Genomic DNA, 54951 nt, shown 5'->3' with positions numbered 1-54951 from the left:
GGTCAGCGCCGAGCGGATGGTGGCGTCCTCGTCGGTGGCAACGGCCTCGCGAAAGCCGAAATCGAGCGCCAGCGGGCGAGCGACGCTTTCGAGTTCGCGCGTGCGCATCGACCAGATGCGATCGATGACCTTCGAGCTCGAGGCGAGCTCGGAACGGACCTGCTCCTCGGCGCTGCGGGCGATCGCCCACTGCAGGCTCGCCGCGACGAGCAGCATGACCAGCCCGACGGTCGCCGAGTAAAGCGCGGTTATCCGCGATTGCAGGGAGCGGAAGCGGATCATCAGTAATCGTGGCTCATCGGCGCGGGTCGGCGCAGCTTGACGGCCACCGGCAGCGAAACGTCGCCGCCGGCCTGCGCGACCACGGTCATGACGTTGCCGGGCGCGCGCAAGTGCGGATGCCACACAAGCACCCTGGCGGCCCCGGCCGGAGCGCCGCGCAGCACCACTCGGCCGTCTTTGCCGGTCTTGGCCGAAAAGGCGGTGTCGACCACCTGGATGAAGGCCTGCATCGTGTCGTGGATGTTGCACCCCAGCGCGACCGTGCCCGGCTTGTCGAAGGTGACCGAGCGCTTCTCCCCCTGGCCGAACAGCTTGAGCTCGAACTTCTTGGTCGGGGAGAACGAATAGACGTGGTGGCGGAACGGATCGAGGTTGGTGAAGTCGACCGTCGAGCCGACCGGGATGACCAGCACGAAGGGCGCGAACATGGTGTTCTTCTGGTTGATCGTGAAATGCCCCGGCGGCGGCGCGCGGCCAGGGGCGTCGAGCGTGACCACCGCGTCCTCGACCGGATGCCCGCCGGCGTCCGTGACGGTGACAGCGATGTCGCGCGCCTGCGCCGCCGCTGACAGCGCGAGTGCGGCAAGTGCGACAACGGTGCGGCCCAGTGCGTTCATGGCGTCAGAATCCGACCCTTAGTGCGGTCTGCGCCTGCGTCTGGTTCCGCGTTGGCGGGAGACCGGCGTTGGCGAGGCGCGCCGGCCGCGTGCTTTCGACGTGGAGCAGCTCGACGATCAACTCGGCGAAACGGGTCACCGGGTGCTTGTAGGCGAGCATTCCGGACCAGCCGTGCTCGTTGTTGTTGTCGCTGGCGACGAAGCTGTTGTCGTGCGTCCTGAACCAGTCGCCGCGGGCGCTCAGCTTGCCGGCGCCGAATTCGCGGCTGAGCAGCAGGTAGGCGGCGGCGAAGTCGACGTCGGCGGGGATGCCGTAAGGCGTGTCGGGCCCGACCAGGGTGTTGCCCCAGAGGACTTGCGCCCTCGCGGTTGTCCGTTGCCCCAGCGCCGCCACCGCTCCGGCGTTCCAGAAGCGCGTGCGCCATGCCGTCTGCAACTTGTAGCCCGACACCCGGTCGCCGCGATTGTCGTAGCGCACCAGGTTGAACGAGACCGGCCAGGGCGTCTGCCATTCGGCGCGGGCATAATATCCGGCGCGCCCGTCGGTCTCCCAGAACGGATTGGTCAGCGGCGCCTGGTACGGCCGCTTCGACGGGCTCAGCGGCGGCAGCGGGAAATGGCTCGAGACGGTCGTGCGCACGTCGTGCAGCGCCCAGCCGCGATAGGCGAGCAGCGTGCCGGCCATGTCGTCGTGCTCGAACAGCGCCGCGGTGAGCGCGAGCCGCTGTCCGCCGAACCGGTGTTCGAGCTTGCCTTCGAAGGCGAGGACCTTGACCTCCTCGCCCACCCAGCTGTTCACCGCCGACGGGGTTATGCTGTCGGTCACTTGCCAGCTCGACCCGCCCTGCTCGAGCGAGATCGGCGGCCACAACACCCCGGCACGAGCCGAAAAGCGCGTCGCCGCGGGGCCCGAACGAAAGCTCAGGTAGGCCTCGTTGAGGTCGACGTCCTGCGACTGGCCGGCCTGGTGCACGACGCTGACAAGGCCGGCGAGGTTGAAGGTGAACTGGGGCTTCCAGGCCAAATCCGCGGCCGCGATGCGCGCGCGCGCCTGCGTGTCGCCGTTATCGCCGCCCCAGCGGAGCTTGCCGAAGCCGCCGTCGAGCCAGCCCGTCTCGCCGCCGACCGCGCTCGCTCGCAAGTCGATCGAACCGTCGAACGCTTCGGGACCGAAAATGTCGTCCCCCTCGGCGAGCGCCGTGCTCGGCGAAAGACAGCCGATCGACAGCGCCGCCAGCGCCCACAGGGCCGATTTGACGCGGGTCCCCCACATGCCGTGCGCGATAGCGCGTCGTGGTGAACATTTCGGAAAGAATGATCTTGTCCGGCGGCGCGCCAGGGCGGCCGCCGGACAAATCAGACGCTAAGCCGGTTCGCCGACTCTCTGGATCATCTGTTCGGCGACCTTGCCGGTGCACTCGGCGAGGTGGTCGAAGTGAGCCTCGAACGTCGCCATGCCCTGGCTGATCGAGCGCAGGTCGGTCGCAAGGGTGCGCAGCTCGGCCTCGGGCACCATCGCCTCGACCGTGTCCCACCGCGACCAGCCCTCGCGCGGCCCCATGTCGAGCACCCGCCCGCGACAGCTCGAAATCGCCGAGGTGACGCGGCTGGTCGCCGTGCCGGGCGCCTGAATCGTCACGCGGGCGATCGGTTCGAGCAGGTACGGCGCCGACTGGGCGAGCGCGTCGTGCATGGCGATGCGCCCGGCGGTGCGGAAGGCGAGCTCCGAACTGTCGACCGAATGGAACGAACCGTCGGTCAGCGTGACGGCGACGTCGACCACGCGGTAGCCGAGCGGGCCCTTCTCCATTGCGTCGCGCACGCCGTGCTCGACCGCGGGAATCCACTGCTTGGGGATCACCCCGCCGGTGATCTTGTCCTCGAACACGAAGCCCTGGCCGCGCGGCAGCGGCCGCAGCTCGATGACCACGTCGCCATACTGGCCGTGCCCGCCCGACTGCTTCTTGTGCCGCCCGCGCTGGGTGGCGCCCTTGCGTATCGTTTCGCGCACCGCGAGCGAGGGCTCGCGCGTCTCGACAGCGAGGCCATAGCGGCGCTTCAGGCGCTCCAGCGCCAGGTTGACGTGCTCCTCGTTGATCCCGCGCAGCAGCGTCTCGTGCTTCTCATCGAGCGTTTCCCACGACAGGCCGGGATCTTCTTCGAGCAGCTTGTTGAGCGAGGTCGACAAGCGCACTTCGTCTTTGTGATCGCGGACGGCGATGCAGACGGCATAGTTGGCCTTGCGCCCGCTGCGCTCATCGCGCGGAGCGGGGGCCGCGCCGCCGATGCCGAGGCGGTCGCCGGGCTTGACCTGATCGGCCTTGGCGATGCCGATGACATCGCCCGCCTTGGCCTGCTTGAGCCGCTGGGTGGTGCCGCCCTGCAGCGTGAACAGCGCGCCGGCGCGCTGGACCATGCCGGGGCCGGGGGTCAGCTCGGCGCCTTCGGCCAGGGTCGCGCCGAACACGCGGGCGATCGCCAAGCGGCCGACCGAGGTCTCGTTGCAGACCTTGAACACCTCGACCGCGGGCGAATGGATGCCGAGCCGCTGGGCGGTCTGGGCCGGGGAGGGCGTGTCGTGGCGCAGCGCCTTGAGCAGCCGCCGCACGCCGAAGCTGTTGATCGCCGAGCCGAACATCACCGGGACGATCAGCCCCTCGGCGGTCTCGCGCTTGAGATCGTTGAACACCAGCGACAGGTCGGGCTGCTTGTCTTCGAGCAGCTGCTCCAGCAAGTCGTCGTCGTGGTCAGCGAGTTGCTCGAGCATGTGGAAGCGCGCGGTGGTCTCGGCGTCCTTCATCTCCTCGGATATCGGCTGCTGCTCGGAAGCCTTGCCCGGGCGATAATGGTAGGCCCGGTCGAGCGCGAGATCGATGAAGCCGACGATGCTGTCGCCTTTGGAAATCGGAATTTGGCGGGCGACCAGCGCCGCGAAGCTCAGCGGCTCGAGCGCCTCGAGCAGTTGCTCGATCGTGCCCGGTGCCTTGTCGATCTTGTTGACGAATATCGCGTGCGGCACGCCGCGCGCCTCGAGCTCGCGCAGCAGCGGCTCGGCGAGCGGGGCGCGTTCGGGCTCGGGCGGGATGACCACCAGCGCCATGTCGGCGACGTCGAGCGCGCTGTCGGTCTCGGCGGCAAAGCCGACCGAGCCGGGCGCATCGAGCAGGACGTAGTCGTCGCCGGCGTAACTGAAGCGCATGAGGTTGAGTTCGGTGGAGGCGCCGCGGGCGCGGGCTTCGGGGCTGGCATCTCCGATGCAGGTGCCGGCTTCGACCGATCCCAGGCGCGGGACCGCCCCGGCGGCTTCGAGCAAGGCTTCCGCGAGGCTGGTCTTTCCAGCGCCGGCGGGACCGACAAGCGCGATGACTCTCGCGCCGCTGCCGATGGCATCCATGTTCCTCTCCTCGTTTCTTCTCCCGTCAGTGGGCTTCCAGGCGATCCCGGAGGGGCAGGATCGGACTAAGCGGCCGAGAAGGCAACAGGGCTTTTTCGGCGAAGGAAATCAACCCGCCGCGCGGTGCGACCGGTCAGCCGTTACCGGCGACAAGCCGCAGCCTGTTGGGGCGCGAACGGCGGCCGGCCGCGGCGGCGGCTTCGTGCAGATGCCCGACCAGCGCCGGCACGCGGTTCGCCCCCACGGCCTTGGAGAACAGGAAGCCCTGGCCGAAGTCGCAGCCGAGCCGCACCAGCCGTTGCGCTTGCGCGTCGGACTCGATGCCCTCGGCGACGACATGGATGCCCAGGCTCTTGCCGAGGTTGATCACCGCGCGAACGATCGCCTCGTCGCCAGGATCGGCTTCCATGTCGCGCACGAAGCTGCGGTCTATCTTGATGATGTCGACCGGGAACTGCTTGAGGTGCCGCAGCGAGGCGTAGCCGGTGCCGAAATCGTCGAGCGCGATCTTGACCCCGTGCGAATTGAGCAGCGCCAGCGCTCGGTGGACGGACTCCGCGCCGCGGCCGAGGAACACCGTCTCGGTCACCTCGATCTGGAAGCAGCGCGTCGGGATCTCGGCGCGGGCGAGCTGCTCGAGCACGCGCTCGGCGAAATTGTCGCGGCGGAACTCGGCGGCCGAGGCGTTGACGGCGACATGCTTGAAAGCGATCCCGCGGTCGAGCCAGCCGCGCATGTCGACGATCACGCGGTCGATCATCCGGTCGCTGATCGCCGCGGCGACCTCCAGGTCCTCGAACGCCGCCTCAATCGCGGCGGGCTGGCCGATCCGGCCGCGGGGCGTGCGCCAGCGCAGCAGCGCCTCGAAGCCGTCGACGGTGCCGCTCTGCAGGTCGAGCTTGGGCTGGTAGTAGGGAATCATGCGATCGTCGGCGATCGCGTTGCGGGCGAGCTGGATCATCGCCAGTCGCCGCTGCATGTCGTTGCGCAATTCGGCGTCGTACATCATCAGCGTCGCCCGCCCGGCAGCCTTGGCCGCGTAGAGCGCCACGTCGGCGTTCTTGAGCACTTCGCGCGACGTGGTGCCGTGGGCCGGGAACATGCTGGCGCCGAGGCTGGCTCGGCAATCGAGCATGCGGCCGGCGTTGACGAACGGTGCGCGCATCCGCTCCTGGATCGAGCGCGACAGGCGCACGAGGTGATCCTCGCTCTGCAGGTCGGGCACCACGATCGCGAACTCGTCGCCGCCGAGCCGCGCGACGGTGTCGCGGGTGCGAACGACCGAGCGAAGCCGCTCGGCGAACAGCTTGAGCAGGGCATCGCCGACGTCGTGGCCGAGCGAATCGTTGATCTGCTTGAAATGGTCGAGGTCGAGCATCAGCACGCCGACCGACTTGTTGCCCGACTTGGCCCGCCGGATCGCCTGGTCGAGCTGTTCCTGGAACAGCGCGCGATTGGCGAGGCGGGTGAGCGGATCGTGGCTGGCGCTCCAGCGGATACGATCCTCGGCCGTCTTCTCGTCGGTGACGTCGCGCACGGTCATGATGATGCGGCGCGCCTGGCGATTGGCTTTGAGGGTGCGCCAGGCGTTGATCGCGACCCATCGCTGTCGCCCGTCATCGACGCGCTTGATCCGGAACGACTCTTCAAATCGCTCCGTCTTGCCGGACCTGACGTCCCGCGCCAGCTTGACGAAGCGTTCGCGGTCGGCCGGATGGAAGCATTGGTTGGCGGTGTCGACGAGGTCCAGGGTGTCTTCCGAAATCCCGAAGATCTCGCGCAGGCGATCGGACCACTCGCGCCGGTCGAGTTCCTCATTGTAATCCCATACGCCGAAGCCGGCAGCTTCGGCTGCGAGACGGAACCGCTCCTCGCTTTCGCGTAGCGCTTCCTCGGCGTGCTTGCGCTCGGTGATGTCGAGGTGCGCGCCAATGCTTCGGATGGCAATGCCGTTCGCGTCGCGCTCCATTTTTGTCCGACTGTGGATCCAGCGGATTTCACCAGTAACGCCGTGCACAATGCGAAATTCGCATTGGAATGTGTCTTGCGTTTCAAGGCTTCGCCGGATCTCGGACTGGAGATGTTCGCGGTCCTCCGGATGGACGTATCCGAGCATGTCTCGGAGGGGTAACCTGACGGTTCCCGGCGGAAGGCCAAGCTGTCTTATAAGAGCCTCGGAAATGTCGGCGACGCCATCGGGCCCAGCTTCGAAATCGGCCAGGCCGGTCGCTTCCTGCACCAGCCGGAGGCGCTGTTCGCTTTCGCGCAGCGCCAGTTCGGCGCGCTTGTGTTCGGTAATATCGAGGTGGGCGCCGATCGACCGGACCGCGTCACCGTTAGCGTCGCGTTCCACGCGAGTCCGGCTGGCAATCCAGCGCGTTTCACCGGTATCGGCGCGTACGATGCGAAATTCGTGGCCAAATTCATCGCGATCGCTGATCGCGCTGGTGATTTTGGCCGCAAGCCGCTCGCGATCCTCCGGATGGACAATCTCCATCCAGTCATGGAACGCGATGACGCTTCCGGCTGGAACCGTAAGACCGCATTGCTCGAAGAACCTGTCTGAGCAGATCGAGATGCCGGACGAGTCCGTTTCGAATTCCGCCAGACCGGTGGTCTCCTGCACCAGGCGCAGGCGTTCCTCGCTGGCCCTCAGGGCTTCCTCTCCGCGCTTTCGCTCGGTGATGTCGAAGTGCGCGCCGATCGTGCGAACGAGCTTGCCGTGCTCGTCGAACTGCATGCTCGTGCTGCACGATATCCATCGGACTTCGCCGGTGTCCGCCCGGACGATGCGAAACTCTCCTCGGAAGCCTTCCTCTCGCCGAGCTATTGCGCCTTCGATCTGCTCGACGATGGAGGCGAGGTCGGCGGGATGGATTTGCCTGGCCCAGGCTTTTGAATCTGAAGGCCCATGGGGCACTGGAAGTCCAAGCTGCACGTAAAACCGCTCGGAGGCGGCCATCAGCCCATCCGGTCCCGTCTCGAAATCGGCCAGGCCCGTCGCTTCCTGTACCAGTCGCAGCCGTTGTTCGCTGCGGCGCAAGGCATCTTCTGCCTCCTTGCGCTCGCTGATATCGCGGGAGATTGACATATGGGCCTTCGCACCGCCGGGCAGGCGGAATGGCACCGCGTGTGCCTCGACATGATGGCGAGATCCGCGCATGCCGAGAACTTCGTAGTTCCAGACCACGGTCTCCCCGGCGATTACGCGGTCATGTACCTCGACGCATGCGGCCATGTATTCAGCCGGGACGGGCAGGTGCCTCGATTCGGCGAGAGTGGCCAAGTCGGGCGCCTCCAGCAATTCGAGCCCGCGCGGATTGATGTAAGCCAACTCGGCTCGCTCGTCGAAAATCTTCACGCAATCGGGCATCGCGTCGAGGATCGCCCGCATGCGCGCCTCGCTTTCGCGCAGGTCTTCTTCCGCTCGTTTTCGATCGGTGATGTCGAGATGGGCGCCGATGCTGCGCACCATCATTCCCTCGGCATTGCGGTGGAGCTGGAGGTTGCTGGAAATCCAGCGCACTTCGCCGGTGTCGGCTCGAATGATGCGGAACTCGCAATGCGCGGAATCTCTCTTTGACAAGCTCTGTTCGACAGCGCTCAGATGATCGCGGTCGTCGGGATGAACCAAGTGGATCCAGTCCTCGAACTTCCTGGCCGCCGGCGCGTCTTCCGGCAGGCCGAACTGTCGCAACAAGCCGGGCGAGAAATGGGCGACGCCGTCGCTGCCGGCTTCGAAGTGCGCCAAGCCCGTAGCTTCCTGCACGAGGCGCATGCGTTCCTCGCTACGGCGCAGGGCGTCCTCAGCTGCTTGCCGCGCGCTGATGTCCCGCGAGATGCACATGTGCGCCTTAGCGCCATCGGGCATGCGGAACGGGACCGCATGCGCTTCGACATGCCGGCGATCGCCTCGCATGCCGAGAATTTCGTAGCTCCAGACGACTGTTTCGCCGGCGAGCACCCGGTTGTGCACCTCGACACATTCGGCGAGATATTCGGACGGCACTGGCTTGTGGCCGGACGATAGCAGCGTCTCGAGGTCAGGCGCCTGGAGCAGCTCAAGGCCGCGGGGATTGATGTAGATGATCTGCGCAGTCCCGTCGAAAATCTTCACGCAATCGGGCATGGCGTCGAGGATGGCGCTGAGCCTTGCATGACTTTCTTGCAGCACGCTCCTTGCCATCAGCGTGTCCGAGATGTCCAGGAACGTGGCGACGACGTGGCCGGTCGTGGTGCGATGAGGCCGCACCTCGAAGGTCCTGCCGTTGTGCTTGAGTTTGATGCCGGTTTCGACATCAGAATTGAGGAAAGCCCATAGTCCAGCCGCGACCTCGTCGGCGCTCCTTCCGGGCGGGTAGGCGCCGGCTTGCATTCGCATCTCGATGAGCTCGCGAACCGAAGCTCCGGGGCGAACGTCTTCGGGGGCAGACCGAGGATTTCGGCATAGCCGCGGTTGCAAACCACGACGCGGCCCTGCGCATCGAACATGCACAGCGCGTTCGCCATGTTGTCGAGGGCCACTTCGAACAGGTCCAGACGCTGCCGAAATGCGCTGCACTCGGCGTCTGATGCGGCTGCTCCAGCGGCCTTGCGCCCCATTGCGGTCTCCTGATCTCGTCGTGAGCATGCTGCCTAAGCGAGCGAGCCATTGAGTCGGCCTAACGCTGCCTAGGGATATCCACCTAGCCAGCGAGAGATTACGGGCGCGCATCACTTCACTTGGCGTTCACCGATGGGCTGGCTATAGGCGCTGCCATGCTTCGAACGATCGCCCGCGCTCATGGCGCCGCCGTACTCATTCCCCTCACCGCCGCGCTGCTGCTTTCGGGTTGCGCCACGCTTGGAGGCAAGAAGAAGGGCGACACCGCCTACGTCGCGCGCGACGTCGAGACGCTCTACACCGAAGCCAAGGAACGGCTCGACAACGGCCAGTACAAGATCGCCGCGGCGCTGTTCGACGAAGTCGAGCGGCAGCACCCCTATTCGGAGTGGGCGCGGCGGGCGCAAGTCATGGGCGCCTTCTCGAACTACATGAACAAGGATTACGACAAGGCGATCGAAAGCGCCCAGCGGTTCCTGTCGATCCACCCCGGCAACAAGGACGCGCCCTACGCCTATTACCTGATCGCGCTGTGCTATTACGAGCAGATCGCCGACGTCGACCGCGACCAGAAGATCACCCAGCAGGCGCTCGACGCGCTGACCGAGATCCAGCGGCGCTATCCGCAGACCGAATACGCCGCCGACGCGCGGCTCAAGATGGATCTGGTCAACGACCACCTCGCCGGCAAGGAAATGCAGATCGGCCGCTTCTACGAGCGCGCCGGCCGCTGGCTGGCGGCGCAGATCCGCTTCCAGAACGTCATCGACAAGTACCAGACCACCAGCCACACGCCCGAAGCGCTCTATCGCCTGACCGAGACGAACTTGGCGCTGGGCATTCCCGAAGAGGCGAAGAAGTACGCCGCGGTGCTGGGCGCCAACTATCCCGGCAGCGAATGGTACCAGAAGGCCTACGACCTGTTCGGCAAGAAGGCCCCGCAGGTCGCGGCCAGCTGATCGGAAGCGGGGCTAGGTACCGTAGCGGCGCTCTGGCGCCATGCGGCTCACCTCGAGCATCGCGCCCAGTTCCGAAAGCCGCAGGGCGCTGGCGAACTTGACCCCGACGAATCCGTCGTGCGCCCAGCGCACGCGCCCGGCGTAGCGTTCGTCGTCGTCGAACTCGAGCGTTACCTGCTGGTCGATCGTGTAGGCGAGGCTGTTGACGCCGCTGATGCGGCAGCCTTCGGACGAAAGCTCGATCATCAGCCCGCCTCGCTTGCCGCCGCCAGTCTCGTGCAAGGTGATCGGCCGCCTCACGGCGAACCTTTTGTGCGAGCGAATGACCAGGACTGACACGGCGCGGACCCCTCCCAACGAGCAGTTATCCACAGAAGGCCAGAAGGGCGTTAAGATTTCCTTGCCCGGGCAAGCGAAAGTGTCGGCTAACCGACAGTAGCGGTTGTGGAAAACCGGTCGGCCTGGGCTGCGACGGAGGGTTTTTCGCGGATGGTGATTGCATGCCAGCTGAGCGTTGCCGACGCGCGAGCCGGCCCGTAATGTTCGCGCCACCCGCATGCTGACCAGGCTCGCCATCCGCAACATCGTGCTCATCGAAGCGCTGGACCTGGATTTCCCGGGCGGGCTGGGCGTGCTGACCGGCGAGACCGGCGCCGGCAAGTCGATCCTCCTCGACGCACTCGGCCTGGTGCTCGGCAACCGCGCCGACAGCGGCCTGCTGCGGGCCGGGGAGGAGCGCGCGAGCGTGACCGCGACGTTCGAGTTCGGCGTCCTGCCGGCGGCGGTGCGCGAAGTGCTTGTCGAAGCCGAGGTGGAGATCGAGCCCGGCGAACCGCTGATCCTGCGCCGCACGCTCAAGTCCGACGGGGCGAGCAAGGCCTTCGTCAACGACCAGCCGGTCGGCGCCGCGTTGCTGCGCGAGCTGGCCCCCGCGCTGGTCGAGCTGCACGGCCAGCACGACGACCGCGGGCTGGTCAACCCGCGCGGGCACCGGGCGCTGCTCGACCGCTATGCCGGCGCCGATGTCGCGGGGGTCGAGGCCGCGTGGCGCGACTGGCGTACCGCCGGGGCGAAGCTCGCCGAAGCGCGCGCCGCCATCGAGCAGGCCAAGGCCGACGAGGATCTGCTCATCGCCTACGTCGCCGAACTGGCCGCGCTCGAGCCGCAGGAAGGCGAGGAGGACATGCTCGCCGGTGCGCGCGCCGACATGCAGAAGGGCGAGCGGCTCTCGGGCGACCTCGAGGAACTGCGGGTGTTGTGGGACGGCTCGGACTCTGCGCTGGCAACGCTGCGCGGGGCGGGCCGGCGGCTCGACCGGATCGCCGTCGAGCATCCGCTGCTGGCCGAAGCGCTCGCCGCGCTCGATCGCGCGGTGATCGAGGCGGGGGAGGCGGAGACGAAGCTGGAGGCAGCCGCGGGAGCGCTGAGCCACGATCCCGCCGAGCTGGACCGGATCGAGACCCGCCTGTTCGAGCTGCGCGCGCTCGCCCGCAAGCATCGCTGCGAGGTCGACGAGCTGCCGGCCAAGATGCGCGAGATGCGCGCGGCGCTCGATGCCATCGAGGCCGGTGACGCCGAAATCGGTGCGCTGGAAGCGGCCGAACGCGCCGCGCATGGTACCTATCGCGCGCGCGCCGAGGCGCTGCACGCGAACCGCGTCGCCGCCGCCTTGCGGCTCGACGAGGCGGTCGCGGGCGAGTTGGCGCCCCTGAAGCTCGACGCCGCGCGCTTCCGCACCGCGGTGGCCGAGCAGCCGGAGGAGCGCTGGGGTCCGCACGGTATCGATAGCGTCGAGTTCCTCATCGCGACCAATCCCGGCGCCGAGTTCGCAGCGCTGGGCAAGATCGCCAGCGGCGGCGAGCTGTCGCGCTTCATCCTCGCGCTCAAGGTCGCGCTCGCCGAGCAGGGCGGGGCGGCCACGGTCATTTTCGACGAGATCGACCGCGGCGTCGGCGGCGCGGTCGCCAGCGCGATCGGCGAACGCCTGGAGCGCCTGGCCGAGGGCGGCCAGCTCCTCGCCGTCACCCACAGCCCCCAGGTCGCCGCGCGCGGGTGCACGCATTACGTGATCGCCAAGTCGAGCGAGGGCACCGTCACGCGCACCTCGGTCCACTTGCTCGACAGCGCCGGCCGCCAGGAGGAGATCGCCCGGATGCTCTCCGGTGCGGAGATTACCTCCGAGGCGCGGGCGCAGGCGGATCGGCTGCTGGAGGGCGTCTAGTGGCGAGCAAAGGGCCCGACCTCTCCGAAGCCGAGGCCGCCAACGAGCTGATGCGGCTCGCCAAGGCTATCGCGCATCACGACAAACTCTATCACGCGCAGGACGCGCCGGAGATTTCCGACGCCGAGTACGATGCCCTGGTGCGCCGCAATGCCGAGCTCGAGGCGGCATTTCCGCATCTCGTGCGGCCGGATAGCCCTTCGCAGCAGGTCGGCCACGAGGTCGGCGCCTCGCCGCTCTCGAAGGTGCCGCACGAGGTGCGCATGGCGAGCCTCGACAATGCCTTCAGCGACGAGGAGGTGGCCGAGTTCGTCGCCCGGGTGCGGCGTTTCCTGGCGCTGCCCGACGATGGGCCGCTGGCGTTCACTGCCGAGGACAAGATCGACGGCCTGTCGTGCTCCCTGCGCTACGAGAACGGCGCGCTGGTGCTGGCGGCGACGCGCGGTGACGGCCAGGTGGGTGAGAACGTCACCGCCAATGTCGCGCACATCCCGGATATCCCGCAGCAATTGAACGGCGCAGCACCCGCGGTGTTCGAAGTGCGCGGCGAAGTCTACATGGAGAAACAGGCCTTTACCGCGCTCAATTCACGGCTGATGGCAGAAGCGAAGGCGCGTGCGGAGGCCAAGGGCGAGGCGTTCGACGAAAGCTCGGTTCGCCGGTTCGCCAACCCGCGCAATGCCGCGGCCGGCTCGCTGCGGCAGAAGGACCCGAGCGTCACCGCCGCGCGCCCGCTGCGCTTCTTCGCCCACGGCTGGGGCGCCGCGAGCGAGGTACCGGGCGAGGGGCAGCTCGAGGTCATGCAGCGGATCGCCGAGTGGGGCTTCAAGGTCTCGCCCGACCTGATCCTGTGCCATTCGTTCGACGAACTGGTGCAGCATTACCGCAGCATCGGCGAGAGGCGCGCGGGCCTGCCCTACGACATCGACGGCGTGGTCTACAAAGTCGACAGCCTGGCGCTGCAGCAGCGGCTCGGCTTCGTCGCCAAGGCGCCGCGCTGGGCGCTGGCCCGCAAGTTCCCCGCCGAACGTGCCGAGACCGTGCTCGAGCGGATCGACATCCAGGTCGGCCGCACCGGCAAGCTCACTCCGGTGGGCCGCCTCGCGCCGGTGCTGGTCGGCGGCGTCACCGTGGTCAACGTCACGCTGCACAACCGCGACGAGATCGAGCGCCTCGGGCTGCGCGAGGGCGACCGCATCGTTATCCAGCGCGCCGGCGACGTGATTCCGCAAGTGGTCGAGAACCTGACGCGCGAAATCGAGCGCGAGCCTTACGCGTTCCCGACGCACTGCCCCGAATGCGGCAGCGAGGCCGTTGCCGAGGAGGGCGAGGTCGACGTGCGCTGCACCGGCGGCCTGATCTGCCGCGCCCAGCAATTCGAGCGCTTGCGCCATTTCGCCAGCCGCGGCGCGCTCGACATCGAGGGGCTGGGCGAGAAGACGATTCTCGAGTTCATGGAACTCGGCTGGCTGGCGAGAGGCCCGGCCGACATTTTTCGCCTCCACGAGCACCGCGACGAACTGATCGGCCGCGAGGGCTGGCAGGACAAGTCTGTGGATAACCTGTTGGCATCGATCGAGGCGCGCCGCTCCCCCGACGCCGCGCGGCTGCTGTTCGGGCTCGGCATCCGCCACGTCGGCGCCGTCACCGCGCGCGATCTTCTCAAGCGCTTTCATACGCTGCCGGCGCTGCGCGAAGCCGCCGAGCGTGCCCACGCCGGCGACGCGGACGCGCTGGCCGAACTGACCGGGATCGAGGGGGTCGGCCCCGTCGTGGTCGAGGCACTCGGGGACTTCTTCCACGAAGAGCACAACCGGGCGGTGTGGGACGACCTGCTGAGCGAAGTCACGCCGCCGGAATACGTTGTCGAGACCAAGGCCAGCGCGGTATCAGGCAAGACCGTGGTCTTCACCGGCAAGCTCGAGACGATGAGCCGCGACGAGGCCAAGGCGCAGGCCGAGCGGCTCGGCGCCAAGGCCGCCGGCTCGGTCAGCGCCAAGACGGACCTGATCGTCGCCGGCCCCGGCGCCGGCAGCAAGCTCAAGAAGGCCGCCGAGCTTGGCATCGAGGTGATCGACGAGGCCGCCTGGGCCGAGATCGTCAAGAATGCGGGATGAGGAGGACGCGATGAAAGAGAAGCTCGCCGGCGCCGCCATGCTCGTCGCGCTGCTGGCCTCGGGGTGTTCGGTGAAGCAGCCGGAGCCCCGGCGACCCAAGTCCTATGTCGTCGGCCTCGGCGAGATCATGGGACAGAACCAGATGCGCCACGCCAAGCTGTGGTTCGCCGGCTCGGCGCAGAACTGGCCGCTTGCCCGGTACGAGCTGGACGAATTGCGAGAGGGTTTCGACGACGTGAAGAGCTTTCACCCGTCGGTCGACAACACGGCGACCGCACCGCTGGTCGACGAATACGTCGGCGGCCCGCTGGGCGACCTCGACAAGGCGATCGCCGACAAGAACCAGGAAGAATTCACGGCCGCCTTCGACGGGCTGTCGGCCGGCTGCAATGCTTGTCACAAGGATCTCGACTTCGGTTTCAACGTGATCAAGCGGCCGACGGCGCCGCCGTTCACCAACCAGGAATTCGCGCCGGTCAAGCCGGGCTGAACGAGCGAGCGGGGGAGGGGGTAGATGCAAACGCAGGAAGCCGCGACGTACGCCAAGATCGCCCGGCGCCTGCTGCCGCTGCTGTTCGCCGGATATTTCCTGGCCATCCTCGACCGCGTCAACGTCGGCTTCGCCAAACTGCAGATGGCGAGCGAACTGGGCCTGTCAGACGCGGTTTACGGCTTCGGCGCCGGCGTGTTCTTCTTCGGCTATTTCCTGTTCGAGGTGCCCTCGAACCTGATCCTGGCGCGGGTCGGCGCGCGCAAATGGATCGCGCGCATAATGCTGACCTGGGGCGCGGTCTCGGCGGCGTTCGTGCTGCTCGGGGCCCTGCGCTGGGGCGCCGTGGCCACGGCCTTCGGCCTCACCGACCCCCAGTTCAGCTTCTACCTCCTGCGCTTCGTGCTCGGCGTGGCCGAGGCGGGCTTCTTCCCTGGCGTGATCCTCTACCTGACGTACTGGTTTCCCTCGCGGCGGCGCGCGCACGCCATCGCGCTGTTCATCCTCGCGATCCCGCTCGCGAGCGCTATCGGTTCGCCAGTGTCGGGCGTGATCCTGCAGTTCCTCGATGGAGGGGGGCTCGAAGGCTGGCAATGGCTGTTCCTCCTCGAAGCGCTGCCCGCGATCGTGCTCGGTCTGGTGGTGCTGGCCAAGCTGCCCGACGGGCCGCTCGAAGCGGCCTGGCTGACCGGCCGCGAACGCAAGCTGGTCATGACGCGCCTCGCCCAGGACAGCGGCGGCGTTTCTGCCGGCGCGCGGCGCAGCGTTTTCACGGCGATCCTGCTCGACTGGCGGGTATGGGCGCTGGCGCTGGCCGACTTCCTGCGGGCGATGATCAACAACGTGCTCAACTTCTGGATGCCGACGCTGGTGCAGGACCTTGGCATTCCCAGGAAGGCCTATCTCGAAGTCGGGCTGGTCACCGCCATCCCGTGGGGCGTGGCGGCGGCGGCGATGGTCGTCATCGCCCGCCATTCGGACCGCACCGGCGAGCGCCGCTGGCACGCCACGCTGCCGCTTCTTCTTTCCGCGATCGGCCTGTTGCTGCTCGCCTTCGCCGGTCATGCGGCCATCCTTTCCGTCGTCGCACTGACGCTCGTCGCGATCGGCGCGATGGCCTGGCTGGCGGTGTTCTGGACGCTGCCGACGGCATTCCTCTCCGGCGTGGCGGCGGCCGGCGGGATCGCCTGGATCAACGCGCTGTCGCAGCTCGGCGGGTTCGTCGGGCCGGACATGCTCGGGCGAGTCCGGGCCGGAAATGCCGGCGACAATTCGATCGCCTTCCTGATTCTCGCCGCCTGCGCGCTGGTCGCGGCCGGCCTGACGGTGGTGCTGACCCGCCCGGTGCCGGAACCCGCCGCGCGTTAACCAAGTTGTTGCTTCCGAAAGGAGAATGGCAATGGCTGACGACAAGTCGAACGCAGGCGGACAGGATCGCTCGCGGGTCGCGGGCGGACAGGATTACGAGGTGCGCCACTTCGCGGAAGCGAACGGCATCAGCATCGAACAAGCCGAGCAGCTGATCGCGCGGCACGGCAACAACCGCGAGGAGCTCGAACGCGCGGCCCGGCAGATGAAGGGCTGAGCTAAGACGATCTTCTGGTTGAGCGGCTCGATCCGCCGGCTCACCACATCGACGCCGGGCGGACGAGTCGCTGCGAACCACAGCGCCGGCGCGACCCGTGATGAGCACCCCTGAGGTCGAAGTTCGCCATGGCCGTCTCCCTGCGGCTTCAACCCGGAAACCGCGCTCCGGTTGCGCGGTTCTTCGCACGAAGGGAGCGAGATGCCGCGCAAGCTCAAGGTCTTCCGCACACCGACCGGGTTTCACGACGCCTACGTCGCCGCGCCGAGCCGGAAGGCCGCGCTCGAGGCGTGGGGCGCGGACGCCGACCTGTTCGCGCGCGGCGCCGCCGAGCAGGTCACCGATCCGCGTCTGACGGCTGAGCCGCTCAAGCGCCCGGGCGAGGTGATCCGCGTCTCACGCGGCGACCTCGCGGCGCAGCTCAAGGCCCTTGGGCCACGCAAGAAGCCGGCGGCGAAGAAGATCGAGGCCAAGCCTGAACGGAAGCCTCCCAAACCCAAGCCGCCGCCACGGCGCGACAAGGTCGACGAGGCCGAAGCGGCGCTCGACGAGGCGCGCCGCCAGCGGGACGGTGAATGGGCCGCGCTGGAAAAGCAGCGCGAGGCGATCGAACGCAAGCTCGACGCGTTGGAGGCGCGCCATGACAAGGAAATCGCCCGCCTCGAACAACGCTTCGAGAAAGCCCGTGCAGCCTATCGCGCCGCGATCGAGAAGTGGAGCGGCTGACCGCTCACGGCGAAGCGGCGTTCTGCCGCGTTCGAGCGCGGAACATGCACGGCCCCCGGTCGCTGAAACGGGTGAAGCGCAAGGAGACCTTCGATGAAAATCAGCGAATGCATGACGCAGGATGTCAGGCTCGTCTCGCCCGACGATACCATCGAGCGCGCGGCGCAGATCATGGGCTCGGTCGATACCGGCGTGCTGCCGGTGTCGGACGGTGACCGCCTTGTCGGCATGATCACCGACCGCGACATCGCCATCCGCGGCGTCGCCGAAGGCTGCGGCCCGAGCGCCCGCGTGGGAGATATCATGAGCCGCGAGGTCAAGTATTGTTTCGACGATGCGGAGGCCGACGAAGTGCTCGTCAACATGGCTGAAATCCAGGTCCGCCGCATGCCGGTGGTCGATCACGACAAGCGGCTCGTGGGCATCGTCTCGCTCGCCGATCTCGACCGCGAGGAGCCGGCGCGCAGCGGCCACGCGTTGCGCCACATTACCGAGCCGGGCGGCACCCATAACCAGTCACGCTAGGCGGAGCGCTATCTGCCCGCGAACTTCGCTTCGTGGGCCATGAAACTCTCGTACGACGGCCAGGGCACGTGGCCCTGGTCGTGCTGGTAGAACGCCAGCGGGAAGTCGCGATAACCGACAAGCACCTTCGGCATTTCGCTGCCCGGTGGGACCGGCAGGCCATAGACACTGCCCCACGCCGGCTCGGCGAGGCTGGTGGCGACCCACATACCCTTGGGATCGACCCAGGCATCGCCCTTGTCGGCCGAACCGCTCGAGATGAACAAGGGTCGTGGCGCGCGCAGGGCGATCAGCATGTGTGCGTCGACCGGCAGGTCGGCGACGGTCTTGTGTCCGGCGTATTCCATGACCTCGGGCGTGTACCAGTGGAAAGCATAGCTGCCGGCCATATTGGTCCAGGCTTCGCCGAAATCGCGCCGCATCAGCTTGGCGCCACCGGCGCCTGAACTCGACACGAGCGCGTCGGCGAACTTGTGATCGAAAGCGGCGGCGACGAGCACCGCCTTGCCGAAACGCGAATGGCCGGCAAGCGAGACCTGATTGCCGTCGATGCGCGGATCCTTGGCCAGCTCTTCGCGCAGCTTGCTGGCGCCCCAGCCCCAGGCGCGTAGCGCGCCCCAGTCGTGCCGCTCGCGCGGCCAGCGGACGAGACCGATCAGGCCCTGCTGCATCTGCGCACCGGTGTCGGCCTGGAGCAGCGTCGGGCGATAAGCGACATGGGCCCAACCGCGCTTCAGCACCATCGCCTCGGTGTCGGGGGGAGGCGGGCCGGGCAACTTGAAGCCGGCGGGCCAGATGTAACTGTAGTCGAGGAGCGCGGGCACCTTGTTCGAGCGCCTGGGGAAAGTGATCGTCGCGTCGATTACCGGGCCCGAGCGCCCGTCGGGGGTGAGGATCTGGCCGACCCATTGCTCGGTGTCATAGCCCTTGCGGCCCGCCACGGCCTCCTTGTGCCAGAGGATCCGCAAGTTGTTGGCGGCGTCGGGAATGCGGCCGACCCAGTTGTCCTCGATCAGTCGCGCCAGCGCCTCGCGCCGCCTGGCCCAGCCTTCCTTCGTCGCGTCGTTCGGCGAGGCGAAGAGCGGCGGCGGGATGAGATTGCCGACCTTGGCCTCGTCGAAGTTCGCCGCGCGCGGGCTCTTCTGGTCGCTGTCGCGTCCGGGTGCGAGCTCGCCGAAGCCGAAGCGCTGGCGTTCCATTTCGTGGATGTCGTCGGCGGTCGCGCCTTTCGTCTGCTGGGCGATCGCGGGAAGGGAGGCGGCCAGCGCCAGCCCGGCCGCGAGAACCCAACGTTTCACAGCTTCACGACCTCTCCGCCGTTATCCGCACTCTTGTACATCGCCTCGATCAGGCGAATGTCGCGCAGGCCCATTTCTCCCGGCGTCTTGTGCGGAGTGTTCGCTCTCGCGGCAAGGCTGAAGGCGTCGAGCTGGCGCTGGAACTGCGTCAGCGGGTTGGCGGCGCCGACTTCGTGGTTGGGACCGTTGCCTTCGACGGTGATCGTGTTGCGGTCGTAAGTCGTAGCCGGCTTCATGAAGATCGAGCCCTTCGATCCCATGTAGCGTTGCTGCGAGATGTAAGGGCTCCAGCTGTACGACGAGGAACCGGCAACACTGACTCCGTTGGCCATGCGAAGGCGGTATTCGATGCCACCTTCGACCTCGCGGAAGCGCGGATCGTCCTTCGGGTAGATGTAGTTGGCCGAGAGCGCGACCGGGTCCTGCCCGAGCATCATCAGCGAGGTGTTGAGGCCGTAGATGCCGATGTCGAACATCGACCCGCCGCCGGCGAGCGCCTTTTCGAGGCGCCACTTGTGCGGCGGATAATTCGGGTCGGCGTTGAAGCCGTGGTCGGCCGAGACGAAGCGGATGTCGCCGATCTCGCCGCTGTCGATCAGTTGCTTGGCGCGGACGTTGGTCGGCTCGAAATGGATGCGGTAGGCGACGCCGAGCTGGCGCTTGGCGGCCCTGGCCGCGGCGATCATCGCCTCGCACTCGGCGCTGGTCGAGGCCATCGGCTTTTCGGTCAGCACGTGCTTGCCGGCCTTGAGCGCACGGATCGTGTATTCGGCGTGAAGGCCGACCGGCAGGATGATGTAAACGCAGTCGATCTCCGGGTCGTTCGCGATGCTGTCGAAGTTCATGTAATCGTAGAACCGGCTGACTCCGAAGCGCGCGCCGAGGTCTTTCTGCTTGGCCGGGCTGCCCGAGACGAAGGCGGTCATCCGCGCATGCTGCGAATCGATGAAACCCGGGATCGCTTCGCCGACCGCGAAGTTGCCGAGGCCGACGATGGCCCAGCGCATCTTTTGGCCCGGCGGATCGGGGAGCGCGAACTCGCCGGCCAACGGCGTCCCGTGGGCCTGCTGCCCGAGTGCGCGCGTGGCGCCGAGAGCGAGCGGGGCAAGCGCCCCGGCGGCGAGCAATGAGCGCCTGGTGAAATCGGTATCCGGCATCGCGAGTCCTCTCCCTAGGTAGCGCTACCATGCACGTTTTGGGGCGAGAGTCATCTCCTGAGAGGCGGAACCCACTTCATCACCCCGCCGGCGAACGGGGTCCAGGCGCCGATCCTGACGCCCGCCGCGGCCAGCGTGTTGCTGGTCCACTGGTTGCAGGTGGTCTCGACGGTGTAGTGTCCGGGCGCGTCGTAGAACACGTCCTGCGCGCCATAGCCCGCATAGCGAACGCGCGGATGTTTCGGCAGCGAGCGATCGATCGCTGCCACCAGTCTGGCGTATTGTTCGCGCGTGAGCCGCAACGGGCGAATGTCGTCGGCCGGGGCGGGGCGGATGTAATGGGCGATGTGAAGCACCCCGTCGCCGCCGATGCCGACGATCCGCGCCACGGTCCACGGGCGCAAGTCCCACCAGGTCGGGGTGTAGAGGAACACCTGCTTCTCGCCCCAGCTGATCGCGACATGGGTATATTCGGGGCTAGGTGCGGCAAGCTCGCTGTCGGGGAACACCGGGCGCCAGTCGCGCTCGGGCGTGACCAGCGGCAGCACCAGCGCGGTGTGGACGCCGTTGGTCTCCACCATGATCGTCACGACGCCGGAATCGCTCGCAGCAGGCTCGCGCCAGTCCGCGTTGCGCGGGATCGAGCTTCCGACCCATCCGGCCAGGGCATAGGCTGCAAGGAGGCCGAACAGCCCCAGCGCCGCCCACGCGATCCAGCGGATCAGCCAATGAAGCGGCGGCGCAGCCACAGGATCGACCAGTCTCCGTTGACGATGCGTCCGGCGAGGGCAAATCCGACGGCGCGATAGGCGGCGCGCACGGCGCGCTCCTGAGCCGCCAGAAGGCCGGCGAGGACGAGGTTGCCGCGCGGCGGCATCGAGTCGGCGAAGTCGGGCGCGAGCTCGACCAGCGGGCCGGCGAGGATGTTGGCTATGAGCAGGTCATAAGGCCCGCATTCGCGCAGTCGGCGATCGTCCATCCCCGCGGCGACGGCGACCGCTAGCTCACCCGGCCGCGCCCCGATCCTGAAACCGTTGCGCTCGGCGTTCTCGGCCACGACCGGCGCGCAGACCGGGTCGATGTCGCTCGCCACCGCATGGGCTCGCGGCCACAGCTTGAGCGCCGCGAAGGCGAGCAGGCCGGTCCCGGTGCCGATGTCGGCCACGTTGCGCGCGGCCACGCCGCGCCGTTTCATCGCGCTCAGCATCGCCAGGCAGCCGGCGGTCGTGGCGTGCTGCCCGGTGCCGAACGCCTGGCTGGCGGGGATTTCGAAGCTGGTAACGCCCGGCTCCGCGCTGGGCAGATGGTCGGGTGTGTGGACGTAGAACCGTCCCGCGCGGATCGGCTCGACGCCGCGCTGGCTTTCCGTCACCCAGTCGGCTGGCCGTACCTTTTCGGTCACGAGAGCAGGCGGCTTGCCGGCAAACAGCGCCGCGAACGATTCGCGGTCTTCCTTGCGCGGCCGGCGCGGCAGGTAGGCCTCAAGCACCCACTCATCGGGCCGATCCTCGGCGATCTCGTGGCCAGTGACGACGATCTCGGGATCCCACTCCTCGACATCTTCGTGCGCCAGCAGCGCCGCATGGACCACTCCTTTTGGCGCGTGCGCGATCAGCTTCCAGCTATCGGCCATCGGCTTCCTTCGCGAGCCGCTCGTCGAGCTGCTTCGAAAGGCGGGCGGCGTAGGCCTCGCAGCCTTGCGGATCGACCAGGCTGCCCCTGAGCAACCGGTCGCGCATGCCGCTGGCCGAGGGATGCGGCGAGAGCAGGATGTCACACTTGAGCGAGGCGATCTTCGCCAGGCTGGCACGGAACGCCGCCAGGTAGGCGGGGTGGTCGCTGAAGCGATAGCCGTCGCTGCTGACCGGCGTGAGGCTGTCGGCGTAGACGATCGTCAGGCAGCGATCCTTCGTTTCGCAGGACTCCCATTGCCAACTCAGCGCGCCCGGCGTGTGCCCCGGCGTGGCGACCGCCCGGAGCTCGGTCGCGCCGAGGATCCGCGCTTCGCCGTCCTTCATCTCGAGCACGTCGGTCACGTGAGCCGGTGGAAAGCGCATGTGCTCCATCGCCTGCGGGTCTTCGGAGTCGGAAGTTCCGCTGCCCAGAACCGCGGCGGCGCGCGGCGAGGACACCAGGTGAGCGCCCGTCAGGCGCTGCAGGCGGGCCATGCCGCCGACGTGGTCATGGTGCTCGTGAGTGTTGAGCAAGGTGTTCACGTCTGCCAGCCTGAAGCCGAGCTTGCGAATGTTCGCCGCCACCACTTTCGCCCCGGCATCGGTGCCGCTGTCGATCAGCGTGTGGCCTTCGGGACTGACGATGAGGATCGCGCTGATCCCGCAGGTGCCGACATAGTAGGTCTGGCCGTGGATCAGGTAGGGCGGGCCGGGCTTGTCCCACTCGTCCCAATCCTTGCATTGCTTCGCCCAGCGCACCTGCCCGTCGGCGGCGGCCCCTTGTGGGGGCGGGGCGGACGCGGTGGCGGTAAGCAGCAGCGCTGCGGATGCGATTCTAGCGAACATAGCTGGCCCCATTGGCGTCGAGCGTCGCGCCGGTCAGGCTCGGCGGGGCGTCGAGCGCGCAGAACACCGCGATCCTGGCGATCTCCTCGGGCGTGGCGACGCGGCCGAGCGGGATGTCGGCCAGCAGCCCCGCGCCGCCGCGTGTGGCGAGATAGTCTTCGGCCATCCCGGTGTTGGTGAACCCCGGCGTGATGGCGAAGCTGAGGATGCCTTCGAAGGCGTAGGCGCGGGCGATGGTCTTGTGCAGCGCGAGCATCCCGCCCTTCGAGGCCGCATAGTGCCAGTGATCGGGCGAATCGCCGCGATGCCCGGCGCGGCTGGCGATGTGGACGATGCGCCCCGTTCGCCCGCTGCCGAGCCAGTGCCGCACCGCGAAGCGCGAGAGCTGGGCGGCGGCGGTGAGGTTGATCCGCAGCGTATCCTCCCACGCGTCGAGCCAGGCGATGTCGGAAGCGTCGATCGGCGCGGCGGCAAACAGGCCGGCGTTGTTGACCAGCACGTCGATCTCGCCGCCCGATCGCTCGAGTGCCTCCTCCCACAGGACTTGCGGCGCCGGCGGGTCGGAGAAGTCGGCGGGGATCGCATCGGGATCGTCGGTGGGTCGCGACGAATGGCCGATCACCCTGGCGCCGCGCGCCCGCAGCGCTTCCGCGGTCGCCTGGCCGATCCCGCGCGAGGATCCGGTAATGAGGACGGTTGGCATGGCCGCGATCTAGCCGGTGTTGCCTCGCTTGACCATTCCGCTAAGAGCGTCGCCACACTCGAACGAACGGATCCTGCCGATGGCCTCCCGCCCGCTCTCGCCGCACTTGTCGATCTGGAAGTGGGGCCCGCATATGCTCGTCTCGATCCTGCACCGCATCACCGGCGACGGCATGGCGTTCGTCGCGTTGCCGGTGCTGATCTGGTGGCTCGCGGCGATCGCCGGCGGGCCGGAAAGCTACGCCACATTCGCCCAGCAGGCCTCCACCTGGTACGGCATGGTCGTGCTTGTCGGCATCAGCTGGGCGTTCTTCAATCACATGAGCTCGGGCGTCCGCCACTTCGTGATGGACGCCGGCGCGGGATACGAAATCCACGAAAACAAGCGCTGGTCGGTCGCCACGACGATCATCGGCATCCTGCTCACCGCCGCCTTCTGGGCCGCGGTGATCTATCTCTAGGAGACACTCGCATGGGTGACGGCACCGAACTCGGCCGGGTCCGCGGGCTCGGCCCCGCGCATGAAGGCGAGGAAGCCTGGCTGCAGCAGCGCATGACCGCCGTCGGCAACCTGCTGCTGGTCAGCTTCCTGGCGATCTCGCTCGTCCTCCTCCCCGACCTCAGCTACGGCAGCGTGATCGGCTGGCTCAGGCACCCGGTGCCCGCCGTCGCGATGGCAGCGCTGGTGGTCAACGTGTTCTGGCACGCCCGGCTGGGCCTCAGCGAGCTCATCGGCGATTACGTGCACGAGGCCGGCAACAAGTTCGCCGCGCTGCTGCTGGTCAACTTCGGCGCCGCCGCCGGAATCGCCTTCGGGCTGTTCTTCATCCTCAAGGCGGCGCTCGGAGGAGTCGCCGCCTGATGGACAACCCCTCGCCGATCACGCCGCCAACGACACCCGGCAGCAACAGCCGCGCCGCACCCGCCTACAAGATTGTCGATCATACCTATGACGTCGTGGTCGTCGGCGCCGGCGGCTCCGGCCTGCGCGCGACGATGGGCAGCGCCGAAAGCGGCCTCAAGACCGCCTGCATCACCAAGGTCTTCCCCACGCGTTCGCACACCGTCGCCGCGCAAGGCGGCATCGCCGCGAGCCTCGGCAACAACACGCCCGACCACTGGCAGTGGCACATGTACGACACCGTCAAGGGCTCGGACTGGCTCGGCGACCAGGACGCGATCGAGTACATGGTGCGCGAGGCGCCGAACGCGGTCTACGAGCTCGAGCACGCCGGCGTGCCGTTCAGCCGCAACGACGATGGCACGATCTACCAGCGCCCGTTCGGCGGCCACATGCAGAACATGGGCGCGGGGCCGCCCGTCCAGCGCACCTGCGCCGCGGCGGACCGCACCGGCCACGCGATGCTCCACGCGCTCTACCAGCAGAGCCTGAAGTACGACGCCGACTTCTTCATCGAATACTTCGCGATCGACCTGATCATGCAGGGCGGCAAGTGCGTCGGCGTGATCGCGCTGTGCCTCGACGACGGTTCGATCCACCGCTTCCGCGCGCACGCGGTGGTGCTGGCGACCGGCGGCTATGGCCGGACGTATTTCACGTGCACCAGCGCCCACACCTGCACCGGCGACGGCGGCGGGATGGTCCTGCGCGCGGGGCTGCCGCTGCAGGACATGGAGTTCGTCCAGTTCCACCCGACCGGCATCTACGGCGCCGGCGTGCTGATCACCGAAGGCGCGCGCGGCGAGGGCGGGTACCTGACCAACTCCGAGGGCGAGCGCTTCATGGAACGCTACGCCCCGAGCGCCAAGGACCTCGCCAGCCGCGACGTCGTCAGCCGCTCGATGGCGCTGGAGATCCGCGAGGGGCGGGGCGTCGGCCCGCACAAGGACCACATCTACCTGCACCTCGACCACATCGATCCCAAGGTGCTGGCGGAGCGGCTGCCGGGCATCACCGAGAGCGGCAAGATCTTCGCCGGGGTCGACCTCACCCGCCAGCCGCTGCCGGTGGTGCCGACCGTGCACTACAACATGGGCGGCATCCCGACGAACTATCACGGCGAGGTCGTCACCATCGGCGCCGACGGCGATCCCGAGACCGTCGTGCCGGGCCTGTTCGCGGTCGGCGAGGCGGCGTGCGTTTCGGTCCACGGCGCCAATCGCCTCGGTTCCAACTCGCTGATCGACCTCGTGGTGTTCGGCCGCGCGACCGGGCACCGGCTCAAGGAGCTGCTCAAGCCGAACAGCCCGCACGAGGAGCTGCCCAAGGACAGCGCCGACTTCGCGCTCGGCCGCCTCGACCACTTCCGCAATGCCAAGGGCGGCACGCCGACCGCGGCGATCCGCACCTCGATGCAGCGCGCGATGAGCGCGCACGCGGCGGTGTTCCGCACCGACGAGCTGATGGCCGAAGGCAAGGCGAAGCTCGCCGAAATCTACGGCTCGATGCACGACATTGCGGTCACCGACCGCTCGCTGATCTGGAACAGCGACCTCGTCGAGACGCTCGAGCTCGACAACCTGATCGGCCAGGCGATCGTGACGATGCACTCCGCCCACAACCGCAAGGAATCGCGCGGCGCCCACGCCCACGAGGACTTCCCCGAGCGCGATGACGCGAACTGGATGAAGCACACCGCCAGCTGGTTCACCGGCTGGGGCGGCACCGGCGGCGAGGTGAAGATCGATTACCGCCCGGTCCACGAATACACCCTGACCGACGACGTGGCGTACATCGAGCCGAAGAAGCGGGTGTACTAAGACTCACGGGGTCGCGCGTCGGACCGGAGTGCTCCCATGCGACTGTGTTCGCGACTTGTTGTCATGCTGGGCCTTGCATGGCCGGGCTCGGCATTTGCCCAGGTCCAGCCGGCCGATCTCGTCGGCACATACAACGGCAGCCAGATGGAAGTCGGCACGGGCTTGCGGCTCGAAGCGGACGGCCGTTTCGAATATTTCCTGAGTTACGGCGCGATGGACGAGGCGGCCAGGGGCACCTGGGAGGCGACGGACAGCGGGATCGCGCTGACCAGCGATCCGGTCAATGCGCCCAGGTTCGAGCTTGTCGGGATCGATGCGGCCGCCGGCGGCGCGCTCGACATCACGCTCGAGGTGGCGGAGGACATTCCCCTGCAGCTGTTCGAGGCCGGCGTCCGGCTCACGGACGGCAGCGGGATGCCCGCCATGTTCGACAAGGACCGGGTGAGCTTCAAGATCAAGCGCGGTGGCCAACCGGTAGAGGTGATGCTGGCCTTTCCGCTGTACCAGATCGCCTCGGACCCCGTGCCCGTTCCCGCCGGCACCAGGGCGATGCATTTCCGCTTCGTTCCCAACGATCTCGGCACCGTCGCTTTCGATCACCAGATCTTGCGGCGCGACGGCGACAGTTTCGTGCTGGAGCGCTTCGACCGGACGCTGCGGTTCCGCAAGGAACAGCCAGGCGACGAGGTCGAGGGCGATCCGCAGGAAACCGAAGCAAAATAGCCGCGGCACCGCGCGCCTCGCCGCGCGTTAAGTCCATCGTGGCGACCAAAGTCGAAAGCAGAGCCGCCAAGGCGCAGGAGAAGCTGGTCGACAGCGCGCAAACGCTCGCCGGCAGCGCCGATACCGTGGCCGACAGCGCCGAGACGATGGTCGACAGCGCCGTCGCCCAGGAAACCAGCGCCGAGCGTCGCACGAAGCTGGCGGCCGACCGCACCCTGCTCGCCGGCGAGCGGACTTACGCCGCGTGGATGCGCACCGGGCTTGCCGCGCTCGCCGCGGGGATCGGCGCCAAGGCGCTACTCGAGAAGCTGGTCGAGCCGTGGATTGTGCTGGTCGCCTCGATCGTGCTGCTGATCTTCGCCGAATTCTGTTTCGTCGCCGGCGTCTGGCGCGAGCTGGCGGGCAAGGAGCGGCCGGAGCCGGACGCCCCGCAACTGCCCGCCTGGCTGCTGCTGTTCTTCAACGGCTTCCTCGTTCTGCTCGGTCTCGCCGTGCTGGTCGGCATCGTCACGCGATGACATTCGAACAGGGGCTGTCCTTCGCGATCGTCGGGACGGCGGTGGCGCTATTCGCTTCGGGGCGTTTCCGGTACGACGCGATTTCGCTCGGGGCGCTGCTGGTGGCGGTCCTCACCGGGGTGGTCGACGGGAAGCACGCTTTCACCGGCTTCACCAGCGACGTGGTCATCGTCATCGCCGGGGCATTGATCCTTTCGGCGGCGATTACCCGCTCCGGCGTGATCGAGCCGCTGGTCGCTCCGCTGATCCGGCACCTGCGCACGCCGCAGACCCAGGTTCCGGCCATGGCCGCGGCGACGGGGCTGTTCGCGATGATCAACAAGAACGTCGGCGCGCTGGCGGCGCTGATGCCGGTCGCCATCCGGCTTGGCCGGTCGGAACAGAGCTCGCCCTCGCTGCTGCTGATGCCGATGTCGTTCATGGCCCTGCTCGGCGGGCTGGTGACGCTGGTCGGCACCTCGACCAACATCATCGTCAGCCAGGTCCGCGAGGATACCTTCGGCAAGCCGTTCGCGATGTTCGACTTTGCACCGGTGGGCCTGGGCCTGACTTTGGCGGGGTTTGTCTTCCTCAGCTTCGGCTGGCGCCTGTTGCCGCGCGACCGGGCGCCGAGGGCAGCAATGGAGGACGCTCACGCCGGCGTGCAGTATGCGACCGAAGCAGGTATCGGGGATGGCTGGCCCGAGAGTCTCGCCACCGTCGCCGACCTCAAGCTGGGGGACTTCAACGTCCAGTTGACCGGGCTGATCGATGCGCAGGGGGAGCGCCGGCCGGTCGACCCCGGTACCAAGCTAGTGCCCGGCATGGTGTTGCAGATCAGGGGCGAGGAGGAATCGCTCGCCACACTGTTCCAGCGGCTGCCGCTGGAGCACGCGCGAGAAGAGATTCCGGTCGAAACCGAGGAGGCAAACGAGGAGCTCCGCTCGATAGAGGCGGTCGTGGAACCGCGTTCGATCCTCGTCGGGCTGTCAGCCGGCATAGTGGCGCTGCAGCGCACTTTCGGCACCAAGCTGCTGGCGGTCAGCCGCCACGGCCAGCCGCTGCGCGAAAGGCTTTCGGAAGTGCGCTTCGAGCCCGGCGACCTCGTGGTGATTCAGGCGGGAGAGGGTGCGCTGGCGCGCGTGCTGCAGGAGCTCGGGCTGCTGCCGCTGGCGGAGCGCTCGGTGACCATCGGCACGCGACGCGCGCGCTATGGACCGATCCTGTTGCTGAGCGCTGCCATAGCGCTCGTTGCGCTCCATGTGCTTCCCGTCGCGGTGGGATTTTTCGCCGCGGCGGTTGCCGTGATCGCGATAGGATCCTTGTCGATGCGCGAGGCGTACCGCGCCCTCGAGCCCGAAGTGCTCGTGCTGATCGGCGCGCTTACACCGCTAAGCGAAGCGATCCATGACAACGGCGGCACGGCGCTTATCGCTCACGGGCTCGCCTCGGCGCTCTCGGGCGCGAGCCCGATAATCGTGCTCGGCGGGATGATGCTTGCAGCCATGGTTTGCGCGCCCTTTCTGCACAACGCGCCGACGGTGCTGATCCTGGCGCCGATCGGCGTCGGCTTGGCTGAAAAGCTCGGGCTTGGCGCCGATGCGATGCTGATGGCGGTCGCGACCGGGGCCGGGTGCGATTTCCTCACTCCGATCGGACACCAGTGCAATACGCTCGTTCGCGGCCCCGGGGGGTACAGGTTCGGCGATTATGCCCGGCTGGGCCTGCCTCTATCGTTCATCGTCATCCTGCTCGGAACCCCGCTGGTCGCGTGGGTCTGGGGCCTGCGCCCCGGCTAGGAGGCCTTCACGCGGTGCGCGTGGAGGATCGTCACCGGCTGGGCGAGCATTTGCCCTTTCATGAAGCCTTCGCCCTTGTCCGGATCGGTGGGCGCGGCGAAGATCTGCCGCACGACGACCATTCCGGAGACGACGTGGCCGAAGACCGCAAACCCCGCGCGGGCGTCGTCGGTCTCGCCCTTGGGGTCGGCATCGAGCGAAGGCTGGTCGGAAACCATGATCGAAAAGTCGCCGGTGGCGGTGCCCGGCGCGTAGCGCGCCATCGAGATCGCCCCGGCGGTGTGGCTCAGTCCCGTCTGGGTGGTCGGCTCGTGCGCAATCGGCGGCAGCACGCGCTTGGGATCGTATTGCGTGCCACCTTGAATGAGCCCGTTCGGCTGCTCGCCCCAGGCGAGCCGCATCGCCCGGTAGAACACCGTCCCATCGAGGCGGCGTTCGTCGACGTAGCGCAGGAAGTTGGCGGCAGTGACCGGTGCGCGCTCGCTCTCGATCGCCAGGGTGATGTCGCCGAGCGCGGTTTCGAGCACGACCAGATCGGTGCGCGGTTGGGCCGGTGCGTCCTGCGCGGCGACGGGGGCGGCGAGGGCGAGCGTGAGGGCGGCGGCGAATCGCTTGAGCATTACCCATCATGGCAGGCCGGTCGGCCGCAGGTCGAGCGTGAGCTTGCCGCATGAGCCCGGCTGCGTTAGCCCTGAGACCTCACGGCTCTTTGGGGGAGAGAGACGATGCCTCGCGTTTCGTATGCCTTTTTCGGCCTTGCCGCGCTGTGCGGCCTCATCGGCACGATCTGGGGCGAGCACATGGGCCGAACCGACAACCATTCGACCTTCATCGCCCACGCGCACCTCAACCTCGTCGGCTGGGTCAGCATGGCCGTGATGGGCGGCTTCTATGCCCTTGCCGCCGGCACGTACCCGCGGTGGCTGGCGTGGACCAACTTCGCGCTTCAGGCGCTCGCGGCGGTCTGCCTGACGATCGCGATGGTCTATCTGATGGCCTTCGTCGACCGGCGGTTCGTGCCTGTCGCGATCGTCGGCAGCGCCAGCGCGATCTTCAGCATGGTGGCGTTCCTGGCTGCCGTGCTCATCTCATGGCGCAACAGCGCGCGGTCGCCGGGCTAGGCCGCGGCCATCCGCTCCAGCCGCTCGACGAAAGCCGGGCGGTCGGGGACGAGATCGCTCAGGCGAAACCCGTCGAGGTGGCCGAGAAACGCCTCCACGGCGCCGTTCAGCGCCGGCTTGAGCGCGCACACGCCGTTCACCGCGCAGCCGTGGCCGGCAGCGAAGCATCCGACGAAGGCCTCGAGGTTTTCGAAGCGGCGGACGACGTCGCCGACGACGATCTCGTCCGCCGGCCGCGCGAGCCGCATGCCGCCGGCACGGCCGCGGAAGGTCTGCACGAAGCCCTCGGCCTGCAGCCCTTGAGCGACCTTGGCGAGGTGATTGCGCGAGATGCCGTAGCGCCGGGCGATCTCCTCGACCGACAATTGCCGCTCGCTTGCGGCAAGGGCCATCAGCACGCGCAGGGCATAATCGCTGTGGAGGCTCAGCTGCATTAAATAGGTATATGAGATATTGATTTAATCGACAAGCGGATTAAGTGAGTCGCCATGTCCACCGCAGCCGCCGAATCCCGCTCCCCCAACCTCGAAGCCCGCGATTACGCAGCGCTGAAGCGCGCCGAGAAGCGTGCCGCCGCCGAGGAGATCGGCGTCGATGCCGATTACATCGATCACTTCGTCGAGACCTTCTACGGCAAGATCCGCGACGACGGCTTGCTCGGGCCGATCTTTGCCGAGCGGATCGCCGATTGGCCGAAGCACCTCGCGCGAATGAAGGCGTTCTGGCGCTCGGTGCTGCACAATAGCGGCGAGTTCGCCGGCAATCCTATGCTCAAGCACCTCGCCATACCCGGCCTCGAGCAGCGCCACTTCTCGCAGTGGCTCGAGCTGTTCTACGCGACGTTGCGCGAAGCCGAGCCGACGTCGGAGGCGACCGCGCTCGTGGCCGGCAGGGCGCGCATGATCGCCGACAGCCTGCTCACCGGAATCACCATGCAGCGCGACGGGCTCTCGGGCGGTCGCGCAGGAAAGGACCTTCCCCATCCCTAATCCGCCTGTGGGTCGCACATCGACGGGCGGAGGCCCGATCGCTCCGCGCGGCGATCTCCCCCTGGAGAGCGGCGCCTACCGGACGATCGGGCCATTCGACGCCGCGAGCCTGCCCGCTGGGCTGCGCGCCGAGCATCGGCTCAAGGAAGGCACCTGGGGCGTGATCGCACTGACCGAAGGATCGCTGCGTTTCGTGTGGGACGACGAGCAGGGCGGCGTCGATGAGCTGAGCGCGCCCAGCCAGTTCATCGTGCCGCCGCAGGTCCCGCACCACGTCGAGGGCGAAGGGCCTTTCGAATTGACGATCGCGTTCCACCGTTAACGCAGGCGCAAGTTGTCCCGGGTGAGCTGGTCGACGCTGGTCTTGCCCATCAGCTTCATGTCGCGAACGATTTCGGCTTCGAGCAAGCCGAGCGCGCGCTCGACCCCTGCCTGGCCGGCGGCGGCGAGGGCATAGAGGTACATTCGCCCGCCCGAGACCGCTTTCGCGCCGAGGCTCAGAGCCTTCAGAACATGGGTCCCGCGCCGGACACCGCCGTCGAGGATCACCTCGACCCGGTCGCCGACCGCATCGACGATCTCGGCCAATTGATCGAACGGCGCGCGAGCCCCGTCGAGCTGGCGGCCGCCATGGTTCGAAATGAAGATCGCATCGACACCCATGTCCGCCGCCCGCCGTGCGTCGCCGACCGACATCACCCCCTTGAGCGCGAACTTGCCGCCCCAGTCGTCGCGCAGCTTCTCGGCCGCTTTCCAGTCCAGGGTCTGGTCGAGCATCTCGCTGAAGTACGACTGGATCGAGGCCGAGACGTCGCTGCCGGCGGCGACGTGCTTCTCGAGATTGGGCAACGAGAACTTCTCGCGAAACAGGTAGTCGAGCGCCCAGCGCGGCTTGCTGGCGTAGCTGAAGGCGCTCGCGGGGGTAATGCGGGGAGGGCTGGTGAAACCGGTGCGCAGGCACCGTTCGCGGTTGCCGCCGACGATCGTGTCCACCGTTAGCGCCACGGCATCGAACTTCGCCGCCCGGGCCATCTCGAGCAGCGCCGCGTTGAGCCCCCGGTCCTTGTGGTAATAGTACTGCAGCATCTTGGGCCCGGCGAAATTGGCCCCGATCTCCTCCATGCTCACGCTGGCGAGGCTGGAGATGCCGAACCACAGGCCGAACTTCTCCGCCGCTGCGGCGACCGCACGCTCGCCTTGCCAGTGGAACAGCCGCTGCAGCGCGGTCGGGCTGAGCATCAGCGGTAGCCGTGACGACTTGCCGAGCACCGTCACCGAAGTGTCGATCGACTCGACGTCGACCAGCACGTCCGGCACCAGATCGACCTCGTCGAATGCGGCGGTGTTGCGTGCCTTGGTCGACTCGTCATCGCCGCCGCCGTCGATGTAGTGAAACACCGGGAACGGCAGGCGCCGCCGCGCCAGTTCGCGGAAATCCGCGATCTTGTGGCAGTCCGCCAGCGACCTGACCCGTCCGATATCCATCGCGGCGGTGATAGCGGGCAAAGCGGATTTGCCAAGCTCGCGGGCCGTTCATCGGCAATTCAGTTTACGAGTGTAGTCGTTGCATCTACACGCGTAGACGTAACAAAGGGAGGAACGCCATGACCGAGCCGGCAGACGATCCTGGGGAACGCATCAGCGAAGCCGAGCACGCGGTGATGGAGGCGCTGTGGGAGCAGAGCCCGCTCACCGCCACCGAAGTCAGCGACAAGGTCGCCGAGGAGCGCGGCTGGAGCCTGGCGACGGTCAAGACGCTGCTTTCGCGGCTCGTCGCCAAGAAGGCGGTCTCGACCGAGCCCGACGGACGCCGTTTCCTCTATAGCCCGACCATCGAACGCACCGACTATGTCGGCAGCGAGTCCCGCCGCCTGGTCGACCGCCTGTTCGGTGGCCGCGCCGCGCCGCTGCTGGTTCATCTGGTCGAGGCCGAAGCGCTCAGCGACGAGGACATCGACGAGATCGAACGCCTGATCCGGGAGCTCAAGCAATGACCGCCTGGCTCACCGACACGCTGCTCTACACCGGGTTGCTGATCGCGCTCGTGCTGCTTGTGCGGCGCCCGTTCTCGCGCTGGTTCGGGCCGCAGTTCGCCTACGCCCTGTGGGCGCTGCCGGCGCTCAGGCTGATGCTGCCGCCGGTCGAACTGCCCGCCGACATGGCCCCGCAACAGGCCCAGCTGAGCGACCAGGCCCTGCTCGCGCTGGCGATGGCCGCGCAGGACTCGCCCGGCGCCGCGCCCGCGCCGGTGCCGCTGTGGGAGCGGGCCGACTTGTGGCTGGCGCTGTGGCTCGGCAGCGCGGCACTGTTCCTCGCCTGGCGCGTGCTCTCCTATCGCCGGATGCGCCGCGACCTCCTCGCCGAAGCGCGGCCGGTCGGCGAAGTCGACCGCATCCGCCTGGTCGAAACGCCGGCGGTGAGCTCGCCGGTGGCGTTCGGCGTGCGCGACAAGGTTGTCGCCCTGCCGCCGCTGTTCATGGCGATGGAAGACCGCGCCGCGCGCGATCTCGCCATCGCTCACGAGCTGGCGCACCACCGCGGCCACGACATTCTCGCCAATTTCGCCGCGCAGCCGCTGCTCGCGCTGCACTGGTTCAACCCGCTCGCCTGGATGGGCTGGCGTGCCATGCGCCGCGACCAGGAAGCCGCCTGCGACGCGCGCGTGCTGGCGGGCCGCGATCGCCGCGAACGAGCGCTCTATGCCGGGCTCATTGCCGAGTTCGCGGCCGGCCCGCGGCTCGCGCTGGCCGCGCCGATGGCCTGTCCGATCATCGGCGAGAAATCGATCATCCACCGTCTGAGGAGCCTATCCATGTCCGACGTTTCGCCTTCACGCCGCCGCGTGGGCCGCTGGCTTCTCGCCGGCGGAGCGCTGGCGCTGCCGCTGACCGCGTCGATCAGCTATGCCGCCGCGGCGCAAGACAGCGTCGTCGAGAGCGTCCAGGTCGATCCGTCCGCGGTGCCGCCGGCTCCGCCCCTGCCGCCGGCCCCGCCGCGCGCTCCGGAGGCGCCCGAGGCCCCGCAAGCGCCCGACGCACCGAGGATCGAGCGGCACGTCATCGAGATGCATCGCGACGGCGGGAAGGCCGACAAGGGCGAGCGGCGCATGTTCGTCATGCGCAGCGACGGCCCGCTGAGCGAGGCACAGAAGAAGCACTTCGAGGAAATGCGCCGCGAATGGGAGAAGAAGGGCGCCGAATGGAAGGAAAAGTCCGGCGAATGGGAGAAGATGGCCAAGGACCACCGGAAAATGGCGCTGGCGATGGCCGAACACATGCCCGACGTTTCGACCGACTGCGACAAGGCCGGGGGCAGCGGCTCACGCTCGTGGACCGACGACAGCGGCCGCCAGCACGTGGTCATTTGCGAACGCATCATTCGCCAGCAGGCGCGCATGGCCGAGGGCCAGGCTTCGATGGGCCTGCGCATGGCGCGCGAGGCGATCGCGCATAACGCCGAGATCAGCGCTTCGGTTCGCGACCAGGTCCTCGCCGAACTCGACCAGGAAATCGTCCGACTCGAAGCTCAGAAATAGGGGCTATCGCCCAACTTCGAGCTAAGCCGGCGGGGGGAGACACGGATCCTCCGCCGCCTTTCTTGTTATCCCGCCTGCACGATCTTGTCGCACGCGGTATCGTCGGCGCTCTGCATGCCCGCCCTGAGCGCCGCCATCCGCTGCTGGCTGGTGCCGTGGGTGAAGTTGTCGGGAGCCACCGCGCCGTGGGTGAGGGTGTCGTCGCCGATCGCGTTGGCGGCCTGCATCCCTTCCTCGAAGTCGCCCGGTTCGATGAGGTTGCGGTTCTTGCCCGCCCACACTCCGGCGTAGCAGTCGGCCTGGAGCTCCATCAGCACCGAGAGCTGGTTGGCCTGCCGCGGATTCTGCTGCATCGCGCTGCCGACCTGCTGCGCCACCCCGGTGAGGTTCTGGACATGGTGCCCGTATTCATGGGCGATCACGTAGTAGCGCGCGAAATCGCCGGGCCCGGCGCCGAGCTGGTGGTTCATCTCGTCGTAGAAGCTCGTGTCGATGTAGATGCTCTGGTCGCCCGGGCAGTAGAACGGGCCCATCGAACTCGACGCGTTGCCGCAACCCGATCGTGTGCCACCCTGATAAAAGACCAGCGTCGGTTGAGTGAACCGGATGCCGGCCTTCTCGAAGACAGGTTGCCAGGTGCTGTTGAGCGACGAGAGCGCGTTGCATGCTTCGGTCGCGTATTGATTGTCGTTGCAGATTTGCGCGCCGGTTTCGCCACCTTGCTGGCTGGAATAGCCGCCCTGGTCCGTGACCTGCGTCCCGCCGAGGAATTGCGACGGGTCGGCGCCGAACACGAAGTAGGCAATCAGCGCGATCACGATGGTGCCGCAGCCAACGCCTCCGGCGCCGCCGATCGGCAGCCCGCCGCCTCCACCCCGCCGCACGCGGATGTTGTTGGGATCGAATGGTCCAAGCCGCATGGTCTGCCCCTCATTGTGCGCTTGCGAAAAGAGGGCTGGACCTCCGCTCGCGGTTTCGTAAGGCTTCCCGCTCAATCGCCAAGGAGGGTCGAATGTTCCTGTCGGGCAAACGCGCGCTGGTCACCGGTTCGACATCGGGCATCGGCCTCGCCATCGCTCGCGCGCTGGCCGCGCAGGGCGCGGACGTGGTGCTCAACGGCTTCGGCGACCCGGCAGAGATCGCCCGGCTGTGCGAAGAATGCAGCGCCATCCATGTCGGCGCCGACCTGACGACCACGCAAGGCGTCGAGGAACTGATGGACAAGGCCAGCCCGATCGACATCCTGGTCAACAATGCCGGCATGCAGCACGTCGCCCCGGTCGAGGATTTTCCGCCCGAGAAGTGGGACGCGGTGATCGCCCTCAACCTCTCGGCCGCGTTCCACACCGCGCGCCTGGCCGTGCCGCACATGAAGGCCCGGGGGTGGGGCCGGATCATCGCCACCGCCAGCGCCCACTCGCTTGCCGCGAGCCCGTTCAAGGCGGCGTACGTGGCCGCCAAGCACGGCATCGCCGGGCTGACCAAGGTCCTCGCGCTCGAGCTCGCCGAGCACGGCGTTACCGCCAACTGCATCAGCCCCGGCTACGTGTGGACGCCGCTGGTCGAGAACCAGATACCCGACACGATGGCCGCACGCGGAATGAGCCGCGAGCAGGTGGTGAACGACGTCCTCCTCGCCAAGCAGCCGACCAAGAAGTTCGTCCAGCCGGAGGAAGTCGCCGCGCTCGCAGTCTTCCTCTGCCGCGACGAGGCACAGAACATCAACGGCGCAAACTACACCATCGATGGCGGGTGGACGGCGGGGTAGTTGACGACGGCGCGCCTTGCCATCAAGTGTATTAGGTGACTGATACAGAAGCGTGGGAGACCGAGACATGGCGGATTGTCCCAAATGCCGCGGGCGGATGAGTCAGGGCTACATCTACCTTCCGGACACCGGCGGGCGGGTGAAGTGGCGCGATGGTGAGCCGGGCTGGAAGGCGGTCTTGGGGTTGGGGGGAGGGAAAGCAGCCGATCTGCTCTCCCGCCGCTGCACCGAGTGTGGGTTTGTGGAGTTCTACGCCGATACCCAGGCCAAGCCGGTCAAGACCCTGCGCTCGATCGACGAGGAGAACGAGCTGCTGCGGAGTCTGGTGACCAGGTTGCAGGACCGGGTGGCAACGCTGGAAACCATCGCGACCGATCCGGCCGAGCGCACCGCACGCGAGATCGAGAACTTAAGGTCACTGCCCCCTGCTGACGAGGACGACGGCTAGTCACCCGCGCTTGATCTTCTCCATCGGCCGGCCCTTGGCGAGTTCGTCGACCAGCTTGTCCAGCTGCCGGGCTTTCCGCTCGACCGGATCCTCGATCTCCTCGACCCGGTAACCGCATATCACCCCCTTGATCAGCGCGGCGTTGGGATTCATCCGCGGTGCTTCGGCAAAGAATGTCTCGTAGTCGATGCCACGGGCGATCTGGTCGTCGAGGCCGGCCTGGTCGTAGCCCGTCAGCCAGCAGGTGACCTCGTCGACCTCTTCCTTCGTGCGCCCCTTGGCCTCGGCCTTCCTGATCAGAAACGGATAGACCTTGCCGAAGATCAGCGGGCCGATGCTTCGTTTCGCCATCGCATCCCTCCTTCCTCGGGCGGCAAGATAGCGCGACATGGCCACACCGGACACCCCACTGGCGAATTCGGCAAACCGCGTTTACATGGGCCGCCACGAATCGCTCCGCGCATCAGAAAAGTGGCATCCATGGAAATCGAAACCGGCCTCACCTTCGACGACGTCCTCCTGAGGCCGGCCGAAAGCGCTATCGTCCCCAGCCAGGCGAGCACCAAGACGCGGCTGACGCGCGACATCGCGCTCAACATTCCGATCATCTCGTCTGCGATGGATACCGTCACTGAGGCGCAAATGGCGATCGTGATGGCGCAACTGGGCGGCATCGGCGTGCTCCACCGCAACCTGACGGTGAAGGAGCAGTGCGACGCGGTGCGCACGGTCAAGCGCTTCGAGAGCGGGATGATCGTCAACCCGATCACCATCTCGCCCGATGCCACGCTCGGCGATGCGCAGGCGCTGATGACCCAGCACTCGATCAGCGGCATCCCGGTGACCGACGCCGACGGCAAGCTGTGCGGCATCCTCACCAACCGCGACGTGCGCTTCGCCGCCAATCCCAAGCAGCCGGTGCGCGAGCTCATGACGCACGAGAACCTCGCCACGGTGAAGTCCGGCGTCAGCCAGGACGAGGCGCGGCGGCTGCTCCATCAACGGCGGATCGAGAAGCTGCTGGTGGTCGACGACAACTACCGCTGCACCGGCCTGATCACGGTCAAGGACATGGAAAAGGCCGTCCTCAATCCCGACGCGACCAAGGACGAAGGCGGGCGCCTGCGCGTCGCCGCCGCGACCACCGTCGGCGACAAGGGCTTCAAGCGCACCGAGGCGCTGATCGACGCCGAGTGCGACGTGATCGTGATCGACACCGCGCACGGCCATAACGTCGACGTGGCGCGCGCGGTCGAGCGAGTGAAGCGGCTGTCCAACTCGGTCCAGGTGGTCGCCGGCAACGTCGCTACGGCCGAAGCAACCAGGGCGCTGATCGATGCCGGGGCGGACGGCGTGAAGGTCGGCATCGGCCCGGGCTCGATCTGCACCACGCGGATCGTCGCGGGCGTCGGCGTGCCGCAGCTGACCGCGATCATGGACGCCGCGGCTGCCGCGGGCGACGTGCCGATCATCGGCGACGGCGGCCTGCGAACCAGCGGCGACGCGGCCAAGGCGCTCGCCGCGGGGGCTTCGACGGTGATGATCGGGTCCTTGCTGGCCGGCACCGAGGAAGCGCCCGGCGAGACGTTCCTCTACCAGGGACGCGCCTACAAGGCCTACCGCGGGATGGGCAGCGTCGGGGCGATGGCCCGCGGCAGCGCCGACCGCTATTTCCAGCAGGACATCCAGGACCAGATGAAGCTCGTTCCCGAAGGGATCGAAGGCCAGGTGCCGTACAAGGGTCCGGCGCGCGACGTGGTTCACCAGCTCGTCGGCGGGATCAAGGCGGCGATGGGCTACACCGGCAGTGCGACGATCGAGGATTTGCGGCGCAACGGCAAGTTCGTCCGCATCACCAACGCCGGCTTGAGCGAAAGCCACGTTCACGACGTGTCGATCACCCGCGAGGCGCCGAACTATCCGACGCGCTGAGCCGTGACCCCGGCCGCGCGCGTCCAGTCGGCCATCGAGCTGCTCGATAAGGTCATCGATGCCACGCGCACCAGGGGCGCGCCGGCCGACCGCATCCTTGCCGAATGGTTTCGCGGCAATCGTTTCGCCGGGTCGAAGGACCGGCGGGCGATCCGCGAGCTGGTCTATCGCGCGATCCGCGCTTGCGGGCCCGTTCCGCCGAGCGGGCGGGCGGCGATGCTGGCGCTGGCGGAGCAGGACGAGGCGTTGGAAGCCTTGTTCGACGGCTCGGGGTACGGCCCCGCTCCGGTCGAGCCAGGCGAGCGGGTGGCCGAGACAGGAGTGGCGCCGCAGTGGCTGGTCGAGCGCCTATCCGCCTCCGAAATCACAGGCGAGGAAGCGCAGGCGCTGCAGGGCCGCGCGCCACTCGACCTCCGCGTCAACGCGCTCAAGGCGGATCGCGCGGCGCTCGTGCTCCCGGTCGCGGGCGAAGTCCTGCCCACGGCGCAGGGGCTGCGCCTGCCGTTCGGTACGCCGGTCGAGCAATGGGACGCCTACCGCGACGGGCTGGTCGAGGTGCAGGACTGCGGCAGCCAGCTCGCTTGCGAGGCGGTAGGGGCAAAATCGGGGGAGACCGTGATCGACCTGTGCGCGGGGGCGGGGGGAAAGACCCTCGCGTTGGCGGCGGCGATGGGCAACGCCGGGACGCTGGTTGCCGCCGATACCGACCGCGGGCGGCTATCGCGGTTGGGTCCGCGCGCGGAGCGGGCGGGGGCGCTGGTCGCCGAGACGGTGCTGCTCGATCCCGGCCGCGAGCTGGACGCATTGACGTCGTGGCGTGGCAAGGCCGACGCGGTGCTGGTCGACGCGCCGTGCTCGGGCACCGGCACCTGGCGGCGCAACCCCGAGGCGCGCTGGCGACTGGCGCCGGAAGACCTCCTACGGTTTGCCAAGATACAGGCCCTATTGCTTGAAATCTCTAGCGAACTTGTCCGGCCCGGCGGACGCGTGGTCTACGTTGTCTGCTCGCTGCTCGACGCCGAAGGGCCCGACCAGATCACGGGCTTCGAGGCCGCCCATCCGGGCTGGCGTGCCGAACCGCCGGAATTGCCGCTCGGCACCGCTCGCGGAACCGGCGTGCGACTTACGCCGTTCCACGACGGCACGGACGGATTTTTCATCGCACGTCTAGAAAAGCCGTGTTAGCTTCGCCGTCCATGACCGGTCCCGGATCGCAACCCACAGGAGCGAAAGGACCCGCTCTCAAGGAGTTTCTCATGCGTTACGCGCCCGCTGCCCTCGCTCTCTCGCTCGTCGTGGCAGTCACCGCCAGCGCGGGCATGGGCGCCGAGGCGCAACCGGACCCGCGCGCCGCGGCGCTCGTCGCGCAGGGCAAGAGCCAGCTCGCCGCCGGCGAGCCGGCCGCGGCTGTCGACAGCTTCGAGGCCGCGCTGGCGATCGACCCGGGCTACACGGCGATCTATCTCCAGCTTGGCGAAGCGGCCCGCGCGCAAGGCCTGCAAGGCAAGGCGATCCGATATTACCGCGAAGCGCTCGAGCGCGACCCGAAGAATCTCGCCGCACTGTCGGGTGAGGGCGAGGCAATGCTGGAGAAAGGCGCGGTCGAGAAAGCCAAGCGCAACCTCGCCCAGCTGCAGTCGCTATGCGGCGCCTCGTGCAGCGAGTCCCAGCAACTCGCGCTGGCGATCCAGTCCCATCCGCGCCAGGCTGTCCTCACCGCAGAAGCAGTTTCGCCCAGCCCGGTGGTGACGCAGAACTAGATCAGCTCGCGAAACCCCGCGACGATCGCCGCATAGACCTCGCGTTTGAACGGCACGATCAGCTCCGGCAGCAGTGCCGGCTCGATCCACTTCCATTCGCAGAACTCGGGCGGGTCGTGCGCCTCGAGGTTGATGTCGGCGTCGCTGCCGGTGAACCGGGCGAGGTACCAGGTCTGCCGCTGGCCGACGTATTTGCCGCCCCACAGCTTGCCTTTGAGCTCGGCGGGCAGCTCGTAGAACAGCTCCTGCGGAAGCCGGGCGACGACTTCGATGTACTCGGCCCGCGCGCCGGTCTCCTCCCACAGCTCGCGCAGCACCGCATCGTCAGGGTCTTCATCCGGATCGACGCCGCCTTGCGGCATCTGCCAAAAATCGCCTTCCTTGTTGTCGATCCGCTTGCCGACGAAGGCGCGGCGCTCGGCGTTGACCAGCATCACGCCTACGCACGGGCGGTAGAGGGAATAGTCGATTTCGCTCATCCGTGCCGCCGCAGCATCAGCTTCATCGCCGCGATTACGTCCTCGAGGTCTTTCCCGGTGCTGGGAAGCGCCTTGCGCATATTGACCCAGCCGTGGACCGAGCCGCGCATCTCGAGATAGGCGACGTCGGTCCCCGCTTCGATCAGGTGCGCGGCATAGCGGCGCCCCGAATCGCGCAGCGGGTCGAGCCCGGCGGTCATCACCACCGTCGGCGGCGTACCCTCGTGGCGCCCCAGGATCGGGTAGGTCCGCCGGTCCTTGGGATCGGCGCGATAGGCCTGGTCGAAAAACTCGATGCCTGCCGCCGAAAGGAAGTACCCCTCGCCGAACTCCTCGTACGAGCGGTGCGGCTTGACCGGATCGGCCAGGGGGTAGAGCGGCACTTGCAGCACCACCGGCACCATCGCTTCCTTCTCGGCCAGCGACTGGGTGGTGACGATCGCCAGGTTGCCGCCGGCGCTGTCGCCGATCGGGATCAGCCCGCTGACCTTGATGCCCAGCTCGTGCGGGCTCTTCGCGGCCCAGCGCGCGGCGGCTTCGCAGTCGTCCGGCGCCGCGGGGAAGGGGTGCTCCGGCGCCAGGCGATAATCGACGGCCAGCACCGGCAGGTCCATTCCGGCGGCAAGCTCGGTGCACAGCGCGTGGTGCGAATCGAGGTTGCCGACGACGAAGCCGCCGCCGTGGAAGAACATCATCAGCGGGCACGCGGCATCGCGGCTTTCGCGGGTATCGTAGAACCGCAGCGGGATGTCGCCCGCCGGGCCGGGGCAAGTGACGTCGCGGATCACGGGCAGGTCGAGCGGCGGCAGATCGATCATCGGCGCCATCGCCAGCATTCCGGCGCGCGCTTCCTCGAGCGGCTGCTCGCTGAGCTCGGGCCGGTTCAGCGAGGCGACGAAATCGAGAAACGCGCGAACATCGTCGCGCACGAAATGGCCGTTGTCGTTCAAGCTCGCTCTCCTTGGCTGGACGGCCGGACCCTAGGCAGCCCTCCGGACGTTTTCCACTCGGCAATTTAGTGCCGCGACAGAAAAACTTGATTGCGGGGCGAAGGAGTGGGACCTACGTCCCGCGCCATATTGGAGACAAAGCGCCGGCAAGGCGCGTGCAGGACCAGCCCATGGCAACCCAAACGGCCGAACGACCGGCCGATACCCACACTCCCGAAGCTGTCGTGGTGCGTTTCGCCGGCGACAGCGGCGACGGCATGCAGCTCACCGGCGGGCAATTCACCCTGTCGACCGCGCTGGCCGGCAACGATCTCGCCACGTTCCCGGACTTCCCGGCCGAGATCCGCGCCCCGCAGGGCACGCTGTTCGGCGTGAGCGCGTTTCAGATCAACTTCGGCAGCCGCCAGATCAATACCGCCGGCGACGCGCCCGACGTGCTGGTGGCGATGAACCCCGCGGCGCTGAAGACCAACGTCGAGGCGCTCAAGCCCGGCGGCCTGATCATCGCCGACACCGGCGAGTTCACCAAGCGCAACCTCGAGAAGGCGAAGTACGAGAGCAACCCGCTCGAGGACGGCAGCCTCGCACGCTGGCAAGTGCTGGCGTTCGACATCAGCGCGCTGACGATCGAGGCGGTCAAGCCGTTCGGCCTCGGCAACAAGGATGCGCTGCGCTCCAAGAACATGTGGACGCTCGGCCTGGCGCTGTGGATGTTCGACCGCGACCGCCAACCGCTGATCGACTGGCTCGAGGCCAAGTTCAAGAACAAGCCCGAGATCGCCGGGGCGAACGTGGCCGCGCTCAACGCCGGGCATGCCTATGGCGAGACGGCGGAGCTCGGCGGACACCTGCACCAGACGCATATTCCGGCGGTCGAACACGAGCCGGGGCTTTACCGCACCGTCACCGGCGCCGAGGCCGTTTCGCTCGGCCTCGTCGCTGGCGCGCAGCTGGCCGAGCTGCCGATGTTCTTCGGCGGCTATCCGATCACTCCCGCCAGCGCGATCCTGCATCACCTCGTGCGGATGAAGGAATTCGGCGTCACCACCTTCCAGGCGGAGGACGAGATCGCCGCCATCTGCGCCGCCATCGGCGCGAGCTACGCCGGCCAGCTTGGCGTCACCTCGTCATCGGGCCCGGGCATCGCGCTCAAGACCGAGGCGATGGGCCTGGCGATCATGGTCGAGCTGCCGCTGGTGATCGTCAATTCGCAGCGCGGGGGGCCTTCGACCGGCCTGCCGACCAAGACCGAGCAGAGCGACCTTTACCAGGCGGTCTACGGGCGCAACGGCGACGCCCCGCTGCCGGTGATTGCCGCCAGCTCGCCCAGCGATGCGTTCGAAGTCGCCATCGAGGCGGTGCGCATCGCCACCCAGTACATGACCCCGGTGATACTGCTCACCGACGGCTATATCGCCAACGCCGCCGAGCCGTGGAAAGTACCCGATCCCAAGAGCTTCGAACCGTTTCCTGCGAAATTCCTTGAAGAAAAGAACGCCAAGGACGCCGACGGGAACGACGAGCTGCTACCGTACCGCCGTGACGCCAAGGGCGCGCGGCCGTGGATCAAGCCCGGCACCCCCGGGTTGATGCACCGCGTCGGCGGGATCGAGAAGCATGTCGAAACCGGCAACATCGACTATTCGCCCGCCAACCACCAGAAAATGACCGACTTGCGCCGCGACAAGGTCCTCGGCGTCGCCGTGCCCGACCAGGAGGTCGCGCTCGGCGACGAGACCGGCGAGCTGGCGGTGGTCGGCTGGGGCAGCACTTACGGCCCGATCCGCCAGGCGGTGCGCCGCTGGCGCGAGAAGGGCCGCAAGGTCAGCCACATCCACGTGCGCCACATCTGGCCGCTGCCGAAGAACCTTGGGGAGTTGCTTGCCGGCTTCGACCACGTGCTCGTCCCCGAGATGAACACCGGCCAGTTCAAGACCGTGCTGCGCGATCAGTATCTCGTCGATGCCCAGAGCCTGACCAAGACCAGCGGCCAGCCCTTCCAGATCGCCGAGCTCGAAGCCGCAATCGGCAAGTACTTCGACGGCATCGAAGGCGACGAAGGCGGGGAAGTGCCGGCCAATAAGGCGCAACTGCCCGAGCCGCAGTCCGGCTACGACGATGGTACTTTGAAGGGGCATCACCCATGAACGACATGACCCCCATCGAGACCACGCTCAAGGACTGGGAAACCGACCAGGAAGTCCGCTGGTGCCCCGGCTGCGGCGACTATGCGATCCTCAAGGCGGTGCAGCGCACGCTGCCGCAGCTCGGCAGTGACCCGGCGAATACGGTGTTCGTGAGCGGGATCGGCTGCTCGAGCCGCTTCCCGTATTACGTCGAGAGCTACGGCTTCCACACCATCCACGGCCGCGCCCCGGCTTTCGCCACCGGCATCAAGCTTGCCAACCCGGACCTCGACGTGTGGCTGGTCACCGGTGACGGCGACGGGCTGTCGATCGGCGGCAACCACCTGATGCACGTGCTCCGGCGCAACGTGAACCTGCAGATCATGCTGTTCAACAACGAGATCTACGGCCTCACCAAGGGCCAGTTCTCGCCCACCAGCCGCCTCGGCACCAAGTCGCCCTCGACTCCGCTCGGCTCGTTCGACCGCCCGGCGCAGCCGTGCGCCTTCGCGCTCGGCAGCGGCGCGCGCTTCGTCGCGCGCGGTTTCGATGTGTCGAAGAACCTGCCCGACGTCCTCAAGGCCGCGCACGCCCACCAGGGCGCGGCGTTCATCGAGATTTTCCAGAACTGCATCGTCTACAACAAGGACGTGTTCGACGATTTCGCCGCCCCCAAGGGCGCCGAGGCGCACCAGCTATGGCTCGAGGACGGCCAGCCGATGCTGTTCGACGGCGGCACCAAAGGCATCTGCCTCGACCGCGAGGCGCTCGAACTGCGGGTGGTCGATGTCGTCGACGGCGACTGGCAGGCCGCCGGCGTGATCGTCCACAACGTCAAGAACCGCTCGATCGCGCACATGCTGGTCGAGCTGCCGTTCGGCGCCTTCCCGATGGCCCTCGGCGTCCTCTACGACGACCCGCGTCCGACTTTCGAAGCCGCGGTGATCGAGGAGCGGGCGAGGGCGAGCGAGGGCAAGGAAGCCAACCTCGCCAAGCTGCTCGGCAAGGGGCAGACCTGGACGGTGAGCGGGACGGCTGCCGATCCGGTCTGAGCGCGAAAAAGCGCTGTCCTACAAGAGCCGAAGTGTGCAAGCTGTCCCGGCATGAAGATCGGGCGAGCACGGACGGGAACGCCTCTTACAGCGCCGTTGAGATCTCCGGGTTTTCAACCTGGACCCTGTCAACTGTGTCAACTGTGTCAACTGTGTCAACTTCGTCGGCTCAGCAGGTTTGAAGCTGAACGAATCGGTTCGGCGCGACCTCGGTCCAGGACGCGCTAGCGATGGATAACATCACCCACAGCCTGGTCGGTTGGACGCTTGCCCAGACCGGGCTCAAGCGCAAGAGCCGCAAGGGGCTCGCGGCGCTGATCCTCGGCGCCAATGCGCCCGATATCGACGTGTTTCTAGGCTGGGCGCCATGGCCGTCGCTGGCGACGCACAGAGGGTGGACGCACAGCTTCTTCGGCGGCGTGCTGGTGCTGCCGCTTGGCCTGGCGGGCCTCCTGTGGCTGCTTGACCGATGGCAGCAGAAGCGCGGGCAGACGTTCAAGAGCGGGCTGGCGATGCACTTCGGCTGGCTCGTCGCCCTGAGCTATATCGGCTGCCTCACGCACCCCCTGCTGGACTGGCAGACGAGCTATGCGATCCAGCTGTTCGCGCCCTTCGACAAGCGCTGGTACCACAACGATTCGCTGTTCATCCTCGACGTGTGGATCTGGCTCGGGCTCGGGCTCGCCATCTGGCTTTCGCGGCGCCGCGAGGCTCGCGGGAGGGGCGATTGGGGACGCCCGGCCGTCGCTGCCTCGGCCGCGCTGTTGTTCTACATCACGGCAAACGGCGCGCTCACCGCGCATTCCTACGAGGTGCCGCTCGAGTCCGCGCCGCGCGCCCGGCCCGAGGTGATGATTGCTTCGCCGCCACCGTTGGCGTTCTGGCGGCGCAACCTCATCTGGCGCCAGCAGCACGCGATCTGGCGCGGCGATTACGACCCGCTGGTTTCGTTCAGTAGCCTGACCGACTACTCCGACCCGCTCGCCGACGGAATGACCGACCCGCTGGCCCGGCGGGTGTTGCGGACCAGGCCCGATCTCGCCCGCTTCCGGCGCTGGTCGATCGTGCCGATGGCCGCGGTCGAGCGCCACCGCTGCTACGTGCGGGTAACCTACCAGGACGCGCGCTTTGGCGGCCGCCCCGGGACTGGCCGCCTGGGCCAATCCGCCGCCGTGGCGACCGGCGCGCCGGGCTGCTGATCAACGGACCGTCGGGTCGAGCTTGTCGGCGGCGTCGCTGTCGGCCGCGGCATCGGCCGGGCGCTGTAGCAGCGCGGCGGCGAGGAACGCCCAGCCGGCGCCGCCCAGCCAGCCGGCGAGGACGTCGCTGGGGAAATGCACCCCGAGCCAGACCCGGCTCCAGGCGATCACCAGGCTCAGCACGATCGCCGTGCCGATCACCGTCAACCGCACCGATTCCCGCGCGCTGAGCGTGGCGAAAGCAAGCGCGATGGCGATGTAGACCACCGCCGAGTTGAACGCGTGCCCGCTCGGAAAGCTCGCTCCGCCGGCCTCGGTCAGGTGCGGGACGATCTCCGGGCGCGGGCGACCGACCAGTCCCTTTATGACGCCTTCGACCAGCCACGCGCCGACTACCGTAAGCGCCAGCAGGATGGCCTCGCGCCTGAGACGCAGGAAGAGCAGCCCCGCGACCGCGCCGAGCGCGACCAGGTTGCGCAGCAGCACGCCGCCGAGCGAGGTCAGGTCGCGTACTCCTTCGAGGAGGTATTTCGGGCCTTTGGGCACCAACCCCGCGCCGGTGCGCCAGAACAGCAGCCCCGGCTTGTCGAACGCCACGGCGCGGCCCGTGGTCACCAGCCAGACGAAAAACGCGAACCCGGCCCACGAAAGCATCGCCACTGCCAGCGCCTTGCGCCGGTCAATCCGCCAGCCGCGGACAGGAAGAGTGACGGTTCGCGGCGGAAGCGGCATGGTGGGGCTACCTGCCACGCGCGCGTCGGTTCCGCACGCGCGAATTCCTATCTCTTGCCGTCAGCCGCCAGCGGAGTCATATCGGCAGCGATGAACAGGGAGGCTGCGAGGGGAGGGGCGCTGCTCGCGGGCGGGCGTCGGTTCGGCGCTACGCCGGGCCTGTTCTCGCGCCTGTTCGCCGGCGGCTTCCACAAGATGCTCGACCGAGTCGACAAGGGGCTAGCGCGCGGCTCGATCCTCGCTCGGCTCCCCGACGGCACGATCCGCCTGCTCGGTGGGCGGGCTGAAGGATTTGTCGCCGAGATCGATCTCAAGGACTGGCGCGCTCTCCTCCGCCTGGCGACCGGCGGATCGTCGGGCTGGTACCAGGCCTGGGAAGCGGGCGAGTGGGTGAGCCCCGACCCGGTGCCGCTGTTCGCGCTGTTCATGGCCAACGGCGAGGAACTCGGCGAAATCGGCCGCGCCAAAGGGCCCTGGCGGGTGGCGTCTCGCTTCGCGCATTGGCTCAACCGCAACACCCGCGCCGGCGCCGCGCGAAACATCCATTTGCATTACGATCTCGGCAACGACTTCTACCGCGCCTGGCTCGACCCGAGCATGAGCTATTCGAGCGCCTATCGCTGCGGCGACGATGGGCTCGAGGCAGCGCAGCGGCGCAAGTGGGCGCGCCTGGCGGATCGCTTCGGCAAACCCGAAACGCTGCTCGAGATCGGCTGCGGCTGGGGCGGGCTGAGCGCGTTCCTCGCCGAGCGGGGCAGCCGCGTCACCGGGATCAGCCTGTCGGACGAGCAACTGGCGTGGTGCGCCGAGCACCACGGGGGTGTCGAGTTCCGCAAGCAGGACTATCGCGACTGCGCCGGGCAGTACGACGCGGTGGTCAGCGTCGAGATGGTCGAGGCGCTCGGGCGCGAATACTGGCCGACGTTCATGGATTGCCTGGCGCGCAACCTCAAGCCCGGCGGCCGGGCGGCGATCCAGTTCATCGCCATGCGCGAGACGCTGTTCGAAAGCTACGCCCGCAACGCCGACTTCATCCAGGCCTACGTCTTCCCCGGCGGCCTGCTGATCAAGGCGAGCGAGTTCCGCGCGCTGGCCGAGGCACGCGGCCTGTCATGGCAGGACCAGGAGGACTTCGGCCTCGACTATGCCGAGACTCTCAAGGCGTGGCGGGAGAATTTCGATGCCGCCGCGCGCGAAGGCCGCCTGCCCGACGGCTTCGACGAGCGCTTCCGCAACCTCTGGCGGTTTTACCTGATGTACTGCGAAGGTGGCTTCCGCGGCGGCGGGATCACCGTCAGCCAGGTGACCCTGGTGAAGGGTTAGCCCTTGTAGACTCCGTCACCGCGGTAGCGGGTGAGGATATTGTCGTGAACGATAGGACTGAGCAGCTGCGCGAAAGCGCAACCGCACATGCTGTCCTCCCACCAGATCACCTCGGCCTGCTGGGCTTCGAGGCCCGGCAGTGTCAGCCAGCACACCGTGCCGACGTGCAGACGGCTGACCGCGGTCGCCGAGAAGCCCGACAGCGAAAGATCGTTGACGACGGTCTGGAAGGGGCGTCCGCCCGACTGGCGCAGCTGCGCCGGGATGGAGAGGCGGGTGCGCGGTGCGCTCCGGTCCTCTTGTGCCGCGATTTCGTAGCGACCCATGACATTCTGCAAGCTCATACGCGTCTCTCGGTACACCGTTGAACGCACGGTTCGGGGGCCATGCACGGAGGAGACTGCGCCGCGTTGCTTACCAGGTCCTTAGCGGAAATGGTTAAGCGAGATTTTCCAGCCGGATACGTGTTCCGCTCGCGAAATCCTCGGCGGCGAGCGCGGCGATCCGTTCGCCGACGGCCTCGGGAGCCTTGACGGTTGCCGGGTCTTCGCCCGGATAGGCGCGGGCGCGCATCTGCGTCCGGGTGGCGCCGGGGTCGACGATCGCGACGCGGACGCTCGAGATGTTCTCGACTTCTTGCGAGTATGCCCCGAGCAGGTTGTCGAACGCCGCCTTGGTCGCCCCGTAGGCGCCCCAGTAGGCGCGCGGGTTCTGGCCGATCCAGCTGGTAACCCCGATCACCCGGCCTGCCTCGGAACGCTTGAGCAGCGCATCGAAGTTGGCCAGCAGCGCCTGGGTCGCCAGCACGTTGAGCGTGAGCGCGCGGTTGAAGAACTGTTGCTCGATCTGGGTGACCGGGGTGAGCTGCGGCAGGATGGCGGCGTTGATCACCAGGATGTCGAGCTTGCCCCAGCGTTCGGAGATCGCGTTGGCGAGACGGGCAATCGAGTCGCTTTCGGTCAGGTCCATCGGCGCGATCGTGGCCGTGCCGCCGGCGGCGTGGATCTCTTCCTCGACGCCTTCGAGATCGCGAGCGGTGCGAGCGGTGAGCACGACGTGCGCCCCGGCAGCGGCGAGCGCCTTCGCGGTCGCCGCGCCGATGCCGCGGCTCGCGCCGGTGACCAGGGCCACTTTGTCCGCCAACGGTCCGTCTGCCATCAGGCGACCTTGGAATTGACCGGCAGGGTGAGTTGCGCCTCGCGATTATGGCGCTCGCCCAGGTCGGTTAACGACGTCGGGTAATCGCCGGTGAAGCAGGCATCGCAGTACTGCGGACAGGCGTCGTTGCGCCCGGCCAGGCCGACCGCGCGATAAAGCCCGTCAATCGAGACGAACGCCAGACTGTCGGCCTGGATGAACTCGCGCATGGCGTCGACGTCCATCCTTCCGGCAAGCAGCTTCGAGCGCTCCGGGGTGTCGACGCCGTAATAGCAACCGTGCCCGGTCGGCGGGCTGGCGACGCGGAAGTGGACTTCTCTGGCGCCGGCGTCGCGCATCATCTGCACGATCTTCAGGCTCGTGGTGCCGCGGACGATGGAATCGTCGATCAGCACGATCTTTTTGCCTTCGACGAGTGCGCGGTTGGCGTTGTGCTTGCGCTTGACCCCGGAATTTCGCGCGCTGTCCGACGGCTGGATGAACGTGCGCCCGACATAGTGGGAGCGGATGATGCCGAGCTCGAAGGGGATGCCCGACTGTTGCGAGTAGCCGATCGCCGCCGGTACGCCGCTGTCTGGCACCGGCACGACTAGGTCGGCCTCGCAGGGGGCTTCCTTGGCCAGCTCGACCCCGATCATCTTGCGCGATTCGTAAACCGAGCGCTGGTTGAAGATCGAATCCGGGCGGCTGAAATAGACGTGTTCGAAGATGCACGGCCGCGCCGCCACCTGGGCGAACGGGCGGTGACTGGTGATCTTGCCGTCGAAATCGACCTCGACCATCTCGCCGGGATCGATCTGCCGGGTGAAGCTCGCGCCAACCACGTCGAGCGCAACGGTCTCGCTGGCGAACACCGTCGCATCGCCGAGCGCGCCCATTACCAGCGGGCGAATGCCGAGCGGATCGCGGCAGGCGATCATTCCCTGCGGCGTCATCAGGATCAGCGAGTAGGCGCCCTCGACCAGCCGCAGCGCGTCGACGATCTTGTCGCGCAGGTTGGGATAGCGGCTGGTGGCGACGAGGTGGATGATCACCTCGGTGTCGCTGGTCGACTGGAAGATCGCCCCGCGGCGGACGAGGTCGCCGCGTAGGTGCCCCGCGTTGGAGATATTGCCGTTATGCGCCACCGCGAACCCGCCGCTGGCGAGCTCGGCGTAGAGCGGCTGGACGTTGCGCAAGCCGGCGCCGCCGGTGGTCGAATAGCGTACATGACCGGCGGCCGTGGTACCGGGCAGCTCGGCGATCGAATCCCCGCTCGAGAAGTTGTCGGCGACATGGCCGAGCCCGCGGCGGGTGAAGAACTCGGCGCCGTCGAAGCTGGTGATACCGACCGCTTCCTGCCCGCGGTGCTGCAGTGCGTGGAGGCCGAGCGCGCAGACCGCGGCCGCCTCGTGCGCGCCGATCACGCCGAAAATCCCGCACTCCTCGCGCAGCTTGTCGCCGTCCGCATCAACGAAAGGATGGGTGATGTTCATGAGTCCCTTGAGGGATCGCCAGCCGCGAGGCTCCAATGGCGTCTGAGGCGGCGTATTACAAGTATGTTGCGGTCGAAACCTGTGGGGCATCGGCTAAAGTCCTCCCGCGCTTGCGCTTGGGAGTTTTCCGGCCAAAACCGTCCCCCGGACGGTCTTGGGCCACGGAAAACTGGTCGGGGAGAGAGGATTCGAACCTCCGGCCCCTGCCTCCCGAAGACAGTGCTCTACCAGGCTGAGCTACTCCCCGACCGATGCCAACCGGGCCAAACAGAATCTTGGCCCAGGGGCGAGGCAGAGGCGGCCCAATAGCTGGGGGTGTCCGGGGTGGCAAGCGGGCAATTGCGGTGGTAGCGCCGCGCTATGGCCAGCGCCGCGCGCCCGAGCGATTCTTCCTCTCCCGAGCACTGGGAATGGCAATACCTCGACCTGATGCGGCGCATCTGGACCGACGGCGACGAGCGGCTCGACCGCACCGGCATCGGCACCCGCGCGCTGTTCGGCACCACGCTTCGCTGCACCCTTTCGGACGGGCGCATGCCCTTGCTCACGACCAAGCGGGTATTCTGGAAAGCCGCAGCGCGCGAGATGCTGTGGTTCCTTACCGGCGACACCAACATCCGCTCGTTGCTTGCCCAAGGCGTGACGATCTGGAGCGACTGGCCGCTGGCGAAGTATCGCCGCGAGACCGGCGACGAGATCACGCAGTCCGAATTCGAGAAGCGGATCGTCGAGGACGTCGAGTTCGCCGCGCGTTGGGGCGATCTCGGACCGGTCTACGGCCAGCAATGGGTCGACTGGCCGACGTACGAACCGGCGGGCGACGGGCAATTCAAACGCGGGCCGGGGATCAACCAGGTCGCGCAAGTGGTCGAGTCGCTGCGCCGGAATCCCGGCAGCCGGCGCCACATCATCGAAGGCTGGAACGTCGCCGAGCTCGACAGGATGGCACTCCCGCCGTGCCACAAGACCTACCAGTTTCACGTCGCCGGCGATCGCCTCTCCTGCGCGCTCTACCAGCGCAGTTGCGACGTCGCGCTGGGACTGCCGTTCAACCTGTTCGGCGCCGCGCTGCTCACCCGAATGCTCGCGCAGCAGGCCGGGCTCGAGCCCGGCGAACTCGTGTGGATGGGCGGCGATACCCACCTTTATCTCAATCACTCCGAACTGATCGAGGCGCAGCTGGCGCGGGAACCCTCGGGCGAACCCCGGCTTGAGCTCACGCGGCATCCGCCGTCGATCTTCGACTATCGCTTCGAGGATTTCGAGGTCACCGGTTACGCGCCGCAGGGCGCGCTGAAGGCTCCCGTCGCCGTTTGACGAGCGAAGTTGACGGCGCGGCCTTTGGCTAATAAAATGTCGCTCCGTTAGAATATCGTTACTCACGGGAGACCATCATGGCGAGACAGAGCGAGGGGGTCGGCTACAACCGCCCGCGGCTCGCGCTGCACGTGCCCGAACCGAAATACCGGCCCGGTGACCAAGTGGACTTCTCGCACATTGCGGTGCCCGAGGCCGGTGCCCAGCCGCGTCCCGACGAGACCGGTCCGGCGAGCGAAACGAGCCCGCTGTGCACCGATCTCGTCCGTGTGCTGGGCGAGGATCACCAGGCGCACGGCCCGTGGGACCCGCGCCTCGCGCCGGAACAGCTGCGCGCGATGCTTCGCGACATGGCGCTGACCCGCGCGTTCGACGAGCGGATGTATCGCGGCCAGCGGCAAGGCAAGACCAGTTTCTACATGAAATGCACCGGCGAGGAGGCGACCAGCATCGCCGCCGCCCACGCGCTCGCCAGCGACGACATGGTCTTCCCGAGCTATCGCCAGCAGGGCATCCTCATCTCCCGCGGATATCCGCTGGTCGAGATGATCAACCAGATCTACTCGAACCGCGGCGACAAGCTGAAGGGCCGCCAGCTGCCGATCATGTATTCGAGCCGGGCGCACAGCTTCTTCACCATCAGCGGCAACCTCGCGACGCAGGTGCCGCAGGCCGTCGGCTGGGCGATGGCCAGCGCGATCCGGCATGACAGCCGCATCGCCGCGACCTGGCTGGGCGAGGGCAGCACGGCGGAGGGCGACTTCCACTCGGGTATGACTTTCGCCGCCGTCTACAACGCGCCGGTGATTTTCAATGTGGTCAACAACCAGTGGGCGATTTCGAGCTTCTCGGGATTCGCCGGCTCGGAGCGGACCAGCTTCGCCGCCAGGGCGATCGGTTACGGGATCGCCGGGCTGCGCATCGATGGCAACGATCCGCTGGCGGTCTATGCCGCCACCCGCTGGGCGGCCGACCGCGCGCGCTCGAACAACGGGCCTACGCTCATCGAGCACTTTACTTATCGCGCCGAGGGGCATTCGACCTCCGACGATCCTTCGCAATACCGCTCGGCGCAGGAGCGGGAGGAATGGCCGCTCGGCGATCCGATCAACCGGCTCAAGCAGCACCTGATTGCGCTCGGCGAGTGGTCGGAAGAGCAGCACACGGATATGGACCTGGCACTAGCCGAGCAGGTCAAGGCGGCGACCAAGGAAGCCGAGAAGAACGGCATCCTCGGTCACGGCATGCACCACCCGTTCCACACCATGTTCGAGGATGTCTTCGAGGAGCTGCCGTGGCACCTCGAGGAGCAAGCCGACCAGGCGATCCGTGAAAGGCAGATCAAGTGGCCTCAGTCGTAGATTCCGACGCCGTCAGCCTGGCGGAGGCGCCGACCCGTAGCCTCAACATGATCGAGGCGATCAACGACGCGCTCGACATCATGCTCGAGCGCGATCCCGACGTGATCGTGATGGGCGAGGATGTCGGCTATTTCGGCGGCGTCTTTCGCTGCACGGCCGGCCTGCAGGAGAAATACGGCAAGACGCGGGTGTTCGACACGCCGATCAGCGAGTGCGGGATCATTGGCGTGGCGGTCGGGATGGGTGCCTATGGCCTGCGCCCGGTTCCTGAAATCCAGTTCGCCGACTACATTTATCCGGGGCTCGACCAGCTGATCAGCGAAGCGGCACGGCTGCGCTATCGTTCGGCGGGCGAGTTTATCGCGCCGATGACCGTGCGCAGCCCATTCGGCGGCGGCATTTTCGGCGGGCAGACGCATAGCCAGAGCCCCGAGGCAATCTTCACTCACGTCTCCGGCCTCAAGACTGTCGTCCCCAGCACCCCGCACGACGCCAAGGGGCTGCTGATCGCGGCGATCGAGGACAACGACCCGGTGATCTTCTTCGAGCCCAAGCGGATCTACAACGGCCCGTTCGACGGCTATTACGACCACCCGACCAAGCCGTGGAAGGATCACCCCGATGCCAAGGTGCCCGAGGGTTACTATTCGATCCCGCTCGGCAAGGCGCGCATGGTGCGGGAAGGACAAGCGCTGACCGTGCTCGCCTACGGCACGATGGTCCATGTCGCCGAGGCGGTATGCCGGGAGAAGGGCGTCGATGCCGAAATCCTCGACCTGAGAACGCTTGTCCCACTCGACATCGAAGCGATTGAAAAGTCGGTCGAAAAGACCGGGCGGTGCATGGTGGTGCACGAGGCGACGCGGACCAGCGGCTTCGGCGCCGAACTGGCGGCGCTGGTGCAGGAACGCTGCTTCTACCACCTCGAAGCGCCGGTCGAGCGCGTCACCGGGTTCGACACTCCCTATCCGCACAGCCTCGAATGGGCTTACTTCCCCGGACCGGTTCGCATTGGCGAAGCGCTCGACAAGCTGCTGGGGGCATAATGGCTCGCTTTACCTTCAAATTGCCCGACATCGGCGAAGGCATCGCCGAGGCCGAAATCGTCGCCTGGCACGTCAAGGTCGGCGACAGGGTCGAGGAAGACGGCCGCCTAGCCGACATGATGACCGACAAGGCGACGGTTGAGATGGAAAGCCCGGTGGCCGGGACGATCGTCGAAGTCGCCGGCGAGGCGGGCGACGTGATCGCCATCGGCAGCCCGCTGGTGGTGATCGAGACCGAGGGTGAA

At 67.5% G+C, this 54951-nt stretch carries 55 protein-coding genes, 1 tRNA gene and 1 pseudogene (2 of these 57 only partly in view); 32 read left to right on the top strand and 25 right to left on the bottom strand.

The window, feature by feature from the left end; translation table 11 throughout:
* The 6 genes and pseudogenes from G7B69_RS05375 to G7B69_RS17020 all read right to left on the bottom strand — a co-directional run.
* Window positions 1-282: the 5' end (the start) of a bifunctional diguanylate cyclase/phosphodiesterase gene (locus tag G7B69_RS05375; RefSeq protein ID WP_166176854.1), read on the bottom strand. Its footprint begins 2058 nt before the window's first position; the window shows 282 of its 2340 coding nt (coding positions 1-282); its start codon is at window positions 280-282; the stop codon falls past the left edge of the window.
* A complete protein-coding gene (locus G7B69_RS05370) occupies window positions 282-899 on the bottom strand; it encodes a cupredoxin domain-containing protein (protein WP_166176852.1) in 618 nt (205 codons plus the stop codon). The genes G7B69_RS05375 and G7B69_RS05370 overlap by 1 nt, the downstream gene beginning before the upstream one ends.
* Window positions 900-903: 4 nt before the next feature.
* Window positions 904-2172 (bottom strand): hypothetical protein, encoded by a 1269-nt coding sequence (locus tag G7B69_RS05365; RefSeq protein ID WP_166176850.1) that lies wholly within the window; start codon window positions 2170-2172, stop codon window positions 904-906.
* 90 nt (window positions 2173-2262) lie between these two features.
* Window positions 2263-4293: an elongation factor G gene (locus G7B69_RS05360; protein ID WP_166176848.1), complete on the bottom strand. Its 2031-nt coding sequence runs from the start codon at window positions 4291-4293 to the stop codon at window positions 2263-2265.
* Between the two features lie 133 nt (window positions 4294-4426).
* Complete coding sequence (locus tag G7B69_RS05355) at window positions 4427-8668, bottom strand: PAS domain S-box protein (protein ID WP_243415034.1); 4242 nt, start codon at window positions 8666-8668, stop codon at window positions 4427-4429.
* A gap of 26 nt (window positions 8669-8694) precedes the next feature.
* Window positions 8695-8895 (bottom strand): annotated as a pseudogene (locus G7B69_RS17020) (PAS-domain containing protein); the annotation flags it as partial.
* A gap of 156 nt (window positions 8896-9051) precedes the next feature.
* Between G7B69_RS17020 and G7B69_RS05345 the strand changes: the two are divergent.
* Window positions 9052-9855 (top strand): outer membrane protein assembly factor BamD, encoded by an 804-nt coding sequence (locus G7B69_RS05345; RefSeq protein WP_166176841.1) that lies wholly within the window; start codon window positions 9052-9054, stop codon window positions 9853-9855.
* Between the two features lie 12 nt (window positions 9856-9867).
* Here G7B69_RS05345 and G7B69_RS16755 read toward each other — a convergent pair whose 3' ends face one another.
* A complete protein-coding gene (locus G7B69_RS16755; RefSeq protein WP_243415039.1) occupies window positions 9868-10413 on the bottom strand; it encodes a PilZ domain-containing protein in 546 nt (181 codons plus the stop codon).
* Between G7B69_RS16755 and recN the strand changes: the two genes are divergently transcribed.
* From recN to G7B69_RS05305, 7 genes are all read left to right on the top strand, one after another.
* Window positions 10412-12076 carry a DNA repair protein RecN gene (recN, locus tag G7B69_RS05335; RefSeq protein WP_166176837.1) on the top strand — a complete coding sequence of 555 codons (1665 nt, stop codon included), beginning with the start codon at window positions 10412-10414 and terminating at the stop codon, window positions 12074-12076. The genes G7B69_RS16755 and recN overlap by 2 nt on opposite strands.
* Window positions 12077-12126: 50 nt before the next feature.
* The gene (gene ligA / locus G7B69_RS05330; RefSeq protein ID WP_243415038.1) at window positions 12127-14193 is read left to right on the top strand and encodes an NAD-dependent DNA ligase LigA; all 2067 of its coding nucleotides are present in this window, start codon (window positions 12127-12129) and stop codon (window positions 14191-14193) included.
* Window positions 14194-14203: 10 nt separating this feature from the next.
* Complete coding sequence (locus tag G7B69_RS05325) at window positions 14204-14683, top strand: hypothetical protein (protein ID WP_166176833.1); 480 nt, start codon at window positions 14204-14206, stop codon at window positions 14681-14683.
* Between the two features lie 24 nt (window positions 14684-14707).
* Window positions 14708-16051, top strand: coding sequence for an MFS transporter (locus G7B69_RS05320; protein ID WP_166176831.1), 1344 nt, complete (start codon window positions 14708-14710; stop codon window positions 16049-16051).
* A gap of 31 nt (window positions 16052-16082) precedes the next feature.
* Window positions 16083-16268: a DUF3606 domain-containing protein gene (locus tag G7B69_RS05315; RefSeq protein WP_166176829.1), complete on the top strand. Its 186-nt coding sequence runs from the start codon at window positions 16083-16085 to the stop codon at window positions 16266-16268.
* Between the two features lie 201 nt (window positions 16269-16469).
* Window positions 16470-16994, top strand: a complete 525-nt coding sequence (locus G7B69_RS05310; RefSeq protein WP_166176827.1) for a hypothetical protein — start codon at window positions 16470-16472, stop codon at window positions 16992-16994.
* Window positions 16995-17087: 93 nt separating this feature from the next.
* Window positions 17088-17519: a CBS domain-containing protein gene (locus tag G7B69_RS05305; protein WP_166176825.1), complete on the top strand. Its 432-nt coding sequence runs from the start codon at window positions 17088-17090 to the stop codon at window positions 17517-17519.
* An 8-nt stretch (window positions 17520-17527) separates the two neighbouring features.
* Here the strand turns inward: G7B69_RS05305 and G7B69_RS05300 are convergent, their stop codons facing one another.
* From G7B69_RS05300 to G7B69_RS05275, 6 genes are read right to left on the bottom strand one after another with little or no spacing between them, the layout of a single operon-like run.
* A complete protein-coding gene (locus G7B69_RS05300) occupies window positions 17528-18817 on the bottom strand; it encodes a glucuronyl esterase domain-containing protein (RefSeq protein ID WP_166176823.1) in 1290 nt (429 codons plus the stop codon).
* The gene (locus G7B69_RS05295; protein WP_166176821.1) at window positions 18814-19974 is read right to left on the bottom strand and encodes a Gfo/Idh/MocA family protein; all 1161 of its coding nucleotides are present in this window, start codon (window positions 19972-19974) and stop codon (window positions 18814-18816) included. Before G7B69_RS05295 ends, G7B69_RS05300 begins: the two co-directional genes overlap by 4 nt.
* Before the next feature lie 50 nt (window positions 19975-20024).
* Entirely contained in the window at window positions 20025-20723 is a 699-nt protein-coding gene (locus tag G7B69_RS05290) for a DUF2459 domain-containing protein (RefSeq protein ID WP_243415033.1), read from the bottom strand.
* Complete coding sequence (locus G7B69_RS05285; protein WP_166176819.1) at window positions 20696-21607, bottom strand: 50S ribosomal protein L11 methyltransferase; 912 nt, start codon at window positions 21605-21607, stop codon at window positions 20696-20698. Before G7B69_RS05285 ends, G7B69_RS05290 begins: the two co-directional genes overlap by 28 nt.
* Window positions 21597-22493: a subclass B3 metallo-beta-lactamase gene (gene bla / locus G7B69_RS05280; protein WP_166176817.1), complete on the bottom strand. Its 897-nt coding sequence runs from the start codon at window positions 22491-22493 to the stop codon at window positions 21597-21599. The genes G7B69_RS05285 and bla overlap by 11 nt, the downstream gene beginning before the upstream one ends.
* Window positions 22483-23196, bottom strand: coding sequence for an SDR family NAD(P)-dependent oxidoreductase (locus G7B69_RS05275; RefSeq protein ID WP_166176815.1), 714 nt, complete (start codon window positions 23194-23196; stop codon window positions 22483-22485). The genes bla and G7B69_RS05275 overlap by 11 nt, the downstream gene beginning before the upstream one ends.
* A gap of 79 nt (window positions 23197-23275) precedes the next feature.
* Here G7B69_RS05275 and sdhC point away from each other — a divergent pair, with 79 nt between their 5' ends.
* The 6 genes from sdhC (at window position 23276) to G7B69_RS05245 (ending at window position 28935) form a co-directional block, all read left to right on the top strand.
* Window positions 23276-23656 carry a succinate dehydrogenase, cytochrome b556 subunit gene (gene sdhC, locus G7B69_RS05270; RefSeq protein WP_166176813.1) on the top strand — a complete coding sequence of 127 codons (381 nt, stop codon included), beginning with the start codon at window positions 23276-23278 and terminating at the stop codon, window positions 23654-23656.
* A gap of 11 nt (window positions 23657-23667) precedes the next feature.
* Window positions 23668-24057 (top strand): succinate dehydrogenase, hydrophobic membrane anchor protein, encoded by a 390-nt coding sequence (sdhD, locus tag G7B69_RS05265; protein ID WP_166176811.1) that lies wholly within the window; start codon window positions 23668-23670, stop codon window positions 24055-24057.
* A complete protein-coding gene (gene sdhA / locus G7B69_RS05260) occupies window positions 24057-25916 on the top strand; it encodes a succinate dehydrogenase flavoprotein subunit (RefSeq protein WP_166176809.1) in 1860 nt (619 codons plus the stop codon). Before sdhD ends, sdhA begins: the two co-directional genes overlap by 1 nt.
* A gap of 63 nt (window positions 25917-25979) precedes the next feature.
* A complete protein-coding gene (locus tag G7B69_RS05255) occupies window positions 25980-26639 on the top strand; it encodes a hypothetical protein (protein WP_166176807.1) in 660 nt (219 codons plus the stop codon).
* A gap of 38 nt (window positions 26640-26677) precedes the next feature.
* Window positions 26678-27157: a DUF202 domain-containing protein gene (locus G7B69_RS05250; RefSeq protein ID WP_166176806.1), complete on the top strand. Its 480-nt coding sequence runs from the start codon at window positions 26678-26680 to the stop codon at window positions 27155-27157.
* Window positions 27154-28935 (top strand): SLC13 family permease, encoded by a 1782-nt coding sequence (locus G7B69_RS05245; RefSeq protein ID WP_166176804.1) that lies wholly within the window; start codon window positions 27154-27156, stop codon window positions 28933-28935. The genes G7B69_RS05250 and G7B69_RS05245 overlap by 4 nt, the downstream gene beginning before the upstream one ends.
* Here G7B69_RS05245 and G7B69_RS05240 read toward each other — a convergent pair.
* Entirely contained in the window at window positions 28932-29555 is a 624-nt protein-coding gene (locus G7B69_RS05240) for a peptidylprolyl isomerase (protein ID WP_166176802.1), read from the bottom strand. The two genes, G7B69_RS05245 and G7B69_RS05240, sit on opposite strands and share 4 nt — an antisense overlap.
* Before the next feature lie 105 nt (window positions 29556-29660).
* Here G7B69_RS05240 and G7B69_RS05235 point away from each other — a divergent pair, with 105 nt between their 5' ends.
* A complete protein-coding gene (locus G7B69_RS05235) occupies window positions 29661-30056 on the top strand; it encodes a hypothetical protein (RefSeq protein ID WP_166176800.1) in 396 nt (131 codons plus the stop codon).
* On the opposite strand, the gene G7B69_RS05230 is transcribed toward G7B69_RS05235, so the two are convergent.
* On the bottom strand, window positions 30053-30490 hold the full coding sequence (locus G7B69_RS05230; RefSeq protein WP_166176798.1) for an RrF2 family transcriptional regulator: 438 nt from the start codon (window positions 30488-30490) through the stop codon (window positions 30053-30055). The two genes, G7B69_RS05235 and G7B69_RS05230, sit on opposite strands and share 4 nt — an antisense overlap.
* A gap of 54 nt (window positions 30491-30544) precedes the next feature.
* Between G7B69_RS05230 and G7B69_RS05225 the strand changes: the two genes are divergently transcribed.
* On the top strand, window positions 30545-31045 hold the full coding sequence (locus G7B69_RS05225) for a group III truncated hemoglobin (RefSeq protein ID WP_243415032.1): 501 nt from the start codon (window positions 30545-30547) through the stop codon (window positions 31043-31045).
* A 7-nt stretch (window positions 31046-31052) separates the two neighbouring features.
* Window positions 31053-31367, top strand: a complete 315-nt coding sequence (locus G7B69_RS05220) for a TehB family protein (RefSeq protein WP_166176796.1) — start codon at window positions 31053-31055, stop codon at window positions 31365-31367.
* On the opposite strand, the gene G7B69_RS05215 is transcribed toward G7B69_RS05220, so the two are convergent.
* Entirely contained in the window at window positions 31364-32530 is a 1167-nt protein-coding gene (locus G7B69_RS05215; RefSeq protein WP_166176925.1) for an alpha-hydroxy acid oxidase, read from the bottom strand. The genes G7B69_RS05220 and G7B69_RS05215 overlap by 4 nt on opposite strands.
* A gap of 119 nt (window positions 32531-32649) precedes the next feature.
* On the opposite strand from G7B69_RS05215, the gene G7B69_RS05210 reads away from it, so the two are divergent.
* Window positions 32650-33039 (top strand): BlaI/MecI/CopY family transcriptional regulator, encoded by a 390-nt coding sequence (locus G7B69_RS05210; RefSeq protein ID WP_166176794.1) that lies wholly within the window; start codon window positions 32650-32652, stop codon window positions 33037-33039.
* Window positions 33036-34580 carry a M56 family metallopeptidase gene (locus G7B69_RS05205; protein ID WP_166176792.1) on the top strand — a complete coding sequence of 515 codons (1545 nt, stop codon included), beginning with the start codon at window positions 33036-33038 and terminating at the stop codon, window positions 34578-34580. Before G7B69_RS05210 ends, G7B69_RS05205 begins: the two co-directional genes overlap by 4 nt.
* A gap of 65 nt (window positions 34581-34645) precedes the next feature.
* Here the strand turns inward: G7B69_RS05205 and ypfJ are convergent, their stop codons facing one another.
* Entirely contained in the window at window positions 34646-35500 is an 855-nt protein-coding gene (ypfJ, locus tag G7B69_RS05200) for a KPN_02809 family neutral zinc metallopeptidase (protein WP_166176790.1), read from the bottom strand.
* A gap of 92 nt (window positions 35501-35592) precedes the next feature.
* Here ypfJ and G7B69_RS05195 point away from each other — a divergent pair, with 92 nt between their 5' ends.
* Both G7B69_RS05195 and G7B69_RS05190 read left to right on the top strand, forming a co-directional pair.
* Window positions 35593-36348 carry a 3-hydroxybutyrate dehydrogenase gene (locus G7B69_RS05195; protein ID WP_166176788.1) on the top strand — a complete coding sequence of 252 codons (756 nt, stop codon included), beginning with the start codon at window positions 35593-35595 and terminating at the stop codon, window positions 36346-36348.
* Window positions 36349-36445: 97 nt separating this feature from the next.
* Window positions 36446-36796, top strand: coding sequence for a hypothetical protein (locus G7B69_RS05190; RefSeq protein ID WP_166176786.1), 351 nt, complete (start codon window positions 36446-36448; stop codon window positions 36794-36796).
* Here G7B69_RS05190 and G7B69_RS05185 read toward each other — a convergent pair whose 3' ends face one another.
* Complete coding sequence (locus G7B69_RS05185) at window positions 36797-37147, bottom strand: DUF2200 domain-containing protein (RefSeq protein ID WP_166176784.1); 351 nt, start codon at window positions 37145-37147, stop codon at window positions 36797-36799. It lies immediately after the preceding gene.
* A gap of 129 nt (window positions 37148-37276) precedes the next feature.
* Here G7B69_RS05185 and guaB point away from each other — a divergent pair, with 129 nt between their 5' ends.
* From guaB to G7B69_RS05170, 3 genes are all read left to right on the top strand, one after another.
* Window positions 37277-38728 carry an IMP dehydrogenase gene (guaB, locus tag G7B69_RS05180; protein ID WP_166176782.1) on the top strand — a complete coding sequence of 484 codons (1452 nt, stop codon included), beginning with the start codon at window positions 37277-37279 and terminating at the stop codon, window positions 38726-38728.
* 3 nt (window positions 38729-38731) lie between these two features.
* A complete protein-coding gene (locus G7B69_RS05175; RefSeq protein ID WP_166176779.1) occupies window positions 38732-39913 on the top strand; it encodes an RsmB/NOP family class I SAM-dependent RNA methyltransferase in 1182 nt (393 codons plus the stop codon).
* A 71-nt stretch (window positions 39914-39984) separates the two neighbouring features.
* Window positions 39985-40488, top strand: coding sequence for a tetratricopeptide repeat protein (locus G7B69_RS05170; protein WP_166176777.1), 504 nt, complete (start codon window positions 39985-39987; stop codon window positions 40486-40488).
* Here the strand turns inward: G7B69_RS05170 and G7B69_RS05165 are convergent.
* A complete protein-coding gene (locus tag G7B69_RS05165) occupies window positions 40485-40967 on the bottom strand; it encodes an RNA pyrophosphohydrolase (RefSeq protein WP_166176775.1) in 483 nt (160 codons plus the stop codon). The genes G7B69_RS05170 and G7B69_RS05165 overlap by 4 nt on opposite strands.
* A complete protein-coding gene (locus G7B69_RS05160; RefSeq protein WP_166176774.1) occupies window positions 40964-41917 on the bottom strand; it encodes an alpha/beta hydrolase in 954 nt (317 codons plus the stop codon). Before G7B69_RS05160 ends, G7B69_RS05165 begins: the two co-directional genes overlap by 4 nt.
* 170 nt (window positions 41918-42087) lie before the next feature.
* Here G7B69_RS05160 and G7B69_RS05155 point away from each other — a divergent pair, with 170 nt between their 5' ends.
* The 3 genes from G7B69_RS05155 to G7B69_RS05145 all read left to right on the top strand — a co-directional run bounded on the left by G7B69_RS05155 (window position 42088) and on the right by G7B69_RS05145 (window position 46294).
* The gene (locus G7B69_RS05155; RefSeq protein ID WP_166176772.1) at window positions 42088-44064 is read left to right on the top strand and encodes a 2-oxoacid:acceptor oxidoreductase subunit alpha; all 1977 of its coding nucleotides are present in this window, start codon (window positions 42088-42090) and stop codon (window positions 44062-44064) included.
* On the top strand, window positions 44061-45095 hold the full coding sequence (locus G7B69_RS05150; RefSeq protein ID WP_166176770.1) for a 2-oxoacid:ferredoxin oxidoreductase subunit beta: 1035 nt from the start codon (window positions 44061-44063) through the stop codon (window positions 45093-45095). Before G7B69_RS05155 ends, G7B69_RS05150 begins: the two co-directional genes overlap by 4 nt.
* Window positions 45096-45325: 230 nt before the next feature.
* Complete coding sequence (locus G7B69_RS05145) at window positions 45326-46294, top strand: metal-dependent hydrolase (RefSeq protein WP_166176768.1); 969 nt, start codon at window positions 45326-45328, stop codon at window positions 46292-46294.
* On the opposite strand, the gene G7B69_RS05140 is transcribed toward G7B69_RS05145, so the two are convergent.
* On the bottom strand, window positions 46295-47026 hold the full coding sequence (locus G7B69_RS05140; RefSeq protein WP_166176766.1) for a phosphatase PAP2 family protein: 732 nt from the start codon (window positions 47024-47026) through the stop codon (window positions 46295-46297). It lies immediately after the preceding gene.
* 90 nt (window positions 47027-47116) lie between these two features.
* Here G7B69_RS05140 and G7B69_RS05135 point away from each other — a divergent pair, with 90 nt between their 5' ends.
* Window positions 47117-48349, top strand: coding sequence for an SAM-dependent methyltransferase (locus G7B69_RS05135; protein WP_166176764.1), 1233 nt, complete (start codon window positions 47117-47119; stop codon window positions 48347-48349).
* On the opposite strand, the gene G7B69_RS05130 is transcribed toward G7B69_RS05135, so the two are convergent.
* The 4 genes from G7B69_RS05130 to G7B69_RS05115 all read right to left on the bottom strand — a co-directional run bounded on the left by G7B69_RS05130 (window position 48346) and on the right by G7B69_RS05115 (window position 51229).
* Window positions 48346-48675, bottom strand: coding sequence for a PilZ domain-containing protein (locus tag G7B69_RS05130; protein WP_243415031.1), 330 nt, complete (start codon window positions 48673-48675; stop codon window positions 48346-48348). The genes G7B69_RS05135 and G7B69_RS05130 overlap by 4 nt on opposite strands.
* 112 nt (window positions 48676-48787) lie before the next feature.
* A complete protein-coding gene (locus tag G7B69_RS05125; RefSeq protein WP_166176760.1) occupies window positions 48788-49507 on the bottom strand; it encodes an SDR family NAD(P)-dependent oxidoreductase in 720 nt (239 codons plus the stop codon).
* Window positions 49507-50982: an amidophosphoribosyltransferase gene (purF, locus tag G7B69_RS05120; RefSeq protein WP_166176758.1), complete on the bottom strand. Its 1476-nt coding sequence runs from the start codon at window positions 50980-50982 to the stop codon at window positions 49507-49509. The genes G7B69_RS05125 and purF overlap by 1 nt, the downstream gene beginning before the upstream one ends.
* Before the next feature lie 170 nt (window positions 50983-51152).
* Window positions 51153-51229 (bottom strand) — tRNA-Pro (locus G7B69_RS05115).
* Between the two features lie 113 nt (window positions 51230-51342).
* Here G7B69_RS05115 and thyA point away from each other — a divergent pair.
* The 4 genes from thyA to G7B69_RS05095 all read left to right on the top strand — a co-directional run.
* Window positions 51343-52299, top strand: a complete 957-nt coding sequence (gene thyA / locus G7B69_RS05110) for a thymidylate synthase (protein ID WP_166176756.1) — start codon at window positions 51343-51345, stop codon at window positions 52297-52299.
* Window positions 52300-52376: 77 nt separating this feature from the next.
* Window positions 52377-53660: a 3-methyl-2-oxobutanoate dehydrogenase (2-methylpropanoyl-transferring) subunit alpha gene (locus tag G7B69_RS05105; protein ID WP_166176754.1), complete on the top strand. Its 1284-nt coding sequence runs from the start codon at window positions 52377-52379 to the stop codon at window positions 53658-53660.
* 47 nt (window positions 53661-53707) lie between these two features.
* Window positions 53708-54706 (top strand): alpha-ketoacid dehydrogenase subunit beta, encoded by a 999-nt coding sequence (locus tag G7B69_RS05100; RefSeq protein ID WP_166176923.1) that lies wholly within the window; start codon window positions 53708-53710, stop codon window positions 54704-54706.
* Window positions 54706-54951, top strand: the beginning of a protein-coding gene (locus G7B69_RS05095) for a dihydrolipoamide acetyltransferase family protein (RefSeq protein ID WP_166176752.1). 1083 nt of this gene lie beyond the right edge of the window; 246 of the gene's 1329 nt are visible here — the first part of the coding sequence; it begins with the start codon at window positions 54706-54708; the stop codon falls past the right edge of the window. Before G7B69_RS05100 ends, G7B69_RS05095 begins: the two co-directional genes overlap by 1 nt.

Origin of the sequence: Croceibacterium segetis, from assembly GCF_011320115.1 — a bacterium.
Taxonomy (GTDB): domain Bacteria; phylum Pseudomonadota; class Alphaproteobacteria; order Sphingomonadales; family Sphingomonadaceae; genus Croceibacterium_B; species Croceibacterium_B segetis.
The sequence above is the reverse complement of the archived record's forward strand: the minus strand, read 5'-3'. Positions and strand labels throughout refer to the sequence as shown.

Excerpts from the sequence above, each read along its gene's own strand:
- G7B69_RS05370 (WP_166176852.1), bottom strand. The coding sequence starts at position 899 with ATGAACGCACTGGGCCGCACCGTTGTCGCACTTGCCGCACTCGCGCTG.
- G7B69_RS05365 (WP_166176850.1), bottom strand. The coding sequence starts at position 2,172 with ATGTGGGGGACCCGCGTCAAATCGGCCCTGTGGGCGCTGGCGGCGCTG.
- G7B69_RS05360 (WP_166176848.1), bottom strand. The coding sequence starts at position 4,293 with ATGGATGCCATCGGCAGCGGCGCGAGAGTCATCGCGCTTGTCGGTCCC.
- G7B69_RS05355 (WP_243415034.1), bottom strand. The coding sequence starts at position 8,668 with ATGCAAGCCGGCGCCTACCCGCCCGGAAGGAGCGCCGACGAGGTCGCG.
- G7B69_RS05345 (WP_166176841.1), top strand. The coding sequence starts at position 9,052 with ATGCTTCGAACGATCGCCCGCGCTCATGGCGCCGCCGTACTCATTCCC.
- recN (WP_166176837.1), top strand. The coding sequence starts at position 10,412 with ATGCTGACCAGGCTCGCCATCCGCAACATCGTGCTCATCGAAGCGCTG.
- G7B69_RS16755 (WP_243415039.1), bottom strand. The coding sequence starts at position 10,413 with ATGCGGGTGGCGCGAACATTACGGGCCGGCTCGCGCGTCGGCAACGCT.
- ligA (WP_243415038.1), top strand. The coding sequence starts at position 12,127 with ATGCGGCTCGCCAAGGCTATCGCGCATCACGACAAACTCTATCACGCG.
- G7B69_RS05325 (WP_166176833.1), top strand. The coding sequence starts at position 14,204 with ATGAAAGAGAAGCTCGCCGGCGCCGCCATGCTCGTCGCGCTGCTGGCC.
- G7B69_RS05320 (WP_166176831.1), top strand. The coding sequence starts at position 14,708 with ATGCAAACGCAGGAAGCCGCGACGTACGCCAAGATCGCCCGGCGCCTG.
- G7B69_RS05315 (WP_166176829.1), top strand. The coding sequence starts at position 16,083 with ATGGCTGACGACAAGTCGAACGCAGGCGGACAGGATCGCTCGCGGGTC.
- G7B69_RS05310 (WP_166176827.1), top strand. The coding sequence starts at position 16,470 with ATGCCGCGCAAGCTCAAGGTCTTCCGCACACCGACCGGGTTTCACGAC.
- G7B69_RS05305 (WP_166176825.1), top strand. The coding sequence starts at position 17,088 with ATGAAAATCAGCGAATGCATGACGCAGGATGTCAGGCTCGTCTCGCCC.
- G7B69_RS05295 (WP_166176821.1), bottom strand. The coding sequence starts at position 19,974 with ATGCCGGATACCGATTTCACCAGGCGCTCATTGCTCGCCGCCGGGGCG.
- G7B69_RS05285 (WP_166176819.1), bottom strand. The coding sequence starts at position 21,607 with ATGGCCGATAGCTGGAAGCTGATCGCGCACGCGCCAAAAGGAGTGGTC.
- bla (WP_166176817.1), bottom strand. The coding sequence starts at position 22,493 with ATGTTCGCTAGAATCGCATCCGCAGCGCTGCTGCTTACCGCCACCGCG.
- G7B69_RS05275 (WP_166176815.1), bottom strand. The coding sequence starts at position 23,196 with ATGCCAACCGTCCTCATTACCGGATCCTCGCGCGGGATCGGCCAGGCG.
- sdhC (WP_166176813.1), top strand. The coding sequence starts at position 23,276 with ATGGCCTCCCGCCCGCTCTCGCCGCACTTGTCGATCTGGAAGTGGGGC.
- sdhD (WP_166176811.1), top strand. The coding sequence starts at position 23,668 with ATGGGTGACGGCACCGAACTCGGCCGGGTCCGCGGGCTCGGCCCCGCG.
- sdhA (WP_166176809.1), top strand. The coding sequence starts at position 24,057 with ATGGACAACCCCTCGCCGATCACGCCGCCAACGACACCCGGCAGCAAC.
- G7B69_RS05255 (WP_166176807.1), top strand. The coding sequence starts at position 25,980 with ATGCTGGGCCTTGCATGGCCGGGCTCGGCATTTGCCCAGGTCCAGCCG.
- G7B69_RS05245 (WP_166176804.1), top strand. The coding sequence starts at position 27,154 with ATGACATTCGAACAGGGGCTGTCCTTCGCGATCGTCGGGACGGCGGTG.
- G7B69_RS05240 (WP_166176802.1), bottom strand. The coding sequence starts at position 29,555 with ATGCTCAAGCGATTCGCCGCCGCCCTCACGCTCGCCCTCGCCGCCCCC.
- G7B69_RS05235 (WP_166176800.1), top strand. The coding sequence starts at position 29,661 with ATGCCTCGCGTTTCGTATGCCTTTTTCGGCCTTGCCGCGCTGTGCGGC.
- G7B69_RS05230 (WP_166176798.1), bottom strand. The coding sequence starts at position 30,490 with ATGCAGCTGAGCCTCCACAGCGATTATGCCCTGCGCGTGCTGATGGCC.
- G7B69_RS05225 (WP_243415032.1), top strand. The coding sequence starts at position 30,545 with ATGTCCACCGCAGCCGCCGAATCCCGCTCCCCCAACCTCGAAGCCCGC.
- G7B69_RS05215 (WP_166176925.1), bottom strand. The coding sequence starts at position 32,530 with ATGGATATCGGACGGGTCAGGTCGCTGGCGGACTGCCACAAGATCGCG.
- G7B69_RS05210 (WP_166176794.1), top strand. The coding sequence starts at position 32,650 with ATGACCGAGCCGGCAGACGATCCTGGGGAACGCATCAGCGAAGCCGAG.
- G7B69_RS05205 (WP_166176792.1), top strand. The coding sequence starts at position 33,036 with ATGACCGCCTGGCTCACCGACACGCTGCTCTACACCGGGTTGCTGATC.
- ypfJ (WP_166176790.1), bottom strand. The coding sequence starts at position 35,500 with ATGCGGCTTGGACCATTCGATCCCAACAACATCCGCGTGCGGCGGGGT.
- G7B69_RS05195 (WP_166176788.1), top strand. The coding sequence starts at position 35,593 with ATGTTCCTGTCGGGCAAACGCGCGCTGGTCACCGGTTCGACATCGGGC.
- G7B69_RS05190 (WP_166176786.1), top strand. The coding sequence starts at position 36,446 with ATGAGTCAGGGCTACATCTACCTTCCGGACACCGGCGGGCGGGTGAAG.
- G7B69_RS05185 (WP_166176784.1), bottom strand. The coding sequence starts at position 37,147 with ATGGCGAAACGAAGCATCGGCCCGCTGATCTTCGGCAAGGTCTATCCG.
- guaB (WP_166176782.1), top strand. The coding sequence starts at position 37,277 with ATGGAAATCGAAACCGGCCTCACCTTCGACGACGTCCTCCTGAGGCCG.
- G7B69_RS05170 (WP_166176777.1), top strand. The coding sequence starts at position 39,985 with ATGCGTTACGCGCCCGCTGCCCTCGCTCTCTCGCTCGTCGTGGCAGTC.
- G7B69_RS05165 (WP_166176775.1), bottom strand. The coding sequence starts at position 40,967 with ATGAGCGAAATCGACTATTCCCTCTACCGCCCGTGCGTAGGCGTGATG.
- G7B69_RS05155 (WP_166176772.1), top strand. The coding sequence starts at position 42,088 with ATGGCAACCCAAACGGCCGAACGACCGGCCGATACCCACACTCCCGAA.
- G7B69_RS05150 (WP_166176770.1), top strand. The coding sequence starts at position 44,061 with ATGAACGACATGACCCCCATCGAGACCACGCTCAAGGACTGGGAAACC.
- G7B69_RS05145 (WP_166176768.1), top strand. The coding sequence starts at position 45,326 with ATGGATAACATCACCCACAGCCTGGTCGGTTGGACGCTTGCCCAGACC.
- G7B69_RS05140 (WP_166176766.1), bottom strand. The coding sequence starts at position 47,026 with ATGCCGCTTCCGCCGCGAACCGTCACTCTTCCTGTCCGCGGCTGGCGG.
- G7B69_RS05135 (WP_166176764.1), top strand. The coding sequence starts at position 47,117 with ATGAACAGGGAGGCTGCGAGGGGAGGGGCGCTGCTCGCGGGCGGGCGT.
- G7B69_RS05130 (WP_243415031.1), bottom strand. The coding sequence starts at position 48,675 with ATGGGTCGCTACGAAATCGCGGCACAAGAGGACCGGAGCGCACCGCGC.
- G7B69_RS05125 (WP_166176760.1), bottom strand. The coding sequence starts at position 49,507 with ATGGCAGACGGACCGTTGGCGGACAAAGTGGCCCTGGTCACCGGCGCG.
- purF (WP_166176758.1), bottom strand. The coding sequence starts at position 50,982 with ATGAACATCACCCATCCTTTCGTTGATGCGGACGGCGACAAGCTGCGC.
- thyA (WP_166176756.1), top strand. The coding sequence starts at position 51,343 with ATGGCCAGCGCCGCGCGCCCGAGCGATTCTTCCTCTCCCGAGCACTGG.
- G7B69_RS05105 (WP_166176754.1), top strand. The coding sequence starts at position 52,377 with ATGGCGAGACAGAGCGAGGGGGTCGGCTACAACCGCCCGCGGCTCGCG.
- G7B69_RS05100 (WP_166176923.1), top strand. The coding sequence starts at position 53,708 with ATGATCGAGGCGATCAACGACGCGCTCGACATCATGCTCGAGCGCGAT.